General features: G+C 52.3%; 54 protein-coding genes (2 of these 54 only partly in view). 38 read left to right on the plus strand and 16 right to left on the minus strand.

Going from position 1 to position 57,671, the window contains the following annotated elements; genetic code table 11:
- On the plus strand, positions 1 to 179 hold the 3' end of the coding sequence (locus OGY17_RS09555) for an RpiB/LacA/LacB family sugar-phosphate isomerase (RefSeq protein WP_003034591.1). 460 nt of this gene lie to the left of the window's left edge; 179 of the gene's 639 nt are visible here — the last part of the coding sequence; the start codon falls outside the window, past its left edge; its stop codon occupies positions 177 to 179.
- A gap of 33 nt (positions 180 to 212) precedes the next feature.
- Here OGY17_RS09555 and OGY17_RS09560 read toward each other — a convergent pair whose 3' ends face one another.
- On the minus strand, positions 213 to 1,634 hold the full coding sequence (locus OGY17_RS09560) for an MFS transporter (RefSeq protein WP_286607094.1): 1,422 nt from the start codon (positions 1,632 to 1,634) through the stop codon (positions 213 to 215).
- 128 nt (positions 1,635 to 1,762) lie between these two features.
- Here OGY17_RS09560 and OGY17_RS09565 point away from each other — a divergent pair, with 128 nt between their 5' ends.
- Entirely contained in the window at positions 1,763 to 2,014 is a 252-nt protein-coding gene (locus OGY17_RS09565) for a DUF2766 family protein (protein ID WP_003034595.1), read from the plus strand.
- Positions 2,015 to 2,153: 139 nt separating this feature from the next.
- Here the strand turns inward: OGY17_RS09565 and OGY17_RS09570 are convergent, their stop codons facing one another.
- Entirely contained in the window at positions 2,154 to 2,657 is a 504-nt protein-coding gene (locus tag OGY17_RS09570; RefSeq protein WP_003034597.1) for a non-heme ferritin-like protein, read from the minus strand.
- 555 nt (positions 2,658 to 3,212) lie between these two features.
- Between OGY17_RS09570 and OGY17_RS09575 the strand changes: the two genes are divergently transcribed.
- The 6 genes from OGY17_RS09575 (at position 3,213) to otsA (ending at position 10,101) form a co-directional block, all read left to right on the plus strand.
- Positions 3,213 to 3,770 carry a DJ-1/PfpI family protein gene (locus OGY17_RS09575; protein WP_286607096.1) on the plus strand — a complete coding sequence of 186 codons (558 nt, stop codon included), beginning with the start codon at positions 3,213 to 3,215 and terminating at the stop codon, positions 3,768 to 3,770.
- Between the two features lie 318 nt (positions 3,771 to 4,088).
- Positions 4,089 to 5,078 (plus strand): arabinose ABC transporter substrate-binding protein, encoded by a 990-nt coding sequence (locus OGY17_RS09580; protein WP_003833897.1) that lies wholly within the window; start codon positions 4,089 to 4,091, stop codon positions 5,076 to 5,078.
- Between the two features lie 132 nt (positions 5,079 to 5,210).
- Complete coding sequence (araG, locus tag OGY17_RS09585) at positions 5,211 to 6,725, plus strand: arabinose ABC transporter ATP-binding protein AraG (protein ID WP_003839135.1); 1,515 nt, start codon at positions 5,211 to 5,213, stop codon at positions 6,723 to 6,725.
- 14 nt (positions 6,726 to 6,739) lie between these two features.
- Positions 6,740 to 7,726 carry an L-arabinose ABC transporter permease AraH gene (gene araH, locus OGY17_RS09590; RefSeq protein WP_003034609.1) on the plus strand — a complete coding sequence of 329 codons (987 nt, stop codon included), beginning with the start codon at positions 6,740 to 6,742 and terminating at the stop codon, positions 7,724 to 7,726.
- Between the two features lie 127 nt (positions 7,727 to 7,853).
- On the plus strand, positions 7,854 to 8,705 hold the full coding sequence (gene otsB / locus OGY17_RS09595; RefSeq protein WP_196239027.1) for a trehalose-phosphatase: 852 nt from the start codon (positions 7,854 to 7,856) through the stop codon (positions 8,703 to 8,705).
- The gene (gene otsA, locus OGY17_RS09600) at positions 8,680 to 10,101 is read left to right on the plus strand and encodes an alpha,alpha-trehalose-phosphate synthase (protein WP_125362621.1); all 1,422 of its coding nucleotides are present in this window, start codon (positions 8,680 to 8,682) and stop codon (positions 10,099 to 10,101) included. Before otsB ends, otsA begins: the two co-directional genes overlap by 26 nt.
- A gap of 17 nt (positions 10,102 to 10,118) precedes the next feature.
- Here otsA and uspC read toward each other — a convergent pair whose 3' ends face one another.
- Positions 10,119 to 10,547, minus strand: coding sequence for a universal stress protein UspC (uspC, locus tag OGY17_RS09605; RefSeq protein WP_008785072.1), 429 nt, complete (start codon positions 10,545 to 10,547; stop codon positions 10,119 to 10,121).
- A gap of 793 nt (positions 10,548 to 11,340) precedes the next feature.
- Between uspC and flhD the strand changes: the two genes are divergently transcribed.
- From flhD to cheW, 6 genes are all read left to right on the plus strand, one after another.
- A complete protein-coding gene (gene flhD, locus OGY17_RS09610) occupies positions 11,341 to 11,682 on the plus strand; it encodes a flagellar transcriptional regulator FlhD (protein ID WP_003034622.1) in 342 nt (113 codons plus the stop codon).
- Positions 11,679 to 12,263 (plus strand): flagellar transcriptional regulator FlhC, encoded by a 585-nt coding sequence (gene flhC, locus OGY17_RS09615; RefSeq protein WP_008785071.1) that lies wholly within the window; start codon positions 11,679 to 11,681, stop codon positions 12,261 to 12,263. The genes flhD and flhC overlap by 4 nt, the downstream gene beginning before the upstream one ends.
- Positions 12,264 to 12,387: 124 nt before the next feature.
- Positions 12,388 to 13,275, plus strand: coding sequence for a flagellar motor stator protein MotA (gene motA / locus OGY17_RS09620; protein WP_003034628.1), 888 nt, complete (start codon positions 12,388 to 12,390; stop codon positions 13,273 to 13,275).
- Positions 13,272 to 14,201, plus strand: coding sequence for a flagellar motor protein MotB (gene motB / locus OGY17_RS09625; RefSeq protein ID WP_003034631.1), 930 nt, complete (start codon positions 13,272 to 13,274; stop codon positions 14,199 to 14,201). The genes motA and motB overlap by 4 nt, the downstream gene beginning before the upstream one ends.
- A 4-nt stretch (positions 14,202 to 14,205) precedes the next feature.
- The gene (cheA, locus tag OGY17_RS09630) at positions 14,206 to 16,242 is read left to right on the plus strand and encodes a chemotaxis protein CheA (protein WP_032943801.1); all 2,037 of its coding nucleotides are present in this window, start codon (positions 14,206 to 14,208) and stop codon (positions 16,240 to 16,242) included.
- A 20-nt stretch (positions 16,243 to 16,262) separates the two neighbouring features.
- Positions 16,263 to 16,766, plus strand: a complete 504-nt coding sequence (cheW, locus tag OGY17_RS09635) for a chemotaxis protein CheW (RefSeq protein ID WP_003034638.1) — start codon at positions 16,263 to 16,265, stop codon at positions 16,764 to 16,766.
- Between the two features lie 76 nt (positions 16,767 to 16,842).
- Here the strand turns inward: cheW and OGY17_RS09640 are convergent, their stop codons facing one another.
- Positions 16,843 to 18,102 carry a dicarboxylate/amino acid:cation symporter gene (locus OGY17_RS09640; protein WP_220394790.1) on the minus strand — a complete coding sequence of 420 codons (1,260 nt, stop codon included), beginning with the start codon at positions 18,100 to 18,102 and terminating at the stop codon, positions 16,843 to 16,845.
- A 406-nt stretch (positions 18,103 to 18,508) separates the two neighbouring features.
- Between OGY17_RS09640 and tar the strand changes: the two genes are divergently transcribed.
- The 10 genes from tar (at position 18,509) to bglB (ending at position 30,028) form a co-directional block, all read left to right on the plus strand.
- On the plus strand, positions 18,509 to 20,164 hold the full coding sequence (gene tar, locus OGY17_RS09645) for a methyl-accepting chemotaxis protein II (RefSeq protein WP_286607099.1): 1,656 nt from the start codon (positions 18,509 to 18,511) through the stop codon (positions 20,162 to 20,164).
- Positions 20,165 to 20,207: 43 nt separating this feature from the next.
- Positions 20,208 to 21,809 (plus strand): methyl-accepting chemotaxis protein IV, encoded by a 1,602-nt coding sequence (tap, locus tag OGY17_RS09650; RefSeq protein ID WP_032943797.1) that lies wholly within the window; start codon positions 20,208 to 20,210, stop codon positions 21,807 to 21,809.
- A 19-nt stretch (positions 21,810 to 21,828) separates the two neighbouring features.
- Complete coding sequence (cheR, locus tag OGY17_RS09655) at positions 21,829 to 22,701, plus strand: protein-glutamate O-methyltransferase CheR (protein WP_032943796.1); 873 nt, start codon at positions 21,829 to 21,831, stop codon at positions 22,699 to 22,701.
- Entirely contained in the window at positions 22,698 to 23,747 is a 1,050-nt protein-coding gene (locus tag OGY17_RS09660; RefSeq protein WP_003833872.1) for a protein-glutamate methylesterase/protein-glutamine glutaminase, read from the plus strand. Before cheR ends, OGY17_RS09660 begins: the two co-directional genes overlap by 4 nt.
- A 17-nt stretch (positions 23,748 to 23,764) precedes the next feature.
- Positions 23,765 to 24,154, plus strand: a complete 390-nt coding sequence (cheY, locus tag OGY17_RS09665) for a chemotaxis response regulator CheY (protein WP_003034656.1) — start codon at positions 23,765 to 23,767, stop codon at positions 24,152 to 24,154.
- Positions 24,155 to 24,164: 10 nt separating this feature from the next.
- Complete coding sequence (cheZ, locus tag OGY17_RS09670) at positions 24,165 to 24,809, plus strand: protein phosphatase CheZ (RefSeq protein ID WP_003034659.1); 645 nt, start codon at positions 24,165 to 24,167, stop codon at positions 24,807 to 24,809.
- 158 nt (positions 24,810 to 24,967) lie between these two features.
- A complete protein-coding gene (flhB, locus tag OGY17_RS09675) occupies positions 24,968 to 26,119 on the plus strand; it encodes a flagellar biosynthesis protein FlhB (protein ID WP_003833866.1) in 1,152 nt (383 codons plus the stop codon).
- Positions 26,112 to 28,190, plus strand: coding sequence for a flagellar biosynthesis protein FlhA (gene flhA / locus OGY17_RS09680; protein ID WP_003833865.1), 2,079 nt, complete (start codon positions 26,112 to 26,114; stop codon positions 28,188 to 28,190). Before flhB ends, flhA begins: the two co-directional genes overlap by 8 nt.
- Positions 28,190 to 28,582 carry a flagellar protein FlhE gene (gene flhE, locus OGY17_RS09685; RefSeq protein WP_286607101.1) on the plus strand — a complete coding sequence of 131 codons (393 nt, stop codon included), beginning with the start codon at positions 28,190 to 28,192 and terminating at the stop codon, positions 28,580 to 28,582. The genes flhA and flhE overlap by 1 nt, the downstream gene beginning before the upstream one ends.
- Positions 28,583 to 28,888: 306 nt before the next feature.
- Complete coding sequence (gene bglB / locus OGY17_RS09690) at positions 28,889 to 30,028, plus strand: beta-galactosidase BglB (RefSeq protein WP_032943794.1); 1,140 nt, start codon at positions 28,889 to 28,891, stop codon at positions 30,026 to 30,028.
- On the opposite strand, the gene mrdA2 is transcribed toward bglB, so the two are convergent.
- Together mrdA2 and argS are read right to left on the minus strand one after the other, a co-directional pair.
- On the minus strand, positions 30,000 to 31,937 hold the full coding sequence (gene mrdA2, locus OGY17_RS09695) for a peptidoglycan DD-transpeptidase MrdA2 (protein ID WP_286607104.1): 1,938 nt from the start codon (positions 31,935 to 31,937) through the stop codon (positions 30,000 to 30,002). The genes bglB and mrdA2 overlap by 29 nt on opposite strands.
- A gap of 230 nt (positions 31,938 to 32,167) precedes the next feature.
- A complete protein-coding gene (argS, locus tag OGY17_RS09700; RefSeq protein WP_008785061.1) occupies positions 32,168 to 33,901 on the minus strand; it encodes an arginine--tRNA ligase in 1,734 nt (577 codons plus the stop codon).
- A gap of 238 nt (positions 33,902 to 34,139) precedes the next feature.
- Here argS and OGY17_RS09705 point away from each other — a divergent pair, with 238 nt between their 5' ends.
- Together OGY17_RS09705 and cutC are read left to right on the plus strand one after the other, a co-directional pair.
- The gene (locus OGY17_RS09705) at positions 34,140 to 34,706 is read left to right on the plus strand and encodes a VOC family protein (RefSeq protein WP_174771411.1); all 567 of its coding nucleotides are present in this window, start codon (positions 34,140 to 34,142) and stop codon (positions 34,704 to 34,706) included.
- Positions 34,707 to 34,708: 2 nt separating this feature from the next.
- On the plus strand, positions 34,709 to 35,455 hold the full coding sequence (cutC, locus tag OGY17_RS09710) for a copper homeostasis protein CutC (RefSeq protein WP_204558105.1): 747 nt from the start codon (positions 34,709 to 34,711) through the stop codon (positions 35,453 to 35,455).
- A 234-nt stretch (positions 35,456 to 35,689) separates the two neighbouring features.
- Here cutC and cmoB read toward each other — a convergent pair whose 3' ends face one another.
- Genes cmoB through OGY17_RS09735 form a run of 5 tightly spaced genes read right to left on the minus strand, consistent with a single transcriptional unit; the run spans position 35,690 to position 39,268 of the window.
- Positions 35,690 to 36,658 (minus strand): tRNA 5-methoxyuridine(34)/uridine 5-oxyacetic acid(34) synthase CmoB, encoded by a 969-nt coding sequence (cmoB, locus tag OGY17_RS09715; RefSeq protein WP_003833851.1) that lies wholly within the window; start codon positions 36,656 to 36,658, stop codon positions 35,690 to 35,692.
- Positions 36,655 to 37,398, minus strand: coding sequence for a carboxy-S-adenosyl-L-methionine synthase CmoA (gene cmoA, locus OGY17_RS09720; RefSeq protein WP_008785057.1), 744 nt, complete (start codon positions 37,396 to 37,398; stop codon positions 36,655 to 36,657). Before cmoA ends, cmoB begins: the two co-directional genes overlap by 4 nt.
- A gap of 40 nt (positions 37,399 to 37,438) precedes the next feature.
- Positions 37,439 to 37,834 (minus strand): MAPEG family protein, encoded by a 396-nt coding sequence (locus OGY17_RS09725; RefSeq protein ID WP_003833847.1) that lies wholly within the window; start codon positions 37,832 to 37,834, stop codon positions 37,439 to 37,441.
- A gap of 52 nt (positions 37,835 to 37,886) precedes the next feature.
- Positions 37,887 to 38,705 carry a DUF72 domain-containing protein gene (locus OGY17_RS09730; RefSeq protein WP_252430975.1) on the minus strand — a complete coding sequence of 273 codons (819 nt, stop codon included), beginning with the start codon at positions 38,703 to 38,705 and terminating at the stop codon, positions 37,887 to 37,889.
- Positions 38,702 to 39,268 (minus strand): hydrolase, encoded by a 567-nt coding sequence (locus OGY17_RS09735; protein ID WP_286607108.1) that lies wholly within the window; start codon positions 39,266 to 39,268, stop codon positions 38,702 to 38,704. Before OGY17_RS09735 ends, OGY17_RS09730 begins: the two co-directional genes overlap by 4 nt.
- 287 nt (positions 39,269 to 39,555) lie before the next feature.
- Here OGY17_RS09735 and aspS point away from each other — a divergent pair, with 287 nt between their 5' ends.
- From aspS to ruvB, 6 genes are all read left to right on the plus strand, one after another.
- On the plus strand, positions 39,556 to 41,328 hold the full coding sequence (gene aspS / locus OGY17_RS09740) for an aspartate--tRNA ligase (protein ID WP_003833841.1): 1,773 nt from the start codon (positions 39,556 to 39,558) through the stop codon (positions 41,326 to 41,328).
- A 1-nt stretch (position 41,329) separates the two neighbouring features.
- Entirely contained in the window at positions 41,330 to 41,773 is a 444-nt protein-coding gene (gene nudB / locus OGY17_RS09745; protein ID WP_003034863.1) for a dihydroneopterin triphosphate diphosphatase, read from the plus strand.
- Between the two features lie 28 nt (positions 41,774 to 41,801).
- Positions 41,802 to 42,545, plus strand: a complete 744-nt coding sequence (locus tag OGY17_RS09750) for a YebC/PmpR family DNA-binding transcriptional regulator (protein ID WP_003833836.1) — start codon at positions 41,802 to 41,804, stop codon at positions 42,543 to 42,545.
- Between the two features lie 34 nt (positions 42,546 to 42,579).
- Entirely contained in the window at positions 42,580 to 43,101 is a 522-nt protein-coding gene (ruvC, locus tag OGY17_RS09755; RefSeq protein WP_003034867.1) for a crossover junction endodeoxyribonuclease RuvC, read from the plus strand.
- A gap of 80 nt (positions 43,102 to 43,181) precedes the next feature.
- Entirely contained in the window at positions 43,182 to 43,793 is a 612-nt protein-coding gene (gene ruvA / locus OGY17_RS09760; RefSeq protein ID WP_003034869.1) for a Holliday junction branch migration protein RuvA, read from the plus strand.
- A gap of 8 nt (positions 43,794 to 43,801) precedes the next feature.
- The gene (ruvB, locus tag OGY17_RS09765; protein ID WP_284961938.1) at positions 43,802 to 44,812 is read left to right on the plus strand and encodes a Holliday junction branch migration DNA helicase RuvB; all 1,011 of its coding nucleotides are present in this window, start codon (positions 43,802 to 43,804) and stop codon (positions 44,810 to 44,812) included.
- A gap of 78 nt (positions 44,813 to 44,890) precedes the next feature.
- Here ruvB and znuB read toward each other — a convergent pair whose 3' ends face one another.
- Positions 44,891 to 45,676 carry a zinc ABC transporter permease subunit ZnuB gene (gene znuB, locus OGY17_RS09770; protein WP_003034874.1) on the minus strand — a complete coding sequence of 262 codons (786 nt, stop codon included), beginning with the start codon at positions 45,674 to 45,676 and terminating at the stop codon, positions 44,891 to 44,893.
- Complete coding sequence (znuC, locus tag OGY17_RS09775; protein ID WP_003833829.1) at positions 45,673 to 46,428, minus strand: zinc ABC transporter ATP-binding protein ZnuC; 756 nt, start codon at positions 46,426 to 46,428, stop codon at positions 45,673 to 45,675. The genes znuB and znuC overlap by 4 nt, the downstream gene beginning before the upstream one ends.
- A 78-nt stretch (positions 46,429 to 46,506) precedes the next feature.
- Here znuC and znuA point away from each other — a divergent pair, with 78 nt between their 5' ends.
- The 3 genes from znuA to lpxM all read left to right on the plus strand — a co-directional run bounded on the left by znuA (position 46,507) and on the right by lpxM (position 49,877).
- Positions 46,507 to 47,451 (plus strand): zinc ABC transporter substrate-binding protein ZnuA, encoded by a 945-nt coding sequence (gene znuA, locus OGY17_RS09780; RefSeq protein ID WP_153752793.1) that lies wholly within the window; start codon positions 46,507 to 46,509, stop codon positions 47,449 to 47,451.
- A gap of 15 nt (positions 47,452 to 47,466) precedes the next feature.
- Positions 47,467 to 48,786 carry a murein DD-endopeptidase MepM gene (mepM, locus tag OGY17_RS09785; RefSeq protein WP_003833825.1) on the plus strand — a complete coding sequence of 440 codons (1,320 nt, stop codon included), beginning with the start codon at positions 47,467 to 47,469 and terminating at the stop codon, positions 48,784 to 48,786.
- 119 nt (positions 48,787 to 48,905) lie between these two features.
- On the plus strand, positions 48,906 to 49,877 hold the full coding sequence (gene lpxM / locus OGY17_RS09790) for a lauroyl-Kdo(2)-lipid IV(A) myristoyltransferase (protein WP_020996628.1): 972 nt from the start codon (positions 48,906 to 48,908) through the stop codon (positions 49,875 to 49,877).
- Positions 49,878 to 49,923: 46 nt separating this feature from the next.
- On the opposite strand, the gene pyk is transcribed toward lpxM, so the two are convergent.
- A complete protein-coding gene (gene pyk / locus OGY17_RS09795) occupies positions 49,924 to 51,366 on the minus strand; it encodes a pyruvate kinase (protein ID WP_003034890.1) in 1,443 nt (480 codons plus the stop codon).
- Positions 51,367 to 51,485: 119 nt separating this feature from the next.
- A complete protein-coding gene (locus OGY17_RS09800; RefSeq protein WP_153753969.1) occupies positions 51,486 to 52,355 on the minus strand; it encodes a MurR/RpiR family transcriptional regulator in 870 nt (289 codons plus the stop codon).
- A 364-nt stretch (positions 52,356 to 52,719) separates the two neighbouring features.
- Here OGY17_RS09800 and zwf point away from each other — a divergent pair, with 364 nt between their 5' ends.
- The 3 genes from zwf (at position 52,720) to kdgA (ending at position 56,916) form a co-directional block, all read left to right on the plus strand.
- Complete coding sequence (gene zwf, locus OGY17_RS09805; RefSeq protein WP_003833817.1) at positions 52,720 to 54,195, plus strand: glucose-6-phosphate dehydrogenase; 1,476 nt, start codon at positions 52,720 to 52,722, stop codon at positions 54,193 to 54,195.
- A 233-nt stretch (positions 54,196 to 54,428) separates the two neighbouring features.
- Positions 54,429 to 56,240: a phosphogluconate dehydratase gene (gene edd, locus OGY17_RS09810; RefSeq protein ID WP_008785050.1), complete on the plus strand. Its 1,812-nt coding sequence runs from the start codon at positions 54,429 to 54,431 to the stop codon at positions 56,238 to 56,240.
- 34 nt (positions 56,241 to 56,274) lie between these two features.
- Positions 56,275 to 56,916 carry a bifunctional 4-hydroxy-2-oxoglutarate aldolase/2-dehydro-3-deoxy-phosphogluconate aldolase gene (gene kdgA / locus OGY17_RS09815; protein WP_003034901.1) on the plus strand — a complete coding sequence of 214 codons (642 nt, stop codon included), beginning with the start codon at positions 56,275 to 56,277 and terminating at the stop codon, positions 56,914 to 56,916.
- Between the two features lie 67 nt (positions 56,917 to 56,983).
- Here kdgA and purT read toward each other — a convergent pair whose 3' ends face one another.
- On the minus strand, positions 56,984 to 57,671 hold the 3' portion of the coding sequence (gene purT / locus OGY17_RS09820) for a formate-dependent phosphoribosylglycinamide formyltransferase (RefSeq protein WP_079934737.1). Its footprint extends 491 nt past the window's final position; only the last 688 of its 1,179 coding nucleotides appear in the window; the start codon falls outside the window, past its right edge; its stop codon occupies positions 56,984 to 56,986.

Consider the following 57,671-nt stretch of genomic DNA (forward strand, 5'->3'; position numbering starts at 1 on the left):
CCGGTATTCTGAATCAGGTGAAAGCGGCTGTGGTAAAAGAAAATTATCTGGACACGCTGCGCGCGATCGATCCTGAACTGGTGAAAACCGCTGTATCAGGCCCGCGCTTCCAGCAGTGCTTCTTTGAAAACTGCCAGGACAAAGCAATCGAAGCGTTTGTACGCGAGGTGATTGGCTAAATCCTGTTGGCCCGGCGGCGTTCACCCTCCGGGCTACCTGTTCTTGTTCGATACTGCGCTTCCTGCATCACGGGTGAGCCGCAGCGTATCCACCATACCTACCAGACAAATAATGGCAATAGCGACAAAGGCCAGCCGGAAACTAATCCCCGGAATATTGCCCAATGCCAGCTTTTCACTGACCACATCGCCAATGCGGATGCCAATAGCGGCTAAAGAAATGCCCAATCCCACCGCTAATTGTGTCGCCGTACTGAACAGCGTATTAGCGTAGCTCATTTGTGCCGCGGAGACGTCCGCGAAGGCAAGCGTGCTGACGCCGGTAAACTGAATTGAGCGGAACACACCGCCCAGATACAACACCAGCAAAATAACCCACACGGGGGTCTGCGGCGTAATTAATGCACAGGCCAGCAACGCCAGAACGTTAAGTGCACCGTTAATCAACAGCAGTTTCTTAAAGCCCAGCCAGCGTATCAACGGTGTGGTGGCAGGTTTAATCGTCAGATTGCCGACAAATACCGCCAGCACCAGCGAACCCGCGTGAAAAGCGTTCATGCCAAAACCTACCTGAAACATTAACGGCAGCAGAAACGGCACGGCGCTGATAGAGGCACGAAACAGCGATCCGCCATACATGGTGACGCGAAAAGTAGGGACGTTCATGGCATCAAGGCGAATCATTGGCCAGGCGGTGCGACGAAAATGATGCAGGGCAAACAGAAAGGTCAATGTTCCTAGCGCCAAAAGTCCGGCGGTCAGCCAGCCCTGAGGCTGTTGGGTTCCCAGTAACTCCATGGCATACACCAGGCTCACCATCGCAACAGAGGTTGCGATAAATCCTGTTATATCAAATGGGCGGCGCTCGTCGTCATGAATATCCGGGATAAAACGTAGCGCCAGCGCAATCGCCAGTATTCCGAGCGGTACATTAATGAAGAAGATCCAGCGCCAGTTGGCATAGCTGGTAATGAATCCGCCAAGGGGAGGGCCAATGATGGGCGCGACTAAAGCGGGCCAGGTCAGGGTCGCAATAGCGGTGATCAACTGATGTTTAGGCGTGGTTCGTAATACCGCGAGTCGGCCAACCGGAACCATTAGCGCACCACCTACACCCTGTAAGATTCGCATGGCGACAAAGCTCTCAAGGCTTTCGGACAAACCGCATAAAACCGAGGCGAGAGTAAATATCGCCAGTGCAAGGGTAAACACCTTTCTGGCGCCGAAGCGATCCGCAATCCAGCCGCTGGCGGGGATCAGTACCGCGAGGGTGATCAGATAGGCACTGATACCTATGTTCAGGTCAACTGCCTGCACGCCAAAACTTTTCGCCATGTCGGGCAGTGCGGTGGCAATCACCGTGCCGTCAATAAACTCCATAAAGAAAGCCCCGGCAACAAGTAATGCAGCCGGGGATAGACCGCGTTTGTTCTCAACCGCTAAATGTTCACTCATGTTGTGCTTGCCATCTAAAAGAAACTGACTGGAACTATTTTTATTTTCAGCGCATTCGGAAGGCATGCGCGGCTATCGTTTCGTTCGTTGAATGGGTACTATGACGACCTTTCTATAAGGAGCTCACTATGTCCCAAACACTGAATGCCGATCAGGAACTGCTCTCGGACGTTGTTGCCTGTCAGCTGGTTATCAAGCAGATTCTGGATGTTCTTGATGTTATTGCCCCAGTTGAAGTTCGGGAGAAAATGTCCAGCCAGCTGAAAAGCATCGACTTTTCCAGCCATCCTGCAGGTGCCGATCCGGTCACTATGCGCGCAATACAAAAAGCGGTTGCCTTGATCGAGTTGAAATTCACGCCGCAGAATGAATCTCACTAAAATAAACCGTTGTTTCAGGTTTTAGAAAGGTTTTTTTGCGCCTCGCAGAATGAGAGGCGTGAGCGTAGAGAAAATTAAGCACCAGCCGGATAAGGTGCGTCGCATCGTTATCCGGCATCAACACGATGAAAATTGAAGATTAGTGATGTTGATAGTTCACGACGTTCAGCAGGTGCTTATCGGTTTGCGCCATGCACAGTCCCGCACGTTTAGCGCTGCGGACTTCATCAAGAATCGTCTGTAACAGCACGCCATCCTGCTGCTGCTCTTTTTCCAGATCGTGAAGAAAATCAATGGTTGTTGCATCATTCAAGGCTTCTGCTTCATTGGTTAAGCGTGATAGCTTGCTGTAACGCTGTTGGTATTCATCCAGCGTTTTCTGAAACAGTTCTTCAAGGGAAGTTAGTTCATCACCCGGAACATCGATAGCCTTGACGATAGGGTTAGCCCCGGCACTTTTCATAAAATTAAACATACGCATCATTTGAGTCACGTTACCTTGCGCCTGAGTGCGTAGAAAGGTTGCGGTGCCAGTCAGGCTGTGTTCGTAGCACCATTCACTGAGATGCAGGTAAAGATTCGATGCGTAGAACTCGAGGTTCATTTGTGTGTTGAGTTTATGAACAATTCCAACTGCAGCCATATCAATATCCTTATTTCCAGAAAGGGGGATGTACGTTACTAACGTCAGTGCAACGGGCTGCCGCTACACGTCACCTCTACGTACAATTAAAACTGTTAGCAGAATAAATCCGTTCCGCCGGTCCTTTAGTGATCACGAATTATATTCGCTCCCGATCGAGATTCAGCATAACTCCAGTCCCGACATAAGAAAATCCTTAAATCTGCGTATTTATGATTTTTTACATATTGTCATAGCAATATTAGTGATTTTTCCGCTTGCGCATATAAACGCTGTGAATATAACAGATTGATATTTATAGAATTAAAGTGAAATATTGATAATGAAATGATGTTTCATATCACGAAATGGAATTTCACAATCAGGTATTGTCTGTCGCCAGATGATTATCTGGTCTTCGGATGAAGAAATTTCACCATTGACCCGCGTCTGTGAACGCTATCTGCTGGCTAATTTTTTTTGCGCCAGATCAGTTTTGTGGAAATTAATAAAGTTAAGCGCCTGAATGATTCGACATTTATTGTTTGGTGTATTTGGAAAAATCGAGGAGTGTGTATGAAAAAGGTTGCCGTGCTACTGGCACCTGGTTTTGAAGAGGCGGAAGCCATTGTTACCATTGATATTCTGCGCCGCCTGCAGATCGAAGTTGAAACACTGGCCTGCGCCGAGTCCCGTGCGGTGGTGAGCTACCATGACGTGCCGATGGTGACGGACAGCACGCTGGCTGCGCGTCAGACGGATCTTTATGATGCCGTTGTGTTACCCGGCGGGCCGCAGGGCAGCGTTAACCTTGCCGCCAGTGAGGCTGTCATCCAGTTTGTCGCTCGCCATGACGAGGCTGGAAAACTCATTTGCCCGGTGTGTTCTGCGGCGGCGCGCGTGCTGGGCGGCAACGGCCTGCTGAAGGGGCGTCGCTACGTGTGTTCGGGGGATCTGTGGCAAAACGTCACGGATGGGGAATATATTGATGCGCCGGTTGTTGAAGATGGCAACCTTATTAGCGGCAAAGGATTAGGGCATATTTTCGATTTTGCTTTCACGCTTTCAGCGCGTCTGCTGGAAGATGACATTCCGGTTCGCGATCACGCTGACCACATTTATTACAGATGGTAATCATTGTGCTCCCGAATGCTTCGGTATTCGGGAACAAGGATTCGTTGGCTGATGTTATGGACTAATCTGCTACCCCTCTTTTTTCCCGTCGACAAAACCGCGTTTTTTTATGTCATTTCCCGCTGAATTTATGTACGCAATTACTGTAATTCTGTGGTGTGATGCCGCTCTCTTATGGAGAATCAATTTCCCGCTAAAAATACTCTCAGCACTGGCATTGATCTTATCAATAAAAGGTAATGCCTTGTTTTACGTCCGAATTACAAAAAATCGTCTGATTTTACCCTACATAAAAGAACGTTAAAGCTGGAGTTAACCATGCACAAATTCACTAAAGCGCTGGCTGCCATCGGTCTGGCGGCCATTATGTCACAATCCGCTATCGCTGAATCCATGAAGCTCGGTTTCCTGGTCAAACAGCCGGAAGAACCGTGGTTCCAGACTGAATGGAAATTTGCCGATAAAGCCGGTAAAGACCTTGGTTTTGAGGTGATTAAAATTGCCGTTCCGGATGGTGAGAAAACCCTTAACGCCATCGACAGCCTGGCTGCAAGTGGAGCAAAAGGGTTTGTGATTTGTACGCCAGATCCAAAACTGGGGCCAGCCATTATGGCTAAGGCACGTGGCTACGATATGAAAGTCATTGCCGTCGACGACCAGTTTGCCAACGCTAAAGGTAAGCCGATGGATACCGTGCCGCTGGTGATGATGGCGGCAACCAAAATTGGTGAACGCCAGGGCCAGGAGCTGTACAAAGAGATGCAAAAACGCGGTTGGGATGTGAAATCCACCGCCGTAATGGCCATTACCGCCAACGAACTGGATACCGCACGTCGTCGTACTTCTGGTTCAATGGAAGCGCTTAAAGCCGCAGGCTTCCCGGAAAAACAGATTTACCAGGTCCCAACAAAATCGAATGACATCCCCGGCGCATTTGACGCCGCCAACTCCATGCTGGTTCAGCATCCTGAAGTCAAAAACTGGCTGATTGTCGGCATGAACGACAACACCGTGCTGGGTGGCGTACGTGCGACCGAGGGGCAGGGCTTCAAAGCACCAAACGTGATTGGTATCGGAATCAACGGCGTTGACGCGGTGAGCGAACTGTCAAAAGGCGAAGCGACCGGGTTCTACGGTTCACTGCTGCCAAGCCCGGACGTGCACGGCTACAAATCCAGTGAAATGCTCTACAACTGGGTAACGAAAGGTGCAGAGCCACCGGCATTCACTGAAGTGACAGATGTGGTGCTGATTACCCGCGATAACTTCAAAGAAGAGCTGGCGAAGAAAGGCTTAGGCGGTAAGTAACAGAAGTGCTGCGATGTTGTAGGCCGGATTAGGCGAAGCCGCCTTCCGGCGCAATGCCCGGTGGCGCTGTGCTTACCGGGCCTACGTCCGGCGGTTTTCCTGGCCGGTAAAATCCTGACTCACGGAGACGTTATGCAACAGTCTACCCCGTATCTCTCATTTCGCGGCATTGGCAAAACGTTCCCGGGCGTTAAGGCGCTGACGGATATCAGTTTCGACTGCTATGCCGGACAGGTGCATGCGCTGATGGGCGAAAATGGCGCCGGGAAATCAACACTCTTAAAAATTCTCAGCGGTAACTATGCGCCAACAACGGGATCTCTGACGATCCGCGGACAGGAAGTTTCGTTCGCGGATACCACTGCCGCACTCAACGCCGGTGTCGCCATTATTTATCAGGAACTGCATCTCGTCCCGGAAATGACCGTTGCCGAGAATATTTATTTAGGGCAGTTACCGCACAAAGGCGGGATTGTGAACCGCTCGCTGCTGAACTATGAAGCAGGAATCCAGCTGAAGCATCTGGGGATGGATATCGATCCCGATACCCCACTGAAATACCTCTCCATTGGCCAGTGGCAGATGGTGGAGATTGCAAAAGCGCTGGCGCGAAACGCCAAAATTATCGCCTTTGATGAACCAACCAGCTCCCTGTCGGCTCGCGAGATTGAGAATCTGTTTCGCGTTATCCGTGAGCTGCGCAACGAAGGACGCATCATTCTGTATGTTTCGCACCGTATGGAGGAGATTTTTGCTCTCAGCGATGCCATCACCGTGTTTAAAGATGGTCATTACGTCAAAACTTTCACGGACATGCAGCAGGTCGATCACGATGCGCTGGTGCAGGCGATGGTCGGGCGCGACCTCGGGGATATCTATGGCTGGAAATCCAGACCGTATGGCACAGAGCGTCTGCGGCTGCATGAAGTCAAAGCTCCAGGCGTGCGTACGCCAATCAGCTTATCCGTGCGAAGCGGTGAAATTGTCGGGCTGTTTGGCCTGGTGGGGGCCGGACGTAGCGAATTAATGAAAGGGCTGTTCGGCGGTACGCGTATCACGGCGGGCCAGGTATTTATTGATGAACAGCCTATCGATATCCGTAAACCAAGCCATGCCATTGAAGCGGGGATGATGCTGTGCCCGGAGGATCGTAAAGCCGAAGGGATTATTCCGGTCCATTCAGTGCGCAACAACATCAACATTAGTGCACGGCGTAAGCATGTTTTGGGGGGATGCGTGATCAACAACGGCTGGGAAGAGACCAATGCCGATCACCATATTCGTTCACTCAACATCAAAACGCCGGGAGCAGAGCAACTGATCATGAATCTCTCCGGGGGTAATCAACAGAAGGCTATTCTCGGTCGTTGGTTATCGGAAGAGATGAAAGTGATTTTGTTGGATGAGCCTACACGCGGCATTGATGTGGGCGCCAAGCATGAAATTTACAACGTGATTTATGCCCTCGCAGCGCGCGGTGTGGCCGTATTGTTTGCTTCCAGTGACCTGCCAGAAGTACTCGGTGTTGCCGACCGTATTGTGGTGATGAGAGAAGGCGAAATTGCCGGTGAGTTACTTCATGAACAGGCGGATGAGCGCCAGGCGTTGAGCCTTGCTATGCCTAAAGTCAGCCAGGCTGTAGCCTGAATAAGGAGAGTATGATGTCTTCCGTTTCTACATCGGGTTCTGGCGCAGCGAAGTCGGCGCTAAATCTGGGCCGCATTTGGGATCAATACGGCATGCTGGTGGTGTTCGCCGTGCTGTTCCTGGTTTGTTCCCTCTTTGTGCCAAACTTTGCGACTTTCATCAACATGAAGGGGTTAGGGCTGGCGGTATCGATGTCGGGTATGGTTGCCTGCGGGATGCTGTTTTGTCTGGCATCCGGTGATTTCGACCTGTCTGTCGCGTCTGTAATTGCCTGTGCTGGTGTTACCACTGCCGTAGTCATTAACATGACCGAAAGTCTGTGGATTGGCGTGGCTGCCGGGCTGCTGCTCGGTATTCTGTGTGGTCTGGTGAATGGGTTCGTGATTGCGCGGTTAAAAATTAACGCCCTGATCACTACTCTTGCGACAATGCAGATTGTACGTGGTCTGGCCTATATTATCTCCGACGGTAAGGCAGTCGGGATTGAAGACGAGCGTTTCTTCACACTCGGCTATGCTAACTGGTTTGGTCTGCCGGCACCTATCTGGATCACGGTCGTTTGTTTCATTGTCTTTGGCTTACTGCTGAACAAAACCACGTTTGGGCGTAATACACTGGCCATTGGGGGCAATGAAGAGGCGGCGCGCCTGGCTGGGGTTCCGGTTGTTCGTACCAAGATTATTATCTTTATTCTTTCCGGTCTGGTATCCGCCATTGCCGGGATTATCCTCGCATCGCGTATGACCAGCGGCCAGCCAATGACCTCAATCGGTTATGAGTTGATCGTTATTTCGGCCTGCGTGTTAGGGGGCGTTTCGCTTAAAGGCGGCATCGGAAAAATCTCATATGTGGTGGCCGGGGTGTTGATCCTGGGGACGGTTGAGAATGCGATGAACCTGCTGAATATCTCTCCGTTCGCGCAGTATGTGGTACGTGGCCTCATCCTGCTGGCGGCGGTGATCTTCGACCGTTACAAGCAAAAAGCGAAGCGTACCGTTTGATGATTTAAACCCCAACTTTTTAGTCTAGCTTCTGCCCGTCGCCAGCCGCTACCCGGCTGGCGATTGTTTTTTCAAATGGCGAGCATGGTCACACTGTCTATACTTATATCCGTCATACATCATCTATATGCCGCGATCCGCGTGGCGTTCTGACCATGATGAGGAGGATAACCGGGTGACAGCATCACTGACTTTACCCCCTGAACAATCTGCAAACTGTGCTTACTTTTTTGATCTCGATGGGACACTTGCTGAGATTAAACCTTTTCCCGACCAGGTCGTTGTCCCGAAGACAATCCTGCAATGTCTACATCGGTTAGCGACGCAGAATGCGGATGCGCTGGCATTGATTTCAGGGCGCTCAATGGTTGAGCTTGACGCACTCACTACTCCGTTTCGTTTTCCGCTTGCCGGAGTGCATGGGGCAGAACGCCGTGACATCAATGGTCAAACGCACATAGTAAACCTGCCTGAAGGTATCGAACGTGAAGCCGGGGCGTTATTACACGCAGCGTTGGTGACGTTACCGGGGACAACACTTGAAACCAAAGGCATGGCCTTCGCGTTGCATTATCGCCAGGCACCCGAACACGAAGCGGCGCTGGTTACGCTGGCTGAACGCATCACGCGCAGATGGCCGCAGCTTGCTCTGCAGCACGGAAAATGTGTCGTGGAAATAAAGCCTAAGGGCAGTAATAAAGGCGACGCGATAGCTGCATTTATGCAGGAAGCGCCTTTTGCTGGCCGGATCCCTGTGTTTTTCGGTGATGATCTGACAGATGAAACAGGGTTTGCTGTAGTTAACCGCGCTGGCGGTATTTCTGTAAAGGTAGGGAGCGGGCCGACGCAGGCAACATGGCGTCTGGATGGTGTCAGGGATGTCTGGCACTGGCTGGAGAAAAATAACTCTTCGCAGCAAGAACCGAAAGCAACGAATAACAGAAGAGGTGGCTATGAGTCGTTTAGTCGTAGTATCTAATCGTATCGCCTCACCAGATGACAAAGGGAGCGCGGGTGGGCTCGCGGTCGGTGTACTGGGCGCGTTAAAAGCTGCTGGTGGTTTATGGTTTGGCTGGAGTGGTGATACAGGTAATGAGGATAAACCGTTAAAAAAGGTCACGCGTGGCAATATCACCTGGGCCTCGTTTAATTTGAGTGAGCAAGATTACGAAGAGTATTACTGCCAGTTTTCAAATGCGGTTTTATGGCCCGCGTTTCACTATCGACTGGATTTAGTTCAGTTTCAGCGCTCTGCCTGGGAAGGCTACCAACGGGTTAATGCCTTACTGGTAGATAAACTTCTGCCGTTGCTTGGCGATGACGACATTATTTGGGTTCATGATTACCATCTGTTGCCGTTTGCCTGCGAGTTACGTAAGCGCGGCGTGCGTAATCGCATCGGTTTTTTCCTGCATATTCCTTTTCCGACGCCGGAAATTTTTAATGCGCTCCCGCCACATCTGGCGCTGCTTGAGCAAATGTGTGATTTTGATTTGCTTGGTTTCCAGACCGAAAATGATCGTCAGGCTTTTCTGGACTGTCTCGCAGCCCAGACTCGGGTGATCACGCATAAAGATAAGCAGCACCTGGCATGGGGAAAAGCGTTTCGCACTCAGGTCTATCCCATCGGTATTGAACCGGATGAGATTGCACGACAGGCGTCCGGTCCGCTGCCGCCAAAACTGGCACAGCTAAAAGCGGAGCTTAAAAATGTGCAGAATATTTTCTCCGTGGAGCGTCTGGATTACTCCAAAGGCTTGCCGGAGCGCTTTCAGGCCTATGAGGCCTTACTGGAACATTATCCGCAGCACCACGGTAAAATTCGCTATACGCAGATAGCACCGACCTCGCGTGAAGAGGTGCAGGCCTATCAGGATATTCGCCACCAACTGGAAACAGAGGCAGGGCGAATCAACGGCAAATATGGGCAACTGGGCTGGACGCCGCTTTACTATCTGAACCAGTATTTTGATCGTAAATTGCTGATGAAGATCTTCCGCTACTCTGATGTAGGGTTGGTGACCCCGTTGCGCGATGGTATGAACCTGGTGGCGAAAGAGTTTGTGGCCGCACAGGATCCTGCTAACCCTGGCGTGCTGGTTTTATCGCAATTTGCCGGGGCGGCGAACGAGCTAACCTCCGCCCTTATTGTTAATCCTTATGACCGGGATGAAGTGGCAGGCGCATTAAACCAGGCGCTGACGATGCCACTTACCGAACGTATCTCGCGCCACGCTGAAATGCTTGAGACTATCGTTAAAAACGATATCGACAACTGGCAGGCGACGTTCATTTGCGATCTTAAAACGGTCACGCCGCGTCGGAGTCAATGCCAACAGCCAGACAATATCTCTTCCTGTTCTAAACTCGCATGAAGTCGTGGCACTGTGGATTAATCTCCAGCTAGCGGAACCAGAAGAACGTCCACTTGGCTGGTATGAATCACGCTTTTCGCTGAACAGGATGCGCGCGAAAAAAAACTGTGGTTATGGTTGCCGTAAATGACCAGATCAACGGCGTGTTTGCGGCATACATCCAGGATATGTTCATTCAGAGCCCCATAGGTAATAAAGGTATGTTCAATGGGGTATTCTGCTTCTTTGCTAAGTTTGTCGATAAAATCCTGAGTCTCTTCTTGCATCACTTCACGCAGGTCTTCCAGCATGGGGGCAGCAAACTGGTTATACAGTTCGGGGTCTGAGACCAGCGTAATCAGGCTAATTCGGGCGTTGACAGGGCGAGCGATAGAAACCGCCTTGTCTAACAACTGCTGACTTTCAGGGGTGGCGGCAACAGCAACAAGAATGTGCGAATAGCTCATAACTCGCTCCTTTTTTTCAAGAATTATGAGAGGGCTTTTCAGCTTTACTCAGCTTACCCCATACTGCAACGTTTCCCGCCTCGATAGTGTGAATGTCATCATGATTATTCATTAATTATTCTTATAAATAGAATAATCGATTCATATTAGTTGCAGATATGTTCAGGTTACTTAAGTGAAACCCACCGCTAATGAAAACAATGTGTTAATAAAAATTAAACATATATTAACATTTGCAAGGTCGTCACATCGCGGTATTAATTAATCACTCTAAATATTTAACTTATTGTTTCTAAAGAATTTAATTAAAAAAGTTTTTTGAGTTAAATATGTGATCCAGCTCGCTATTTCACGGCGTGATATTAACGGATGTGAACAAAATACTATTCGGTTTTATTGCAAGAATATTCGTACATCAGGAATTGAAATAGATGATTGCGGATTAAAAAATAAGCAAAGTAAAAGCTGCGCTGATGGATTTATGTTAAGTGTTTGGCTGGTTTATGTGATCTTGATCACATATTCTTTAAATTCGCGGCATACCTCCGTTGTATGTGTAACTGACGGCGGGTAGAGTTGCGTCGAATTAGGAAAAATCTTAGACATTTGTAAGAATTGATGTGAGCTTGTAAGGGACGCTGCCTTCTTAAAAGGGAATGTTTAGACAACGCGTAAGTGTCGTCACGCTGCTATGTATTTGACCTTTTGCTTTTTTTTACCGGGCCTTCCCGGCGACATCACGGGGTGCGGTTTTACCGCATGAAAACAATGTTGGTTATTATGGATGCAAATAATGCATACATCCGAGTTGCTGAAACACATCTATGACATCAATTTGTCATATTTATTGCTTGCACAGCGTTTGATCGTTCAGGACAAAGCATCTGCGATGTTTCGCCTTGGTATCAGCGAGGAAATGGCGGACACGTTGGCAACATTAACACTTCCTCAAATGGTCAAACTGGCCGAAACAAACCAACTGGTATGTCATTTCCGTTTCGACGATCACCAGACTGTTACTCGCCTGACGCAAGACTCCCGCGTTGACGATCTTCAGCAAATTCATACCGGTATCATGCTTTCAACACGCCTGTTAAGCGACATCGATGATGCAGCACGTAAGAAAAGGGCTTGATGATGAGCGAAAAAAGCATTGTTCAGGAAGCGCGTGATATCCAGTTAGCAATGGAATTAATCACATTGGGCGCCCGTTTGCAAATGCTGGAAAGCGAAACGCAATTAAGCCGTGGTCGATTAATCAAGCTGTACAAAGAATTACGCGGTAGTCCTCCGCCAAAAGGGATGCTCCCGTTTTCCACCGACTGGTTTATGACGTGGGAACAAAATATTCATGCGTCGATGTTTTGCAATGCATGGCAATTCCTGCTCAAAACGGGTCTCTGTAGCGGCGTGGATGCCGTGATCAAGGCGTATCGGTTATATCTTGAGCAGTGTCCGCAGCCTGAAGAAGGGCCATTGTTGGCGTTAACCCGCGCGTGGACGCTGGTGCGATTTGTCGACAGCGGATTGCTGGAGTTGTCCCAATGCAATTGCTGCGGTGGGAATTTTATCACCCACGCACATCAACCCGCAGGCAGCTTTGCCTGTAGTTTATGCCAACCGCCATCACGGGCCGTAAAAAGACGTAAACTTTCCCAGAATGCTGCCGATATTATTCCACAACTGCTGGATGAACAGATCGAACAGGCTGTTTAACTGATACGGTGTGGATGAACACTCCAGCAGCGGTAAGCGATTACCGCTGCTTTTTTTTGTCCTGACCTTACGTTAATTGCCCGACTGCGCATCCTGTCATAGTCAATTGCGAAAGGATGATGTCGTGCTTATCTTATTAGGTTACCTGGTTGTTATTGGTACAGTTTTCGGCGGTTACATGATGACCGGCGGACACCTTGGGGCACTCTATCAACCGGCTGAGCTGGTGATTATCGGTGGTGCGGGTATTGGGGCATTCATCGTCGGCAATAACGGGAAAGCCATCAAAGGGACGATGAAAGCGATCCCGTTGCTTTTCCGTCGTTCGAAATACACCAAAGCGATGTATATGGATCTGCTGGCGCTCTTGTATCGCCTGATGGCTAAGTCACGTCAACAGGGCATGTTCTCGCTTGAGCGCGACATCGAAAACCCAAAAGAAAGTGAAATCTTCGCCAGCTATCCGCGCATTCTTGCGGATGCGGTAATGCTTGATTTTATTGTCGATTATCTGCGCCTGATCATCAGTGGCAACATGAATACGTTTGAAATTGAAGCGCTGATGGACGAAGAAATTGAGACTCATGAGAGTGAGGCTGAAGTCCCGGCGAATAGTCTGGCGATGGTCGGCGACTCACTACCGGCATTCGGGATCGTCGCGGCCGTTATGGGTGTTGTGCATGCGCTGGCTTCTGCCGATCGCCCGGCAGCAGAGCTGGGTGCGTTGATTGCGCATGCGATGGTGGGAACATTCCTCGGTATTTTGCTGGCCTATGGATTTATTTCTCCGCTTGCCAGCGTTCTGCGCCAGAAAAGCGCTGAAACAACCAAAATGATGCAGTGCGTGAAGATAACGCTGCTCTCCAATCTGAATGGTTACGCGCCGCCGATTGCCGTTGAATTTGGTCGTAAGACACTGTACTCCAGCGAACGTCCTTCGTTTATCGAACTGGAAGAACATGTTCGTGCGGTGAGAAATCCAACTGCGCAACAGACGACCGAGGACGCATGAAAAATCAGGCCCATCCCATTATCGTTGTAAAGCGACGCAAACATAAGAATCACGGTGGTGGGGCGCATGGCTCGTGGAAAATCGCCTACGCCGATTTTATGACCGCAATGATGGCCTTCTTTCTGGTGATGTGGCTCATTTCTATTTCCAGCCCTAAAGAATTGATCCAGATTGCCGAATATTTCCGTACACCGCTGGCCACCGCAGTGACCGGGGGAAATCGTATTTCGAATAGCCAAAGCCCGATTCCAGGCGGCGGGGATGATTACACCCAGCAGCAGGGCGAGGTGAACAAGCAGCCGAATATTGATGACCTGAGAAAACGTATGGAACAGAGCCGCTTGAGCAAACTTCGCGGCGATCTCGATCAACTGATTGAATCCGATCCCAAACTGCGAGCGCTGCGTCCGCATTTAAAGATTGATTTAGTTCAGGAAGGGCTGCGGATACAGATTATCGACAGCCAGAATCGACCGATGTTTAAGACCGGTAGCGCTGAAGTTGAGCCGTACATGCGCGATATCCTGCGCGCGATTGCTCCAGTGCTCAACGGGATCCCTAACCGGATCAGCCTTTCCGGTCACACGGATGATTACCCTTACGCGAATGGTGAGAAAGGGTACAGCAACTGGGAATTGTCTGCCGATCGCGCAAATGCATCGCGTCGCGAGCTGGTTAGCGGCGGTCTGGATGATGGAAAAGTATTACGTGTGGTAGGTATGGCCGCCACGATGCGTCTGAGCGATCGCGGTCCTGAAGACGCTATCAACCGCCGTATTAGCCTGCTGGTTCTCAATAAGCAGGCAGAAGAGGCCATTTTGCATGAAAACGCTGAAAGCCAGAATGAGCCGGTAAGTGTCTTACAACGGCCAGCGGAACTCCCGCCGGTAAGCGTTCCCACATCGCCACCAGCCAATCCGAGGTGATAGCGTGAGCATGGATATTAGCGATTTTTATCAGACATTTTTTGATGAAGCTGACGAACTGTTGGCTGATATGGAGCAACACCTGCTTGATTTGGTTCCTGAAGCCCCGGATTCCGAACAGCTGAATGCCATTTTTCGTGCAGCGCACTCGATTAAAGGCGGGGCGGGCACCTTCGGCTTTACCATTTTGCAGGAAACGACCCATCTGATGGAAAACCTGCTGGATGAAGCGCGGCGTGGCGAGATGCAGCTCAATGCCGACATTATCAACCTGTTTTTGGAAACGAAAGATATTATGCAGGAACAGCTCGACGCCTATAAAAGCTCAGTGGAGCCTGATGCCGACAGTTTTGAGTACATCTGCCAGGCGTTACGGCAGTTAGCGCTCGAAGCGAAAGGTGAAACCGCACCGGCAGTTGTTAACTCAGCAAAACTTAGCGTTGTTGACAGCGCCACGATGCAGGAAGAGGCGGTTGCAAAGCCTGAACCCGCCAGTGAAGAGATCAAGAAACGCATTACTCTCTCGCGCCTGAAACCCAGTGAAGTCGATCTGCTGGAAGAGGAATTGGGGAATCTGGCGACCTTAACCGATGTGGTAAAAGGAAGCGACACGTTATCAGCAACGCTTGATGGCAACCTCGCAGAAGATGACATCATCGCGGTGCTTTGCTTTGTCATTGAAGCTGACCAAATTGAATTCGAAACCGTCAGCGCAGCGCCTGTGGCAGTTGAAGCTGAAGAGGTGGCTGTTGTCACTGAACCGCAGCCGGTTGCTGTGGCACCTGCGGTGAAAGCTACCGCCAGTGAAGCACCACATAGCCGCGCGGAACGTGAAAAACCCGCCCGCGCCAGCGAGTCGACCAGTATCCGCGTAGCGGTAGAAAAGGTTGATCAGCTTATTAACCTGGTTGGCGAGTTGGTGATCACCCAGTCGATGCTGGCCCAGCGCTCTAACGAACTGGATCCTGTCAATCATGGCGATCTCATCACCAGTATGGGTCAGTTACAACGTAACGCCCGAGATTTGCAAGAGTCGGTGATGTCGATTCGTATGATGCCAATGGAGTACGTGTTCAGCCGTTTCCCTCGTCTGGTGCGCGATCTGGCCGGTAAGCTGGGTAAACAGGTCGAGCTGACGCAGGTAGGTAGTTCAACCGAACTCGATAAGAGCCTGATTGAACGCATCATCGATCCGTTGACGCACCTGGTGCGTAACAGCCTCGACCATGGTATCGAATTGCCGGAAAAACGCCTTGAATCTGGCAAAAGCCCAATCGGCAATCTGACGCTTTCCGCGGAGCATCAGGGCGGGAATATTTGTATTGAAGTGACCGATGATGGCGCTGGCCTGAACCGCGAACGTATCCTGGCTAAAGCTGTCTCTCAGGGCATGCCGATCCACGAAAACATGAGCGATGACGAAGTGGGTATGCTGATCTTCGCGCCAGGCTTTTCGACCGCCGAACAGGTGACGGATGTTTCCGGACGCGGCGTGGGTATGGATGTGGTGAAGCGAAATATCCAGGAGATGGGCGGCCATGTCGAGATCCAGTCTAAACAGGGACAGGGGACCACTATTCGCATTCTGCTGCCGCTGACGCTGGCGATCCTCGACGGGATGTCCGTGCGTGTGGCCGATGAGGTCTTCATTCTGCCACTGAATGCCGTTATGGAATCGCTGCAACCGCGCGAAGAAGATCTCCATCCGCTGGCCGGAGGAGAGCGCGTTCTGGAAGTGCGTGGCGAATATTTACCACTGGTTGAGTTGTGGAAAGTCTTTGAGGTTGAAGGTGCTAAAACTGAAGCGACTCAGGGCATAGTGGTCATTTTACAAAGTGCAGGGCGTCGCTATGCGCTGCTGGTCGATCAGTTAATTGGCCAACACCAGGTGGTGGTCAAAAACCTGGAAAGCAACTACCGCAAAGTGCCAGGTATTTCTGCTGCAACGATCCTCGGCGACGGCAGCGTCGCGCTGATTGTCGATGTCTCTGCATTGCAGGGGTTAAACCGCGAACAACGTGTGGCGATCACAGCCGCCTGATTGAGTGAGAAGGGAATTATATGACCGGTATGAGTAATGTAACTAAACTGGCCGGCGAACCGTCAGGTCAGGAATTCCTCGTGTTTACGCTGGGGGATGAAGAGTACGGTATCGATATCCTGAAAGTGCAGGAAATCCGTGGTTATGATCAGGTGACGCGCATCGCTAACACGCCTGCGTTTATCAAAGGCGTCACAAACCTGCGTGGTGTGATTGTGCCTATCGTCGACCTGCGCGTGAAATTTAGCCAGAGCGATGTGGATTACAACGAAAACACAGTGGTGATTGTGCTGAATCTGGGTCAGCGGGTGGTTGGAATTGTGGTAGATGGCGTCTCGGATGTGCTGTCGCTGACAACGGATCAAATCCGTCCGGCACCGGAGTTTGCGGTCACGCTGTCGACGGAATATTTGACGGGATTGGGTGCGCTGGGTGACCGGATGCTGATTCTGGTCAACATTGAGAAGCTGCTGAACAGCGAAGAAATGGCGCTGCTGGATATTGCCGCTTCCCACGTCGCATAATCGCCATAACTCATCCGGCCTACAATGATTGCTGTTGCAGGCCGGATTAGCGTAGCGCATCCGGCAGATTTCCCTCTTACGCTTCCCGCTCAACCAGCTCCGGTTCTTCTTCCAGTAAACCTTCATCCTGCGCCAGCATCGCCGTTGCAATCCCGTTACCTAATACGTTGATTGCTGAACGTCCCATATCCAGGAAGTGGTCAATTCCCATCAGCAACAGGATCCCGGCGACCGGAATGTTAAAGCTCGGGATGGTTGCAGCCAGCACTACCAGTGCTGAACGCGGCACACCGGCAATCCCTTTGGACGCCAGCATCAGCGTCAGCATCAGGACGGTGATTTCTGCGAAGGAGAGGTGAATATTATAGGCCTGCGCGATAAACATGGAGGCAAATGAACAATAGACCATGGAACCGACCAGGTTAAACGAATAACCGATAGGCAGCACGAATGACACGATGTTGGGTGAGCAGCCAAATTTAGTTAATTGCTCCAGCGTTTTCGGATAAGCAGCTTCGGAACTGCTGGTGGTGAAGGCGACCAGAACCGGGTCTTTCAGCATGCTCACCAGGCGGAATACCTCTTTTTTTAGCATCACATAACCCACAGCCAGCAGAACCAGGCAGGTCAGCAAAATAGCCACATAGTAGCCGCCGATGAACGAGGCATAGTTGAGCAGAATCCCCAAACCCTGGGTAGAGATAACAGAGGAGATGGCGGCAAAAATTGCCAGCGGCGCAACGTACATCACGTAGCCGGTCACTTTGAGCATAATATGGGAAACCACATCCAGCGCCGCAACCAGCGGGGCGTTGAATTTCTCACCAAGGGATGCGCCGCCAATACCGAAGAACATTGAGAACACCACAATTTGCAGGATCTCATTGTTAGCCATCGCTTCGGCGATGCTGGTTGGAATGGTATGTGTCAGAAAACCTTTCAGGCTCATGCCGCCCACTGCCAGGCCGGTGTCGGTGGTTTCCAGCGGGATCGCCAGGTTCAGCCCGCTGCCGGGTTGCTCAAGGGAAACCACAAACAGACCGACCAGGATAGACAGTATAGAAGAGCTGATAAACCAGATCATCGCTTTACCGCCCACGCGACCGATGGTGGACGTTTCTCCCAGGCGCATAATACCAACGGTCAGGGTGCTGAATACTAAAGGCGCGATCACCATTTTAATCAGGCGTAAAAAGATGTCGGTAAGAAGCGTAATGTTATCGGCCCAGGCGGTCACGACGCTGGGGGAGGCATAAGAGTGGATCACCGCACCCGACAGGATCCCCGCCAGCATGAAGATCACGATAAACAACGTGAGTTTGTTTGCATTTGCCACTAAAAAGCCCTCAGTAAGGATTTAACATTTATTGATCGGTTACTCATTTTTTATACTTATTAAGTGGTAACGATGTATTCATCATATAAATTGGATTAAAGCGTAAACGGATACAACTTTTTTTAATTTTTTATCCATTTTGTTGTGGTATTTACGATGCGTATGTGTGATCTCAATCACATAAAAATGCGTATTTCGGCCATTCTGACCGTGCTCACCGATGAAAATAAATGTTATTTACATGATAATTATGGTGTTTTTATGTGAATGATTTGTGGTTGCTGCGCACCCGTTTTATCTTCCCCTCGCCAGGCTTCACATCCCTTCAGGATTTCCTTTTCGCAAACGTAAAGTTATCTCAGCGAGTGCCGATAACGTTGATAACTCGTTTTCAGGAAGGTGCCTTATGTTTAACCGTATCCGCGTTGTCACAATGCTGATGATGGTGCTGGGGGTTTTCGCACTGCTACAGCTTGTTTCCGGTGGTCTGTTGTTTTCTTCATTGCAGCAGAATCAGCAAAGTTTTGTTATTTCTAACGATCTTCGACAGCAGCAAAGTGAACTTACCTCAACATGGGATCTGATGCTGCAGACACGAATCAATTTAAGCCGTTCTTCTGCGCGCATGATGATGGATGCGTCTAACCAGCAAAGCAGCGCCAAAAACGATCTGCTGAAGAATGCGAAAGCATCGCTGGCGCAGGCTGAAACGCATTACGTAAAATTTAAAAACATCACACCGTTGCCGGAAATGGCAGAAGCCAGCGGCAACGTTGAGGAAAAATATCAGCAGTACCATGCGGCCCTGGCAGAACTGGTTCAGTTTCTGGAAAGCGGAAATATGGACGCCTACTTCGCGCAGCCCACGCAGGGAATGCAAAACGCGCTCGGCGAGGCGCTGGGCAAGTACGCCAGCGTTAGCGAAAAGCTTTACGTCCAGGCATTTGATCAAAGCGCACGGGATTACCATTTCGCCCAATGGCAGCTTGGCGTGCTGGCCGTGGTGCTGGTGCTGATTCTGGTGGTGGTCTGGTATGGCATCCGTCATACCCTGCTTAATCCTCTGTCCCGTGTCATTGCCCATATCCGGGAAATCGCCAGCGGTAACCTGACCGCAACTCTCGCCGTTAGTGGCCGTAACGAAATCGGCGAGCTGGCCAGTACGGTTGATCATATGCAGCGCTCGCTGACGGAAACCGTCACTCTGGTGCGTGAAGGCTCTGATGCGATTTATTCCGGTACCAGCGAAATTGCCAGCGGAAACACTGACCTTTCATCTCGTACGGAACAGCAGGCGTCTGCACTGGAAGAGACCGCTGCCAGCATGGAACAGCTGACCGCAACCGTGAAGCAAAACGCGGACAACGCGCGTCAGGCCTCGCAACTGGCGAAAAGCGCGTCCGATACCGCGCAGCATGGCGGCAAAGTGGTTGATAGCGTGGTGAACACCATGCACGAAATCGCCGATAGCTCGAAGAAAATCGCCGACATCATCAGCGTCATTGATGGCATTGCCTTTCAGACCAACATTCTCGCACTGAACGCGGCAGTTGAAGCAGCACGCGCCGGTGAGCAAGGCCGCGGCTTTGCCGTGGTGGCGGGTGAAGTGCGTAATCTGGCAAGTCGCAGTGCGCAGGCGGCGAAAGAGATCAAAGCATTAATTGAGGATTCCGTTTCCCGGGTTGATACCGGTTCCGTACTGGTAGAAAGCGCCGGCGAAACAATGAACGACATCGTCAATGCCGTGACGCGGGTGACCGACATTATGGGCGAGATTGCCTCGGCATCTGATGAGCAAAGCCGGGGGATTGATCAGGTTGCGCTCGCGGTCTCTGAAATGGATCGCGTTACGCAGCAGAACGCCTCTTTGGTACAGGAGTCAGCTGCCGCAGCGGCCGCTCTTGAAGAACAGGCCAGTCGCTTAACGCAGTCGGTATCGACTTTCCGTCTTGCGTCACGTCCGGCCTCGACAAAACCACGCGATACACGATTACCAGCAGCCCCGAGCGCATCCTATCCGCGCCAGAGCATTGAACAAGATACGAATTGGGAAACATTTTGACTGATAGTTAAACCGCGGCCAGTGCCGCCCGATGGGAGCGTTGATGTTTAATCGTATTCGAATTTCGACCACGCTGTTTTTGATTTTAATCCTCTGCGGTGTTTTGCAGATTGGCAGTAATGGCTTGTCCTTCTGGGCATTTCGGGACGGTTTTCAGAACCTGAATCAGGTCGAACGGAGTAATCAGCAACGCGCTGCGCTGGCCCAAACCCGCGCTGTGTTATTACAGGCCAGTACGGCCCTTAATAAGGCAGGGACGCTGACCGCCCTGAGCTATCCGCCAGAGGACATCAAAACGCTGATGACCCTCGCGCGCGATAGCCTGGCGCAGTCTGAGTTGATGTTTAAACGCTTTATGGCGACGTCGGATTCGACGGAGCAAGGGAAGGCGCTGTTTGGCGCAACGGAGAATAGTTTCAGCCAGTGGCACAGCGCTCTCGCGCATCAGGCCACCTGGCTTGAAAATAATCAGTTGTCAGATTTTCTGACCGCGCCGGTGCAGGCGGCTCAGGATGCTTTTGATGCGAATGTGAATGCCTGGCAGAGCAACATCGACAGCGTGTTACAAACGGCAGGCGATCAGAGCCAGCGAAATTACCATATGTCGGGGGTGATTTTCGCCACCATGGTGGTACTGGCGGCACTGCTCACCAGCGGTGCGCTGTTCTGGTCGCGCAAGATGATCGTTCAGCCGCTGGCGATTATTGGCAGCCATTTCGACAGTATTGCCGCGGGGAACCTGGCACGACCGATAGCGGTTTATGGGCGCAATGAGATCTCGGCCATTTTTGCCAGCCTGCAGAAGATGCAAAAGGCGTTACGCGAAACGGTAAGTGACGTTCGTCAGGGCAGCTCTGCCATGCATAGCGGTATTTCAGAAATTGCGATGGGCAATAACGATTTATCTTCGCGAACCGAACAGCAGGCGGCCGCGTTGGCGCAAACGGCGGCCAGCATGGAGCAACTGACCGCCACCGTCGGCCAGAACGCTGATAATGCGCGCCAGGCGTCAGGAATCGCCAAAAGTGCGGCAGACACAGCGCATAAAGGTGGCGAGCAGACGTCCCGGGTCGCCAGCACCATGCATGAGATTTCTGCCAGCTCGCAGAAAATCGGCGACATCATCGGCGTGATTGACAGCATTGCCTTCCAGACCAACATCCTGGCGTTGAATGCCGCGGTAGAGGCCGCCAGGGCGGGGGAGCAAGGGCGTGGTTTTGCCGTCGTCGCTGGTGAGGTGCGCAATCTGGCAAGCCGTAGCGCACAGGCGGCGAAAGAAATTAAGGGACTGATTGAGGAATCTGTCACCCGGGTGCATCAGGGCTCGCAGCTGGTGGATATGGCGTCGCGCACTATGACGGAAATAGTCAGTTCGGTGACCCGGGTTAACGACATCATGGGCGAAATTGCCTCGGCATCCGATGAACAGCGCAGAGGCATTGAGCAGGTGGCGCAGGCCGTCAGCCAGATGGACTCCGTGACGCAGCAAAACGCCGGTCTGGTGGAAGAAGCCGCATCCGCCGCCGGACAACTTGCCACGCAGGCCGATCATCTTTCTGCTTGTGTCGCATTTTTTAAACTTGAAGAGCAAACCGTAGCAAAACAAGAGTTGGCGCAGCCTCAGGTTGCGCCCGTTGTATCCTGAATGTGATTGAGAAGGCGCTATGACATCATCTCTGCCCTCCGGGCAAACGTCATTATTGTTACAGATGACACAGCGCCTCGCGCTGTCTGACGCGCATTTTCGTCGGATATGTCAATTAATCTACCAGCGTGCGGGGATCGTACTGGCCGACCATAAGCGGGACATGGTTTATAACCGCCTGGTTCGTCGACTGCGTACCCTGGGGCTGGATGACTTTGGTCGCTATCTCAGCATGCTGGAAGCTAACCAGAACAGTGCTGAGTGGCAGGCTTTTATTAACTCCCTGACTACCAACCTGACCGCGTTTTTTCGCGAAGGGCATCATTTTCCGGTGCTGTCAGATCACGCTCGTCGGCGCAGCGGTGAATACCGCGTCTGGAGCGCGGCGGCGTCAACCGGAGAAGAACCCTACAGCATTGCGATTACGCTTGCCGATACCTTAGGTATGGCACCGGGCCGCTGGCGCGTTTTTGCCAGCGACATTGATACCGAAGTGCTGGAAAAGGCCAGAAACGGCATTTACCGCCTCGATGAGCTAAAGACGCTGTCACCCCAGCAGTTGCAGCGTTATTTCATGCGCGGCACCGGGCCGCATGAAGGACTGGTACGCGTTAGGCAGGAACTGGCAGGTCATGTTGAATTTTCCAGCGTGAACTTACTGGATAAGCAGTACAACGTGCCTGGCCCTTTTGATGCCATATTTTGTCGTAACGTGATGATCTATTTCGATAAAACGACACAACAGGACATTTTGCACCGTTTTGTTCCACTTCTTAAACCTGACGGGCTGCTGTTTGCAGGTCATTCAGAAAACTTTAGCAACCTTGTGCGCGAGTTTAGCCTGCGTGGACAGACCGTGTATGCGCATGCGCCAGGTAAGGATAAAGCATGAGTAAAATCAGGGTGTTGTCGGTAGATGATTCTGCATTGATGCGTCAAATCATGACCGAAATTATTAACAGCCACAGTGATATGGAAATGGTGGCGACGGCGCCGGATCCGTTGGTCGCCCGGGATTTAATCAAAAAATACAATCCCGACGTCCTGACGCTGGACGTGGAAATGCCGCGCATGGACGGCCTCGACTTCCTGGAGAAGTTGATGCGCCTGCGTCCAATGCCTGTGGTGATGGTTTCTTCACTGACCGGCAAAGGTTCAGAGGTCACGCTGCGGGCCTTGGAACTGGGGGCGATTGATTTTGTCACCAAACCGCAACTGGGGATCCGCGAAGGGATGCTGGCGTATAGCGAGATGATTGCTGAAAAGATCCGCACCGCATCGCGCGCAAAACTGGCGGCCCATAAGCCCATGGCGGCACCGACGACCTTGAAAGCAGGGCCGTTACTCAGTTCGGAAAAGCTGCTGGTGATTGGGGCGTCAACCGGAGGAACAGAGGCAATTCGCCATGTACTCCAGCCATTGCCACTTTCAAGCCCCGGTATTCTTATTACCCAGCATATGCCGCCGGGGTTTACCCGTTCATTTGCCGAACGTCTGAACAAACTGTGCCAGATAACCGTGAAAGAGGCAGAAGACGGAGAGCGCGTACTCCCGGGGCATGCGTATATCGCGCCGGGCGACAAGCATATGGAACTGGCGCGCAGTGGCGCGAACTATCAAATCAAAATTCATGACGGTCCGCCGGTTAATCGGCATCGGCCCTCAGTGGATGTGCTGTTCCATTCGGTGGCGAAACATGCGGGGCGCAATGCCGTCGGGGTGATCCTGACCGGTATGGGCAACGATGGCGCAGCCGGAATGTTAGCGATGAATCAGGCGGGAGCCTGGACCATTGCGCAAAACGAAGCAAGTTGTGTGGTGTTCGGCATGCCGCGCGAGGCCATCAATATGGGTGGCGTAAGCGAAGTGGTCGATCTTAGCCAGGTGAGCCAGCAAATGCTGGTGAAAATTAGTGCCGGACAGGCAATACGTATTTGAATCAGGAGTTTATTTTTATGGCGGATAAAGAGCTTAAGTTTTTGGTTGTGGATGACTTTTCCACCATGCGTCGCATCGTGCGTAACCTGCTTAAAGAGCTGGGATTCAACAATGTTGAAGAGGCTGAAGACGGCGTGGATGCGCTGAACAAGCTGCAGGCTGGGGGATTCGGTTTTGTTATTTCTGACTGGAACATGCCGAACATGGATGGACTGGAACTGCTGAAAACCATCCGTGCCGATGGCGGGATGGCTTCTCTGCCGGTGCTGATGGTCACGGCAGAAGCGAAAAAAGAGAACATCATTGCGGCAGCACAGGCAGGTGCCAGTGGCTATGTCGTGAAACCGTTCACGGCGGCGACGCTGGAAGAAAAACTGAATAAAATCTTTGAGAAACTGGGCATGTGAGGGTGTGATGATGATGCAACCACAAATTAAACCTGCTGACGAACACTCTGCAGGGGACATCATCGCGCGCATCGGCAGTTTGACCCGAATGCTGCGCGACAGCCTGCGTGAACTGGGGCTGGATCAGGCCATTGCCGAAGCGGCAGAAGCGATTCCTGATGCCCGCGATCGTCTCGATTATGTTGTACAGATGACCGCGCAGGCGGCAGAGCGCGCGCTAAACAGCGTAGAAGCTTCGCAGCCGCATCAGGACGCGATGGAAAAAGGGGCCAAAGACCTGACTAAACGCTGGGATGAATGGTTCGAAAATCCGATCGAACTGTCCGATGCTCGTGAACTGGTCACCGATACCCGTCAGTTCCTTGGTGATGTGCCTGGACATACCAGCTTTACCAATGCCCAGTTGCTGGACATCATGATGGCGCAGGATTTCCAGGATCTCACCGGTCAGGTCATCAAGCGCATGATGGATGTTATCCAGGAAATTGAACGTCAGCTGCTGATGGTTCTGTTGGAAAACATTCCGGAACAGGGCGCACGTCCAAAACGTGAAAACGAAAGCTTGCTTAACGGTCCGCAGGTTGACGCCTCGAAAGCCGGCGTAGTAGCAAGTCAGGATCAGGTTGACGACCTGCTGGATAGCCTCGGGTTCTGATGCGTATTTGCCGGATGTGAGGCGTGGGCCTCTCATCCGGCTTACGCGCAATTCTGCTTAAAGCCATAAATCCCGTCTTTTTTACCGCTTACTCTTCCCATTGCTGGATAGCTGTTCTGGCATCATTCTCGCCTATATCTCTATCCAGGGTCTGATGCGTGGCAGAAGAAAGCGACGACGACAAAACAGAAGCCCCCACACCCCACCGACTTGAAAAAGCGCGGGAAGAAGGGCAGATCCCCCGATCCAAGGAGCTGACCTCACTGCTTATTTTGCTGGTGGGTGTGTGCATTATCTGGATTGGTGGGGAGTCGCTTGCCCGCAGGCTGGCTGGCATGCTGTCGGCCGGATTACGTTTTGACCACAGTATGGTCAACGACCCGAATCTGATCCTCAGCCAAATCATCCTGCTGATTAAAGACGCGATGATTGCGCTGTTGCCGTTGATTACCGGCGTCGTTCTGGTGGCTTTAATTTCCCCGGTGATGCTTGGCGGCTTGATTTTCAGCGGTAAATCCCTGCAACCCAAATTCTCTAAGCTGAATCCGCTGCCGGGCATTAAGCGCATGTTTTCCGCGCAAACCGGCGCAGAACTGCTCAAAGCGATACTGAAGTCCACGTTAGTGGGAAGCGTGGCCGGATTTTATCTCTGGCATAACTGGCCGGCGATGATGCGTCTGATGGCGGAGTCTCCGATTACGGCGATGGGCAATGCCCTGGATTTAGTCGGTATGTGTGCACTACTGGTGGTGCTTGGCGTTATTCCGATGGTGGGGTTCGACGTCTTTTTCCAGATCTATAGCCATGTGAAAAAACTGCGTATGTCGCGTCAGGATATCCGCGATGAATTTAAGCAAAGCGAAGGTGACCCGCACGTTAAAGGCAAAATTCGTCAAATGCAGCGCGCGGCCGCTCAGCGTCGCATGATGGCGGATGTGCCGAAAGCAGACGTTATTGTCACTAACCCTACGCACTACTCAGTGGCGTTGAAGTATGACGAGAACAAAATGAGTGCGCCGAAAGTTGTTGCGAAAGGGGCCGGGCTGGTTGCGTTGCGCATTCGTGAAATTGGCGCAGAGCACCGTGTCCCGACATTAGAAGCGCCGCCACTGGCGCGTGCACTCTATCGCCATGCTGAGATTGGTCAGCAAATACCGGGGCAATTATACGCCGCCGTTGCTGAAGTACTGGCATGGGTATGGCAGCTAAAACGCTGGCGTCTGGCTGGCGGCAAGCGTCCACCACAACCTGAAAACCTTCCGGTGCCAGAAGCACTGGATTTTATGAACGAGAAGAATACTGATGGCTAATCTGGTCGCGATGCTGCGTCTGCCCAGCAACCTGAAATCCACGCAATGGCAAATCCTTGCCGGACCGATCCTCATCCTGCTGATTCTGTCGATGATGGTGCTGCCGCTGCCGGCTTTCGTCCTCGATTTGCTGTTCACATTTAACATTGCGCTGTCGATCATGGTGCTGCTGGTGGCGATGTTCACCCAGCGTACACTGGAGTTTGCCGCATTCCCGACGATTTTGCTGTTTACCACATTATTACGTCTGGCGCTGAACGTCGCGTCTACCCGTATCATTTTGATGGAAGGACACACTGGCGCGGCGGCGGCGGGGAAGGTGGTTGAAGCCTTCGGCCACTTCCTGGTGGGCGGTAACTTTGCGATCGGCATCGTGGTCTTCGTGATTCTCGTCATCATTAACTTTATGGTAATCACCAAAGGTGCGGGGCGTATCGCCGAGGTTGGCGCGCGCTTCGTGCTGGATGGTATGCCCGGCAAGCAGATGGCGATTGATGCGGATTTGAATGCCGGTCTGATTGGCGAAGATGAAGCTAAAAAACGACGCTCGGAAGTGACCCAGGAAGCGGATTTTTACGGCTCAATGGACGGTGCGAGTAAATTCGTCCGTGGAGATGCCATCGCCGGTATTTTGATCATGGTGATCAACGTGGTCGGCGGTCTGTTAGTTGGGGTGTTGCAGCATGGTATGAGCATGGGCAGCGCTGCGGAAAGTTATACCCTGTTGACCATCGGTGACGGGCTGGTGGCACAAATTCCTGCGCTGGTTATCTCTACCGCGGCGGGTGTTATCGTGACCCGCGTGAGTACCGACCAGGACGTAGGCGAACAGATGGTGACCCAACTGTTCAGTAACCCCAGCGTCATGTTGCTCAGTGCGGCGGTACTTGGGCTTTTGGGTCTGGTTCCGGGCATGCCTAACCTGGTGTTTCTGATGTTTACTGCCGCATTGTTGGCTCTGGCATGGTGGATGCGCGGTCGTGAGCAAAAAGCGCCAGATGAACCGCAGCCGGTGAAAATGCCGGAAAACAACTCCGTGGTGGAAGCCACATGGAACGACGTGCAGCTGGAAGATTCGCTGGGCATGGAGGTTGGTTACCGCCTGATCCCAATGGTGGATTTTCAGCAGGATGGCGAGTTACTGGGGCGAATTCGCAGTATTCGTAAGAAATTTGCCCAGGATATGGGCTTCCTGCCGCCGGTGGTACATATTCGAGACAATATGGATCTGCAGCCTGCCCGCTATCGAATTTTGATGAAAGGGGTAGAAATTGGCAGCGGTGACGCCTATCCGGGACGCTGGCTGGCCATTAACCCGGGTACTGCCGCCGGGTCGCTGCCGGGTGAGAAAACGGTCGATCCGGCGTTCGGACTGGACGCTATCTGGATTGAAAGCGCATTGAAGGAACAGGCGCAGATTCAGGGCTTTACGGTGGTTGAAGCCAGTACTGTTGTCGCTACGCATCTAAACCACCTGATTGGGCAGTTCGCCGCTGAGCTGTTTGGCCGTCAGGAAGCGCAGCAGTTACTGGATCGAGTGTCGCAGGAGATGCCAAAGCTGACGGAAGATCTGGTGCCGGGCGTTGTGACGCTCACCACGCTGCATAAAGTGCTGCAGAACTTGCTGGACGAGAAAGTACCGATTCGCGATATGCGCACCATTCTTGAAACGCTGGCGGAACATGCGCCGCTGCAAAACGATCCGCATGAGCTTACCGCGGTCGTCCGTGTTGCGTTAGGACGCGCCATCACTCAGCAGTGGTTCCCGGGTAATGAAGAGGTTCAGGTTATCGGTCTTGATACTCCGCTCGAGCGTTTGCTGCTGCAAGCGCTGCAGGGGGGCGGCGGCCTGGAGCCTGGGCTTGCAGACCGACTGCTGGCCCAGACTCAGGAAGCGCTGTCCCGGCAGGAAATGTTGGGCGCGCCGCCGGTCTTGCTGGTTAATCACGCGTTACGTCCGTTACTGGCGCGGTTTTTACGCCGCAGCATCCCGCAGTTGGTGGTGTTATCGAATATGGAGCTTTCCGATAACCGCCATATCCGCATGACGGCGACCATTGGAGGTAAATAATGCGTAAGTTACTGTGGTTGTTGTTTTTTCCTCTGGTGGCGCAGGCCGCCGGAGAAGGGGCCTGGCAGGCAAGTGGCATGGGGATCACCTTAAATCACCGTGGCCAGTCAGCCTCGTCTGATCCTTTGGTTCCCAGCCAGCCGGTCTCAGGCTTGATGACGCAGGTGGCCTGGCGCTATGAGCTGAATGGCCCAACGCCCGCAGGTTTGCGGGTGCGTTTATGTTCTCAGTCCCGTTGTGTCGAACTGGACGGGCAAAGTGGGACCACCAACGGGTTCAATAACGTTCCGGCCATTGAACCGATGCATTTTGTCTGGGAGGTCCCCGGCGGTGGTCGCCTGATCCCCGCGTTACGCATTCAGAGCAATCAGGTGATTGTGAACTACCGTTAACACCCTCCGTCATTCAGACCAGCAGTTGAAACTGCTGGTTGTTTCAACATTCCAGTCTCTCATTCAATTAAATAGAAACGCCGTTTTATAAAATAAGTGACGTACGTTGCCGGACTCTTTGTATTCTTGCCATTTCACGAATCCTTCTGGCAGAAATAGAAAGGTTTCACTTCCTGTTAGCTTTTACTGTGACCCTATAAGGATGCCCATTGTCAAAGCGAGGATTGCGGGGCCTCCAAAAAAGCTGCTGCGCCGTAACAGGGGCAGGTCACAGCATTGAATCCGACATTGACAGAGGTTTAGTAAATGATTGTTTACCCGGTTAAACATAGCCCGTTATTGCGCCAGCCAGAACATTTTATTGCCAGGGATGAATTAAAAACGCTGATCAAAAAGGTGACGCATAACCTGGTCAATATTCATGACGAAACCGGCGAGTTCTTGCTGCGTCTGGACGATGGACGCGTAATTGATACTAAAGGCTGGGCGGGATGGGAGTGGACACACGGCGTCGGCCTGTACGGGATGTATCAGTACTATCTGCAAACCGGCGATGAAACGATGCGCGATATCATCGATAGCTGGTTTGCCGATCGCTTTGCTGAAGGTGCAACCACTAAAAACGTGAACACCATGGCGCCATTTTTAACGTTGGCGTATCGCTATGAAGAGACGCGTAATCCAGCGTATCTGCCGTGGCTCGACAGCTGGGCTGAGTGGGCAATGCATGAGATGCCGCGTACCGAATTTGGTGGTATGCAACACATCACGCTGGCGGAAGAAAACCATCAACAGATGTGGGATGACACGCTGATGATGACGGTTTTACCGCTGGCGAAGATTGGCAAGCTACTCAATCGCCCGGACTACATCGAAGAGGCAACGTATCAGTTCCTGCTGCACGTGCAAAACCTGATGGATAAAGAAACGGGGCTGTGGTTCCACGGCTGGAGCTATGAAGGAAATCATAACTTTGCTAATGCCCGCTGGGCGCGTGGCAACAGTTGGTTAACTATCGTGATCCCGGACTTCCTCGAATTACTTGATTTCCCGGAAAGCAATGCTGTTCACCGCTATCTGGTACAGGTCCTGAACGCGCAAATCGCGGCGCTGGCGAAATGCCAGGATGAAAGTGGGTTGTGGCATACCTTGCTGGACGACCCGCAGTCGTATCTGGAAGCATCGGCAACTGCCGGATTTGCCTATGGGATCCTCAAAGCAGTACGTAAACGCTATGTTGGGCAAGAGTATGCGCCGGTAGCCGAAAAAGCCATTCGCGGCATTGTGCAGCATATTTCACCGGAAGGTGAACTGCTGCACACCTCGTTTGGTACCGGGATGGGACACAATCTTGATTTCTACCGCAACATCCCTCGGACCTCCATGCCTTACGGACAGGCGATGGCGATGCTGTGCCTTACCGAATACTTGCGAAAGTATTTTTGATATCGGTATTCGATGGCGATACCGTTATCGGTCCTGATTGTTCAGTCGTCACTGTTTGTACCGTATTGTCCTGCGGGGCAAACAGATGATCCATGATCTGACGCATAACCGGCGCGGCGGTGACACCATCGCTGCCGCCGTTTTCCAGAATTAACGCCACCGCGACCTTCGGGTTCTTATAGGGTGCAAATGCGGTATAGAACACGTGGTCGCGCAAGCGGACAGGGATCATCTTCGCATTGTAGGTCTGATTTTCTTTCAGGCTAAAGACCTGCGAGGTGCCGCTTTTTGCCGCAATGCCGTAAGGCGCGGTGTGAAAGAACTTATAACCTGTACCATTTGGTTCATTCGCCATGCCGAACATCGCCTGACGCACCAGTCCCCAGTAGGGCGATGAGGCTGAGGCGATTTGTGACGGTACTTCTGGAGCCTGATACGGCGTGATGGTTTTGCCGCTCTCTTCATCGAGCAGCAGGTGAGGGACGATAACCTTGCCGTTGTTAATCAGTGCGACCATGGCTTTTACCATCTGGATAGGTGTGGCAATCCAGTAGCCCTGACCGATGCCAACTGAAATAGTGTCCCCCTGATACCAGGCTTTTTTGTGCACTTTTTGCTTCCATTCGCGGCTCGGGAGCAGGCCGTTATACTCCTCATCAAGATCGATGCCGGTCGGTTTACCGTAACCAAACTGGCTGAGCATGCTGTTAATCCGGTCGATCCCCATCATATACGCCACCTGATAGAAGAACGTATCGGCAGACTCTTCTATCGCTTTGGTGACATCCAGCATACCGTGGCCCGTTTTTTTCCAGTCACGGTAATGTCGCTCGGTGCCGGGTAGCGTCCAGGTAGGGGCACCGAAGAAACTGGTCTGCGGCGTGATCACACCGTTCAGTAATGCCGACATCGCCATATACGGTTTGACCGTTGAAGCGGGAGGGTACAACCCCTGCGTGACGCGGTTGATTAATGGCAGGTCTTTATCCTGGAGTAGCTTGTTATAGTCCTGATAGCTGATGCCTTTGACAAACGGATTAGGGTCATAGCTGGGGTTTGAGACCATCGCCAGTACGGAACCGTCGTGTGGATCTTCAACCAAAACGGCGGCACGCTGGCCAGCCAACAGGCTCTCAATGTATTGCTGTAAATGTAAATCCAGCGTCAGATGGATATCTTTTCCGGCAACGGGCGGCACATCTTTGATCAGGCGTACGATGCGTCCGTGGTTATCTACTTCCACCTCCTGATAACCGGTTTTTCCATGCAGTTCGTTTTCGTAATAGCGCTCAATACCTTGCTTACCGATGTTGTGATCGGCGGCGTAGTTCTCCGCCAGGCCCTTTTGATCCAGTGCTTTCAGGTCGTTGTCATTGATTTTTGAAACATAACCCAGGACATGCGCCAGCGCCGCGCCATAGGGATACTGGCGGTCTTCGTAACTATTGATGTTGACGCCGCTAAAATGAAACTGGTTTACCGAAAAACGGGCGATTTCGACATCGGTTAGCGCATTTTTTAGCACCACAGGACGATAGCGGCTGCTGGCTTTCAGCTCATGGCGAAACTGGTCTATGTCATCAGGTGTGAGGTCAACGATCGGCGTGAGCTGCTGGAGTAACGCATTCATATCGCTGATTTTATACGGCGTAACGGAAATATCGTACCAGGTAACGTTGCGCACCAGCGGGATGCCGTTGCGATCGTAAATCATGCCACGCGTTGGGGCGACGGGCAGCATTTTGATGTCGTTTGCATTCGACCGGGTGGTGTAATACTGGTGCTGACAGATTTGTAAGTTATACAGATTGTAAATCAGGATGCCAAAACAGATGACTACCAGGCCAAAGGCCACCAATACACGCCGCTGGAAGAGCTTTTCTTCCGCCTCAAAATCTCTGAATGTCATTGACCCGTACCCGATTAATTCGCCGCCTAATGATACGGAGGCTTAGACGGGATGACAGGCAAAAGATGTTCCATATCTCTAGGGAAATGTGTCATTCCTTGTGGGTTGTTACAAATTACAGTAAGCGTAGCCGTTTCTTGTCGACCTGATTGCGCTGCCTACGAGGGCGGTCATTCGGAAAAATAAAAAAGCCCGCGACATAGCGCGGGCTTTCACATTACTTGAAGTGATTACATACGTTCTACGGTTTCGATACCCAGAGTATCCAGACCCAGCTTCAGGGTTTTCGCCGTCAGCTGTGCCAGTTTCAGTCGGCTGTTACGAATCTCTTCGTTTTCAGCGCTGAGAATAGGGCAGTGCTCGTAGAAGCCGGAGAACAGACCAGCAACGTCGTACAGGTAAGCACACATCACGTGTGGCGTACCTTCACGCGCAACGACGGTCAGCGTTTCTTCAAACTGCAGCAGACGTGCTGCCAGTTGAGCCTCGCGATCTTCGCTGATGACGACCTGAGCATTTGCCAGTGCGCTTTCGTCGATATCTGCTTTACGGAACACGGACAGTACGCGGGTATAAGCGTACTGCATATATGGCGCGGTGTTACCTTCGAACGCCAGCATGTTGTCCCAGTCGAAGATGTAGTCGGTGGTACGGTTTTTGGACAGATCCGCATATTTCACTGCGCCGATACCGACCGCATTTGCCAGTTTTTCCAGTTCGTCGGCAGGCATGTCCGGGTTCTTCTCCGCGACCAGACGACGTGCGCGCTCCAGCGCTTCATCCAGCAGATCGGCCAGTTTAACCGTGCCGCCCGCGCGGGTTTTGAAGGGTTTACCGTCTTTGCCCAGCATCATACCGAACATGTGGTGTTCCAGCGGCACTGAATCCGGCACATAACCGGCTTTACGTACGATGGTCCAGGCCTGCATTAAGTGCTGATGCTGGCGAGAGTCGATGTAATAAAGAACGCGATCGGCATGCAGGGTTTCGTAACGATACTTGGCGCAGGCGATGTCGGTTGTGGTGTAGAGATAGCCGCCATCTTTCTTCTGAATGATAACGCCCATCGGTTCGCCTTCCTTGTTCTTATACTCATCAAGGAATACGACGGTAGCGCCTTCGCTTTCAACAGCCAGGCCTTTCGCCTTCAGATCGGCGACGATGCCAGGTAGCATCGGGTTGTACAGGCTTTCGCCCATGACGTCGTCACGGGTCAGGGTAACGTTGAGGCGATCGTAGGTTAACTGGTTCTGCGACATGGTAATGTCGACCAGTTTGCGCCACATCTCGCGGAAGTATTCGTCACCGCCTTGCAGTTTCACGACATAACTACGGGCGCGTTCAGCGAAGGCTTCATCTTCGTCGTAATGTTTTTTCGCATCACGGTAGAAACCTTCCAGGTCAGCCAGCGCCATCTCTCCGGCATTTTCCTGCTGCTGTTTTTCCAACCATGCGATGAGCATACCGAACTGAGTACCCCAGTCGCCGACGTGGTTAGCGCGAATAACATTGTGACCGAGGAACTCCAGCGTACGCACCGCCGCGTCACCGATGATGGTGGAACGCAGGTGACCAACGTGCATCTCTTTCGCTACGTTAGGCGCAGAGTAGTCAACCACGACGGTTTGTTTAGCCGGTTGAGTGACGCCCAGACGATCGGAAGCCAGCGCCTGCTGAACGTGCTGCGCCAGAAATACCGGATCGAGAAAAATATTGATAAAGCCCGGGCCTGCAATTTCAACTTTGCTGGCAATCCCGTTGAGATCCAGATGAGTCAGCACCTGCTCAGCCAGTTGTCGCGGCGCCATACCCAGTTTTTTAGCGACAGCCATCATGCCGTTAGCTTGATAGTCGCCGAACTGTACTTTTGCTGACTGACGAACCTGCGGTTCGCAATCTGCAGGCGCGCCTGCAGCAATCATGGCCTGACTGACTTTTTCTGAGAGAAGAGCCTGAATATTCACCGGAATACCTTACATTTATGAAGCGGCCTAAAATTCACCGCACCAGTTTAAGAATTAAGGGCGGGAGTATACTGCAAATGCCCGTTGCCGTCAGCATTGTGTGTACCGCCAGTAGCCTGAAATATAAACAATGCAATGGCGTAAATTTATTCATGATGTGTTCGGAGAAAACAGCGGTTGGATGGCGCAGCGCAACAGAGTAAATTAGCGACTTTGAACATGGATATGAGCTTTTAATATGGCGAACTGGCAAACCGTTGCAGAACTACAGGATATTTCTGCAGATTTACCGCATTTCACGCAGGCATTAACGGAACTTTCTACCCGTCTTGGGCTGGATATCACAGGCCTGGAAGCCGATCACATTTCCTTGCGTTGCCATCAAAATACCACCGCAGAGCGCTGGCGTCGTGGGTTTGAACAGTGCGGTGAATTGTTGTCAGAAAACATCATTAACGGCAGACCTATTTGTCTTTTTAAACTGCATGAGCCGGTTTGTGTGCAACATTGGCAATTTTCCATCGTCGAACTGCCGTGGCCGGGCGAAAAACGCTACCCACATGAAGGCTGGGAACATATTGAAATTGTTCTGCCGGGAGAGGCGGAAACGCTGAATGCGCGAGCGCTGGCGCTGCTTTCCGATCACGGTCTGAGTCAACCGGGCATTTTTGTGAAAACCAGCTCGCCAAAAGGTGAGCATGAGCGTTTACCGAATCCGACGCTGGCGGTTAGCGATGGTAGCGTGACGATAAAATTCCATCCGTGGTCGATTGAAACCATTGTGGCAAGCGAACGTCAGGAGTGAGCATGGCTATACTGGAAATCTGCTGTTACAGCATGGAGTGCGCGCGCACGGCGCAGCAAAACGGCGCGGATCGTATTGAACTATGCTCGGCACCCAAAGAAGGGGGCTTAACGCCGTCACTGGGCGTCTTGCGTTCCGTTCGCCAGCACATTTCGATTCCCGTCAATCCCATTATTCGCCCACGTGGAGGCGACTTTTGCTACACCGAAGGTGAATTTGCTGCAATGCTGGATGATATTGTGATGGTCAGGGAGCTGGGATTCTCAGGGCTGGTGACCGGCATTTTAGATGTGGATGGCAATGTCGATATGCCGCGCATGGAGAAAATAATGATTGCCGCCGGTTCGCTGCAAGTCACTTTTCATCGGGCCTTTGATATGTGTGCTAACCCACTCAATGCGCTTAAAAAATTAGCTGATTTGGGCATTGCCAGAGTACTCACTTCAGGGCAAAAATCAGATGCGGCGCAAGGTTTAACAAAAATAATGGAACTTATTGCGCAGCCCGGTGCTCCAATCATTATGGCCGGAGCGGGGGTTCGCGCCTCGAATTTGTCCCTGTTCCTTGATGCTGGAGTGCAGGAAGTCCACAGTTCTGCCGGAGTATGGCTGGCTTCACCAATGCGTTATCGCAATTCGGGGTTGTCGATGTCTTCGGATGCGCAGGCGGATGAGTATTCGCGCTATGCGGTAGACGGGACGGCGGTTGCTGAAATGAAAGCAATCATTGCACACCATCAGGCCAACTGATTTTACCGTTGCATCATGTCGCCCAATATGATGCTTGCTCGTACCAGGCCCCTGCAATTTCAACAGGGGCCTTTTTTTCTCCTTCATATTTCAAGCCGCAGCAGCGTTGGCCGCCTCGCGCACCCCGGTCACGTAGTTATCTACGCTCCCGGGGATTTGCTGCGTTGCCGCCTTGCTGCAACTTGAACTATTTTGGAGAAACGGTGCTATACGTAACGGTCATTCGGCAATCTATTACGGCTTACGCGCAATCAATACTGCACGTAATGGGGCGGGGTAGCCTTCCACCGTTTTGCTGTGGTCGTTCGGATCGAGGAAGTCGGCCAGCGACTCGGTTACCATCCACTCGGTGCGGCGTTGCTCTTCGGTGGTGGTGACGCAGACATCGGCGATGCGCACATCAACAAAACCGCATTTTTCCAGCCAGTTTTTTAAAGCCAACGCAGATGGAATAAAGTAGACGTTACGCATTTGCGCGTAGCGATCGCCCGGCACCAGAACGGTATTTTCATCACCTTCGACGACCAGCGTTTCCAGCACCAGCTCGCCATCTTTAACCAACTGATCCTTCAACTGCCACAGATGTTCCAGCGGCGATCGGCGGTGATAAAGCACGCCCATGGAGAACACGGTGTCAAAGGCGTTTAGCGCTGGAAGTTGCTCAATACCCAGCGGCAGCAGGTGAGCACGCTGGTCATTGCCCAGCAGTTTACGTACCGCCTCAAACTGGCACAGAAACAGTTGCGTAGGATCGATCCCAACCGCCAGATGCGCTCCAGCGCCAATCATGCGCCACATGTGATAACCACTGCCACAGCCAACATCAAGAATGGTACGGCCGGTGAGATCAGACAAGTGCGGCAGAACGCGATCCCACTTCCAGTCGGAACGCCATTCGGTATCGATGTTGACGCCGTACAGCGAGTACGGTCCTTTACGCCATGGCATCAGGTTACGCATCAGGGTGTCGATACGTTTAAGCTGGCCTTCGCTGAGCGGTTCTTTACTTTCTGCGGTAACGCTGTGTAGTAAATCCAGACGATGCGGCGTCAGCTCGGGCAGAAACTCGACGGCGTTTGACCATTGTTTAAATAAACCATGCTGATCGCGCTGCCAGGCAGCGATTTGCGCCGGAAGCGTTTCCAGCCAATGGGACAGATGATTTTTGGCAATCAACTGATAAAAGTTACCAAAATCGATCATGCGCCAACCTCAGCTTTCAACGCCACCAGAGAGCCAAAATTGAAGCACTGGAACCACAATTCGCTGTGCTCAAAGCCAGCCTGATGCAGTCGCGCTTTGTGCGTTTCTACCGAGTCGGTCAGCATCACGTTTTCCAGCATGCTGCGTTTCTGACTAATTTCCAGCTCGCTGTAGCCATTGGCCCGTTTGAAGTCGTGGTGCATGTTGAACAGCAGTTCGCCAACGTTAGCGTCTTCGAAACTGAATTTTTCAGACAGCACCAGCGCGCCGCCGGGATTCAACCCTTGATAAATCTTATCCAACAATGCCTGGCGCTCAGGTGGCTCAAGGAATTGCAGGGTAAAATTCAGCACCACCATCGAGGCGTTTTCGATAGTAATGTTGCGAATATCGCCTTCGACAACCTCAACCGGAGTCGGTGCCTTATAGGCATCAATATGACGACGGCAGCGCTCAACCATCGCCGGGGAGTTATCGACGGCAATAATTTTGCAATTCTCGTGATGAATATTGCGACGCACCGAGAGCGTCGCCGCGCCCAGAGAACAGCCCAGATCGTAGACCTGCGTGTTGGGTTGTACGAAACGTTCGGCCAGCATGCCAATCATAGAAATGATATTGGAATAGCCAGGAACGGAACGCTGGATCATATCCGGGAAGACTTCAGCTACCCGTTCATCAAAGGTCCAGTCACCCAGACTGGCGATAGGCGCAGAAAAAAGCGTGTCGCGGTGAGACATAACGTAAAAATCCGGGAAAAATAAAGTGGCGTATTGTGCGCTAATGCAGGGAGAAAACCAACTCCCAGGGCATATACCAAAGATTCGCCAGCACCATTAGCAACAGCGAACACCAGGTTGCGCTCATGCCTGAACGGCGCCAGCGGAAGAGCCGGTGGTGGAATCCGTAATAATGCATCAGCCGTCCGGCAATCAACATCAGCCCGCAAATATGCACCATCCACGTCTCTGCGCCGTTCATTTCCATAAATAACAGCAGCACTAACGCGACGGGAATATATTCCACCGCATTACCGTGAATACGGATAGCGCTTTGCAGTTCACTAAAACCTCCATCGCCATAGGCAACACGATATTGCATGCGCAGGCGAACGACGTCAAAGGAGAACTTTATTAACAATAACGCACCCAATACGGCATAAAGCGCGCTTACCATACAAACTCCCTTTTAAAATGGCTGCTGGCACTGACTATGATAGGTGGCATTTTCAGAAAAGAGAAGATTGCTGTGGAATAGAGGGTGCTGATCCGATCTCTGGCAGGGCGCTGCGTAAATCTGCCCATAGCGTATCAACAAGCTCCGGGGCCTGCGCGATGTCCGGCGTATGCAAAAACAGATACGGCGTCGTGGTGCGTTGCCATAGCGACAGCTTGGTCAGCCAGACGGCAAAAAGCTCGCTGTTTTGTGCCATATTATCGCTACCGATAAAGCGTACCATCGGATGGTTTGCCGTCATTACCGCATGCACCGGAACCTTCGGTTTCTTGCGCTGGGCGTCGCGTATTGCTTCAGTATGCGGGATTGCGGCATGCACCGGGCGGCTGTCCAGAATCACCCGGTTTACTCCACGCTCGTGTAAACCGCGATTAAATAGCTGCTCGGCTTCGCCTTTGGCAAAAAAGTCTGGATGGCGAACTTCCACACCGTAGGTAAAGGATTTCGGGATCGTATCGAGAAACTGCCACAGGGCAGGCAGATCGCGTGGGCTAAAAGTCGCAGGTAATTGCAGCCAGTATTGTCCAATGCGCGATTCCAGCGGCGACATGCGCGTAAAAAATTCCTGTACCAGGTCATCACAATTACGCAGCGCAGCCTGATGCGAAATGGTCGCCGGAAATTTAAAACAAAATCGAAACGCATCGGTGGTCTGTGCCTGCCAGCGGGCAACAATATCGGATTTAGGCAGCGCATACAGCGTGGTATTGCCCTCCACGCAGTTAAAGTGGCGGGCATACTCTTCAAGGCTGGTGATCCCCAGACGCACCCATTTTGGATGCGACCACTGGGGTAAACCGATATAAATCATAGCGCTTGCAGAATCTCCTCCACGCTGCGAACGCGCGCAATGCGCGGGAAAATGTGGGTCATGCTGCCCTGGTGTTGCTCAGCACTGGCGGCGCTACAGGCATCCTCTGCAATGATAAGACTTAAACCCAGCTCCCACGCATTTCGCGCCGTCGACTCAACGCCAATGTTCGTCGAGATGCCGCACAGGACGATGGTATCAACACCCCGGCGACGCAGCTGCAATTCCAGATCGGTACCATAGAAGGCTCCCCACTGGCGTTTAGTCACTTCGATATCGCTGGCGCATTTCCCCAGAGCCGCCGGGTAATCCCACCAGTTTTCAGGCAACGCTTTTGCCGGAGTCTGAGCATCTACGGGTTGTTTCAGCGCTTCGGCGTAATCGTCAGACCAGCCGACGCGCACCAGTACCACCGGGGAACCGTGGGCACGGAATTTTTCCGCCAACTGCGCTGCGCGGGTAACCACATCATGTGCCGTATGAGGGCCGCCAGCGAAAGGCAGGATCCCTTCCTGTAAATCAATTACGACAAGGGCGGTTGTTTTAGCGTTCAATTCCAGCATGGTCACTCCAGTAATAAAAGAATTCCGTTACACCTTAATCGCGAATCAGTGTGAAAGGGGCGACAATTTTTGTTATTTTTTGTGAGATTACGCAATGCCCGTCCAGGAAACAGGCGTACAGTCAGTACCGGACTGAGAGTCTATCCCAGTAGGCTCTTATCGTGCGGCAGAATTTCCAGTATAATAGCCGCCTTTTTTCATTCAGTTGTGACATTCAGCTAAAGCTGCGACTTCGTCATCTGCGAGACAGGTGACAATCCGCCTGCGGCAAAGTTAAGGGATATCTCATGCGTACAGAATATTGCGGACAGCTACGTCTGTCCCACGAGGGGCAGCAGGTGACTCTGTGTGGTTGGGTCAACCGTCGTCGTGATCTTGGTAGCCTGATCTTTATCGATATGCGCGACCGCGAAGGTATCGTGCAGGTATTTTTCGATCCGGACCGTGCGGACGCGTTAAAGCTGGCCTCCGAACTGCGTAATGAGTTCTGCATCCAGGTTACGGGCACCGTGCGTGCGCGTGACGCGAAAAACGTCAACGCCGATATGGCGACGGGCGAAATTGAAGTGCTGGCCTCCGATCTGACCATCATCAACCGTTCAGACTCGCTGCCGTTGGACTCTAACCACGTCAACACCGAAGAAGCGCGACTGAAGTATCGCTATTTAGATCTGCGTCGCCCTGAAATGGCGCAGCGCCTGAAAACGCGTGCCAAAATCACCAGTCTGGTGCGTCGTTTTATGGACGACCACGGCTTCCTCGACATCGAAACACCGATGCTGACCAAAGCGACGCCGGAAGGCGCGCGCGATTACCTGGTACCTTCTCGCGTACATAAAGGTAAATTCTACGCGCTGCCGCAATCACCTCAGTTGTTTAAACAGCTGCTGATGATGTCTGGCTTTGACCGCTACTATCAGATCGTTAAATGCTTCCGTGATGAAGACTTACGTGCTGACCGTCAGCCTGAATTTACCCAGATCGACGTTGAGACTTCCTTCATGACCGCACCGCAGGTGCGTGAAGTGATGGAAGCGCTGGTGCGTAATCTGTGGCTGGAAGTGAAAGGTGTCGATCTGGGTGATTTCCCGATCATGACCTTTGCCGAAGCTGAGCGTCGTTACGGTTCCGATAAACCAGACCTGCGTAACCCGATGGAGCTGGTTGACGTTGCCGATCTGGTGAAAGACGTTGAGTTCGCAGTGTTCTCTGGTCCGGCAAACGATGCGAAAGGCCGCGTAGCTGCTCTGCGTGTACCGGGCGGTGCTGCGCTGAGCCGTAAGCAGATCGACGATTACGGTAACTTTATCAAGATTTACGGCGCGAAAGGCCTGGCTTACATCAAAGTCACCGAACGTGCGAAAGGTCTGGAAGGTATTACCAGCCCAGTTGCTAAGTTCCTGAACGCAGAAATTGTGGAAGCGATTCTGGCACGTACCGGTGCACAAGACGGCGACATGATTTTCTTCGGTGCCGACAACAAGAAAGTGGTTGCCGACGCGATGGGCGCGCTGCGTCTGAAACTGGGTAAAGACCTGAACATCACCGACGAAGCCAAATGGGCGCCGCTGTGGGTTATCGACTTCCCAATGTTCGAAGACGATGGTGAAGGCGGGCTGACCGCAATGCACCACCCGTTCACCGCGCCGAAAGATATGACGGCCGCTGAGCTGAAAGCTGCGCCGGAAGACGCGGTTGCCAACGCGTACGATATGGTCATCAACGGCTACGAAGTAGGCGGCGGTTCCGTGCGTATTCACAACGGCGACATGCAGCAAACTGTATTCGGTATTCTGGGCATTAATGAGCAAGAACAGCGTGAGAAATTCGGCTTCCTGCTGGATGCGCTAAAATATGGTACACCGCCGCATGCGGGCCTGGCGTTTGGTCTGGACCGTCTGACTATGTTGTTGACCGGTACTGACAACATTCGTGACGTTATTGCTTTCCCGAAAACCACGGCTGCAGCGTGTCTGATGACTGAAGCGCCAAGCTTTGCCAACGCAGCTGCGCTGGCGGAACTGAGCATTCAGGTTGTTAAGAAGGCCGAGAATAACTGATATGACATATAAACAGCCTGTCTCGGTGTTAGTCGTGATTTATGCAAAGGACACCGGGAGAGTGCTGATGTTACAGCGACGCGACGATCCTGATTTCTGGCAGTCGGTCACCGGCAGCCTTGAAGAAGGTGAAACCGCGTCGCAAGCCGCTATGCGCGAAGTAAAGGAAGAGGTCGCCATTGATGTTGCATCTGAGCAACTGACCTTAATTGACTGTCAGCGCACGGTGGAGTTTGAGATTTTTAGCCATTTACGTCATCGCTATGCACCGGGAATTGAACGTAATACTGAATCCTGGTTTTGCCTGGCACTTCCCTCAGAACGAGAGATCGTGTTCACCGAACATCTGACCTATCGTTGGGTTAATGCGGTTGAAGCCGCCCAATTAACCAAGTCGTGGAGTAACCGGCAGGCGATTGAAGAGTTTGTAATTAACGTCGCCTGAAAAGGCGCGCTTTTTGGAGATATTATTTATGGCAGGTCATAGTAAATGGGCCAACACCAGACACCGTAAAGCAGCGCAGGATGCTAAACGCGGTAAAATTTTCACCAAAATAATTCGTGAGCTGGTGACGGCGGCTAAACTGGGCGGCGGCGATCCGGATGCTAACCCGCGTCTGCGTGCAGCGGTTGATAAAGCGCTGGCTAACAACATGACCCGTGACACCCTGAACCGTGCAATCGCGCGCGGTGTGGGTGGTGATGAAGATTCCAACATGGAAACCATCATCTATGAAGGTTACGGTCCTGGCGGTACAGCCGTTATGATTGAATGTCTGTCTGACAACCGTAACCGTACCGTTGCGGAAGTGCGTCACGCGTTCACGAAAACGGGTGGTAACCTCGGTACCGACGGTTCCGTGGCTTATCTGTTCAGCAAAAAAGGCGTGATCTCCTTTGAACAGGGCGACGAAGACGCCATCATGGAAGCGGCGCTGGAAGCAGGTGCTGAAGACGTTGTGACCTTCGACGACGGCGCAATTGACGTTTACACCGCGTGGGAAGAGATGGGCAAAGTGCGTGACGCGCTGGAAGCGGCTGGTCTGAAAGCGGACGCAGCTGAAGTGTCTATGATCCCATCCACCAAAGCGGATATGGATGCAGAAACAGCGCCGAAGCTGATGCGTCTGATCGATATGCTGGAAGACTGCGACGACGTGCAGGAAGTTTACCACAACGGTGAAATCTCCGATGAGGTTGCTGCCACCTTAGAATGATGTGGTTAAGCCATAAAATAACAGGAGATGCGTGATGTCTATTATTCTCGGCATTGACCCGGGGTCTCGCATCACCGGTTATGGCGTTATTCGTCAGGTCGGCAGGCAGTTGACCTATCTCGGCAGCGGCTGCATTCGCACCAAAGTCGACGATCTCCCGTCACGTCTGAAGTTGATTTACGCGGGCGTGACGGAAATCATCACCCAGTTTCAGCCGGACTATTTTGCCATTGAGCAGGTTTTTATGGCGAAGAACGCCGACTCGGCGCTAAAGCTGGGACAGGCTCGCGGCGTGGCAATCGTTGCGGCGACCAATCAGGATCTACCGGTCTTTGAATACGCGGCCCGCCAGGTAAAACAGACCGTGGTGGGGATCGGTAGCGCGGAAAAAAGCCAGGTCCAGCATATGGTACGCACGCTGCTAAAACTCCCGGCGAATCCGCAAGCAGATGCCGCGGATGCACTAGCGATTGCCATTACCCACTGCCATGTCAGTCAGAACGCCATGCAAATGAGCGAGTCGAGGCTGAATTTGGCGCGAGGTCGGTTACGTTAGTGACAAATGAGGCTGGATATCTATCCAGCCTTTTTTTATGATAGCGCATTACCTTTTAGCCCTTAACGCAGGAGCGTCACGTGATAGGCAGACTCAGAGGCATCATTATTGAAAAACAACCCCCGCTGGTCCTTCTGGAAACGGGCGGGGTAGGCTATGAAGTGCATATGCCGATGACCTGTTTCTACGAGTTGCCGGAAGCCGGGCAAGAAGCGATTATTTTCACCCATTTTGTGGTGCGAGAAGATGCTCAGCTATTGTATGGCTTTAACAACAAGCAAGAGCGCACGCTGTTTAAAGAGTTAATCAAAACCAATGGCGTGGGGCCGAAGCTGGCGCTGGCGATCCTCTCCGGTATGTCTGCTCAGCAGTTTGTTAATGCCGTGGAGCGGGAAGAGCTGGGCGCGCTGGTGAAATTACCGGGTATTGGTAAGAAAACCGCAGAACGCCTGATTGTAGAAATGAAAGACCGCTTTAAAGGTTTGCATGGTGATCTCTTTACACCAGCGGCGGATCTGGTCCTGACGTCTCCGGCAAGCCCGACAACGGACGACGCCGAGCAGGAAGCGGTTGCTGCGCTGGTGGCGTTGGGCTATAAACCACAGGAAGCCAGCCGCATGGTGAGCAAAATTGCCCGCCCTGATGCCAGCAGTGAAACCCTGATTCGTGAAGCGCTTCGCGCGGCATTGTGAGGTAAAGGATGATTGAAGCAGATCGCCTGATTTCGGCTGTCAACACTACCCCTGAAGATCTGGTGGATCGTGCGATTCGCCCAAAATTGCTGGAAGAGTATATTGGCCAGCCTCAGGTTCGTTCGCAAATGGAGATTTTTATCCAGGCGGCGAAGCTGCGCGGTGATGCTCTCGATCACCTGCTGATTTTCGGTCCTCCTGGTCTTGGTAAAACTACGCTTGCCAATATTGTCGCCAATGAAATGGGCGTTAATCTGCGCACCACGTCTGGTCCGGTACTGGAAAAAGCGGGTGATCTGGCGGCAATGCTTACCAACCTTGAACCCCACGATGTGCTGTTTATCGATGAAATTCATCGTCTGTCACCGGTGGTGGAAGAGGTGCTGTATCCGGCGATGGAAGATTATCAACTGGATATCATGATTGGTGAAGGGCCGGCTGCCCGTTCGATTAAGATCGATCTGCCGCCGTTCACGCTAATCGGGGCGACGACGCGCGCCGGGTCGTTAACGTCTCCGCTGCGTGACCGTTTTGGTATTGTGCAGCGCCTGGAGTTCTATCAGGTGGCAGACCTGCAGCACATTGTTGGGCGTAGCGCACGCTTTATGGGCCTGGAAATGAGCGATGAAGGCGCGCTGGAAGTGGCACGCCGCGCCCGCGGTACGCCGCGTATCGCCAACCGTTTATTACGCCGGGTACGCGATTTCGCTGAAGTGAAGCATGACGGCACGATTTCGGCTGATATTGCCGCCCAGGCGCTGGATATGCTCAATGTGGATGCGGAAGGATTCGATTATATGGACCGTAAGCTGCTGCTGGCGGTTATCGATAAATTCTTTGGCGGACCGGTAGGACTGGATAACCTGGCAGCGGCGATTGGGGAAGAGCGTGAAACCATTGAGGACGTGCTGGAGCCGTATCTGATTCAGCAAGGTTTTCTACAACGTACGCCGCGTGGACGTATGGCAACCGTGCGCGCCTGGAACCATTTTGGCATTACACCGCCACAGATGCCTTAATGCCTGATGTCGCGACGCTCATCAGGCCTGGGCGATTTTGTGGGCCCGGTAAGCGCAGCGCCACCGGGCAACGCATGCTTAGCTCGCTTGCTTTTTCATCATGCTGAAAATAAACAGCAGCGCGGCGCACAGCACCACGGAAGGACCTGCCGGGGTGTCATAGAAGGCCGAGAAGGTCAGCCCGCCTGTAACTGCTATCATTCCCACTCCAACGGCAACCCCTGCCATCTGCTCCGGCGTACGGGCAAAGCGACGGGCGGTCGCCGCAGGGATGATAAGCAGTGAGGTGATAATCAGCGCCCCGACAAACTTCATCGCCACGCCAATCGTTAACGCCGTAACCAGCATCAGCAGCAGCTTCACGCGTTGCAGCTTCACGCCATCGACAAATGCCAGATCCGGACTGATGGTCATCGACAGCAGGTTACGCCACTGCCAGAACAGAATCGCCAGAACAATAACCACGCCGATGGCGATGGAGATAAGATCTTCTGGCGTCACGGCGAGCAAATCACCAAACAGGTAAGCCATCAGATCCACACGGATGTTGGACATCAGGCTGACAACAACCAGCCCCAATGACAATGCGCTGTGCGCCATAATACCCAGCAAGGTATCGATCGCAAGGTGAGGGCGCTTCTCCAGCCATACCAGACCGCCAGCCAGCAACAGGGTGACGGCGATAACCGCATAGAAAGGGTTTACATCCAGCAGCAGGCCAAAGGCGACACCCAGCAGCGAAGCGTGGGCCAGCGTATCACCGAAATAAGACATTCGACGCCAGACTACAAACGAGCCGAGTGGGCCAGCAGCACAGGCCAGCATGATCCCAGCTAACCAGCCGGGTAATAACAATTCAATCATGAGTGACCATTTCCCCGGCGTAAAACGATACGACCCTGTAAATCGTGGCGGTGATTGTGATTATGACGGTAAATTCCGAGTTGTTCGGCGCCGCGTTGCCCGAACATTGAGATGAATTCCGGGTGCATAGAAACCACTTCCGGCGCACCGGAACAGCAAATATGATGGTTCAGGCACAGTACCTCATCGGTTTTGGCCATCACCAGATGCAGGTCATGGGAAACCATCAGTACGGCGCAATCCAGTTCACGTCGCAACTGGTCGATAAGGTCGTACAGTGCGACCTGCCCATTGACATCCACGCCCTGGGTTGGTTCATCGAGCACCAGTAGCTGAGGTTTATTCAATAAAGCACGGGCCAACAGGACGCGTTGCGTTTCCCCGCCAGAGAGCTTTTGCATCGGCGCATCCATTAGATGCCCGGCCTGAACTCGCTTCAGTGCCGGAAGGATATCCTCTTTTTTGGTGCCGGGACGTAAGCGCATAAACCGACTTACCGTCAGTGGCAGCGTAGTATCGAGGTACAGTTTTTGCGGTACATAGCCAATCCGCAATTGACCATTACGCTTGATTACTCCCTCATCAGCCGCTACCAGCCCTAATACAACGCGCACCAACGTAGACTTCCCGGCGCCATTTGGGCCGAGAAGCGTTAAAATTTTACCGGGTCGAAGTTCAAGCGATACGTCAGACAGGACGCGGCGTTGACCATAAGAGACCGAGACATTTTCCAGTGAAACCAAAGTCGTCATATCAATTTTAGTCTTGCAGAAGTTATAGAATGTTATAATATCACATTTCTTACATTCATTACGATGATTGGTCGCATTATGTTACATAAAAATACGCTTCTTTTCGCAGCATTATCCGCTGCTCTTTGGGGTAGTGCAACACAGGCAGTAAATGCCGCTGTGGTGGCCTCGCTCAAGCCGCTGGGGTTTATTGCTTCAGCCATTGCAGACGGGGTAACAGACACTGAGGTTCTCCTGCCTGACGGGGCTTCCGAACATGACTATTCACTGCGTCCATCAGACGTAAAACGCTTACAGGGCGCGGACTTAGTTGTTTGGATTGGGCCTGAGATGGAAGCGTTTATGGAAAAGTCAGTCAAGAATATTCCTAACGCGAAACAGGTAACGATTGCGCAGCTCAATGACGTGAAACCGTTACTCATGAAAGGTGCTGATGACGACGATGACGATCATGGACACAATGATGCTGGCAGTGAAAAAAGTGACGAGCATCACCATCATGGCGATTACAACATGCATCTTTGGCTTTCCCCAGAGATAGCGCGGGCCTCAGCGGTTGCAATCCATGAAAAATTAGTGGAACTTATGCCGCAAAGTCGAGCCAAACTTGACGCCAACCTGAAGGATTTTGAGGCACAATTAGCCGCAACCGATAAGCAGGTAGGTAACGAGCTCGCACCGCTCAAGGGAAAAGGTTATTTCGTTTTTCATGACGCCTATGGCTACTACGAAAAACACTACGGACTAACACCGCTTGGTCACTTTACCGTGAACCCTGAGATTCAACCTGGTGCGCAGCGTTTACATGAAATAAGAACACAGTTGGTTGAGCAAAAAGCAACCTGCGTTTTTGCTGAGCCACAGTTCAGGCCAGCGGTCGTTGAAGCCGTCGCGAGAGGGACATCCGTTCGAATGGGAACGTTGGATCCGCTCGGAACGAATATCAAACTGGGTAAAACAAGCTATTCAGCGTTTTTGAACCAATTAGCCAACCAGTATGCGAGCTGCCTGAAAGGAGATTAATGAGGAAGTGAATACGTGCAACAGATAGCCCGCTCTGTCGCTCTGGCATTTAATAATCTGCCGCGACCCCATCGCGTTATGCTGGGGTCGCTTACCGTACTGACATTGGCCGTCGCCGTCTGGCGGCCTTATGTTTACCATCCCGATTCTGCACCCATCGTTAAAACTATCGAGCTGGAAAAAAGCGAGATTCGTTCACTGTTGCCTGAGGCCAGTGAACCTATCGATCAGGCCGCGCAGGAAGACGAAGCCATTCCGCAGGATGAACTGGATGACAAAACGTCTGGTGAAGCCGGCGTGCATGAGTATGTCGTCTCCACAGGCGATACGCTGAGCAGTATTCTGAATCAGTACGGCATCGATATGGGCGACATCAGTCAGCTCGCTGCTTCCGATAAAGAACTGCGCAATCTGAAAATTGGTCAGCAGTTATCCTGGACCTTAAGCGCGGAAGGTGACCTGCAGCGTCTGACCTGGGAAGTGTCCCGCCGTGAAACCCGCACTTACGATCGCACTGCGACAGGTTTCAAAATGAGCAGTGAAATGCAGCAGGGCGATTGGGTTAACAGCCGTATCAAAGGCACGGTGGGCGGAAGCTTCGTCGCCAGCGCCAAAGAGGCCGGACTGACCAGCTCTGAAATCAGCGCGGTGATTAAGGCCATGCAGTGGCAGATGGATTTCCGCAAACTGAAAAAAGGCGATGAGTTCTCAGTGCTGATGTCTCGCGAAATGCTGGACGGTAAGCGCGAGCAAAGCCAGTTGCTGGGCGTGCGTTTACGTTCTGAAGGCAAAGACTATTACGCCATCCGTGCTGAAGACGGTAAGTTCTATGACCGTAACGGTACCGGGCTGGCGAAAGGCTTCATGCGTTTCCCGACGGCGAAACAGTTCCGCATCTCCTCGAACTTTAACCCGCGTCGCCTGAATCCGGTGACTGGACGCGTAGCGCCGCACAAAGGTGTCGACTTTGCGATGCCGCAGGGGACGCCAGTACTGTCGGTAGGCGATGGTGAAGTGGTCGTAGCGAAGCGTAGCGGCGCTGCCGGATACTATGTTGCGGTTCGTCATGGTCGTACCTACACCACCCGTTATATGCACCTGCGTAAGCTGTTGGTGAAACCAGGTCAAAAAGTGAAACGTGGCGATCGTATCGCGCTGTCAGGTAACACCGGGCGTTCAACAGGTCCGCATCTGCACTACGAAGTGTGGATCAACCAGCAGGCCGTGAACCCTCTGACGGCGAAACTGCCGCGTACAGAAGGTCTGACCGGCTCGGATCGCACCGATTATCTGGCGCAGGTGAAAGAAGTTATGCCTCAGCTACGTTTTGATTAATTAGCACACTGATAAAGCCGGTACGCGATGCGTGCCGGCTTTTTTATTTTGTACGGCGCATCGTGCGCCGCTACACTATCAGCAGATCTACTTTTCGCCGCACCAGACACTGGAAGAGCATGGAAACGAAAAAAAAGAATATTGAGTATATCCCTGAGTTTGATAAATCATTTCGCTATCCGCGCTACTGGGGCGCCTGGCTGGGTGTAGCGGCGATAGCTGGGATTGCGTTAACGCCGGCGTCATTTCGCGATCCTATTCTGGCAAAGCTCGGACGGATGGTTGGACGCTTGGGAAAAAGCTCACGTCGCAGAGCGCTGATCAATTTATCACTTTGTTTTCCTGAACGCAGCGAAGCTGAGCGCGAAGCCATTGTTGATGAGATGTTCGCGACCGCCCCTCAGGCGATGGTCATGATGGCGGAACTCGCCCTGCGAGGGCCGGAGAAAATTCAGAATCGGGTTGACTGGCAGGGCCTTGAAATCATCGAAGAGATGCGCCGCAACGATGAAAAAGTGATTTTTCTCGTTCCTCATGGCTGGGGCGTAGATATCCCGGCGATGCTGATGGCTTCCCAGGGACAGAAAATGGCAGCAATGTTCCACAATCAGGGAAACCCGGTATTTGATTACGTCTGGAACACGGTACGCCGTCGTTTCGGAGGTCGATTACATGCGCGTAATGATGGCATCAAACCGTTTATTCAGTCTGTACGTCAGGGATATTGGGGATATTACTTGCCGGATCAGGACCATGGACCTGAGCACAGCGAGTTTGTCGATTTTTTTGCTACCTATAAAGCAACGTTACCGGCAATTGGTCGCTTGATGAAGGTTTGCCACGCGCGTGTAGTGCCGCTGTTTCCGGTGTATGACGGTAAAACTCACCGCCTGACGATTAAGGTCCGTCCTCCGATGGATGACATCCTGACAGCGGATGACCACACCATTGCCAGACGAATGAACGAAGAGGTGGAAATTTTTGTCACGCCTCATGTCGAACAATATACCTGGATACTGAAACTGCTTAAGACGCGTAAACCCGGCGAGATTGAGCCCTATAAGCGCAAAGATCTCTATCCGAAGAAATAAAAAAAAGCCTCTCAAACGAGAGGCTTTTTTACATCAAACGCTGGTGTTACTCGACGGTCAGGATACGCGTGGTGTTAGTTGAGCCAATAGTGCTCATCACATCGCCCTGTGTCACGATCACCAGATCGCCGGAAACCAGATAGCCTTTATCACGCAGCAGGTTCACTGCTTCATTGGCGGCAACGACGCCATCTGTTTCGCTGTCAAAGTGAACCGGGGTGACACCGCGATACAGAGAGGTCAGATTCAGCGTACGTTCATGACGAGACATCGCGAAAATTGGCAGACCGGAACTGATACGAGAAGTCATCAGCGCAGTACGACCGGACTCCGTCATAGCAATGATAGCAGTGACCCCTTTAAGGTGGTTAGCAGCGTACATCGCTGACATCGCAATCGCTTCTTCAACGTTATCAAACTGCACGTCAAGACGGTGTTTAGAGACGTTGATGCTTGGGATCTTCTCTGCACCCAGGCAAACGCGCGCCATTGCCGCGACGGTTTCCGCCGGGTACTGACCTGCTGCTGTTTCGGCAGAGAGCATCACGGCATCGGTGCCGTCGAGGACGGCGTTAGCCACGTCCATCACTTCCGCACGAGTCGGCATTGGGTTGGTGATCATCGACTCCATCATCTGTGTGGCGGTGATGACCGCACGGTTTAGCTGACGCGCACGACGAATCAACGCTTTCTGAATACCTACCAGCTCAGGGTCACCGATTTCAACACCCAGGTCGCCACGGGCTACCATCACTACGTCAGAAGCCAGGATGATGTCATCCATCGCATTCTGGTCGCAGACGGCTTCTGCACGTTCTACCTTGGCGACAATTTTCGCATCGCAACCGGCGTCGCGCGCCAGACGGCGGGCATAGTTTAGATCTTCGCCGCAACGCGGGAAGGAGACAGCCAAATAGTCAACGCTGATTTGCGCTGCGGTAATGATGTCGGCTTTGTCTTTTTCGGTCAGGGCTTCAGCAGAGAGACCGCCGCCCAGTTTGTTTATGCCCTTGTTATTGGACAGCGGGCCACCGACAGTGACTTCGGTGAAGACTTTCATGCCCTGAACTTCCAGCACTTTAAGCTGTACGCGCCCGTCGTCGAGCAGCAGGATATCGCCAGGCACGACGTCTGCAGGCAGTCCCTTATAATCAATGCCGACTTTTTCTTTGTCGCCTTCGCCTTTACCGAGGTTGGCGTCTAACAGGAACTTGTCGCCAACATTAAGAAAAACTTTACCTTCTTTAAAGGTAGATACGCGGATTTTAGGTCCCTGCAGGTCACCCAAAATAGCTACATGACGTCCCAGTTTTGCGGCAATTTCACGGACCTTATCCGCCCGCAGTTTGTGATCTTCTGGAGAGCCGTGGGAAAAGTTCATACGTACGACGTTCGCACCCGCGGCGATAATCTTCTCAAGGTTGTTATCGCGGTCAGTTGCCGGGCCTAACGTGGTAACGATTTTGGTTCTGCGAAGCCTTCTGGACATGTAATACTCCGTTGACTGAAACAACTAGGTGTTGCGTGAACATTAATCCGGCCGTTCTCAAACATTAACGGTAAAATGAACGACCCGGATGATAAAAGGGTAGAACATTGTTATTGCTTTTAGCGGTCATCACTCTTGATGAGTAATTCTTTATCAAAACGCGATTCCTTGAGCGCTTCCTTGACACGCTTCAAGTTATCTCTAAATTTTGCCCCTCGGCGCAAAGTAAATCCTGTAGCCAGCACATCTATCACGGTCAGTTGAGCAAGTCGAGAGACCATGGGCATATAAATGTCAGTATCTTCCGGTACATCGAGGGTAATAGCCAGCGTGGCTTCACGCGCCAGTGGCGTCCCGGGAGAGGTGAGGGCGATAACCATAGCGTCGTTTTCCCTTGCTAACTGCGCCAGTTCAACCAGACTTTTGGTTCTTCCAGTATGAGAAATAAGCACAATGACGTCGTCGTCGCTACAATTCATACAACTCATACGTTGCAGGACAATGTCGTCGGAATAGATTACCGGTACGTTAAAGCGGAAAAATTTGTTCATCGCGTCGTGCGCTACCGCGGCGGAAGAACCTAAACCAAAGAAGGCTATTTTCTTTGCCTGGGTTAACAAATCTACCGCCCGGTTTACCGCCGCGTTATCCAGTGACTGACGAACGTGGTCAAGGCTTGCCATCGCCGATTCGAAGATTTTCCCCGTATAAGATTCTACGCTGTCATCCTCATCCACATTGCGATTAACATAAGGGGTACCATTTGCCAGACTTTGTGCCAGATGCAGTTTAAAATCAGGGAAGCCGCGCGTATCCATGCTACGACAGAAACGGTTCACCGTCGGTTCGCTGACGTTGGCTTCTACAGCAAGCGCAGCGATGCTTGAGTGAATTGCCTGCTCGGGAGAGGCAAGAATAATGTCGGCGACTTTACGCTCTGACTTGCTCAAATGTTCCAGTTTTAACTGGACTTTTTCCAGCATATTCATGATGTAGGTAGACTCATGGGTCATGGGCAAAAACGATTTCAACGATAAGGGGAAATCGAGTGGTAACTCTGGTAGATAGTACCCCTGCTAGTGCAGCAACGGGGCAAAATGGACAAAATAGTTGTTGTTTTTTTTCATTACATGATCGGAGTCGGATTTTCATACTTCTTCATGGGTACGAAAAAGACGACTTTTTTATCCATTTTGATGGGTTATACGCCAATAAAGCGGCTGTTCGCGGTAACAGCACGGCTGGATAAGCGTTTACGGTTTCCGGATTCACGTAAAAGCAGTACAGTGCACTGTAATAAAATTACAACCAGTGTCTGGCAAAAGCACCAGGCACTTAATTGAGGAGAATGACATGGCGGTAACGCAAACAGCCCAGGCATGTGATCTGGTCATTTTCGGCGCGAAGGGCGACCTGGCGCGGCGGAAATTGCTGCCTTCCCTGTATCAACTGGAAAAGGCCGGCCAGATTAACCCGGATACCCGCATCATTGGGGTTGGGCGTGCCGACTGGGACAAAGCAGCCTATACCAAGGTTGTGCGCGAAGCGCTCGAAACCTTCATGAAAGAAAAAATTGACGAAAGTTTGTGGGAAACCCTCAGCGGTCGTCTTGAGTTTTGTAACCTGGACGTCAACGATACCGCCGCGTTTAAGCGTCTGGGCAAAATGCTGGATCAAAAATCACGTACCACCATCAACTATTTCGCAATGCCGCCGAGCACCTTTGGCGCGATCTGCAAAGGTCTGGGTGAAGCAAAGCTGAATGCTAAGCCTGCCCGCGTGGTGATGGAAAAACCGCTGGGAACATCACTGGCAACATCCCGTGAAATCAACGATCAGGTTGGCGAGTATTTCGAAGAGTGCCAGGTTTACCGCATCGACCACTATCTCGGCAAAGAGACGGTACTGAACCTGTTGGCACTGCGTTTTGCCAATTCCCTGTTTGTGAATAACTGGGATAACCGCACTATCGACCACGTAGAAATTACCGTGGCGGAAGAAGTGGGCATCGAAGGGCGCTGGGGCTACTTTGACCAGGCCGGTCAAATGCGCGACATGATCCAGAACCACCTGCTGCAGATCCTGTGCATGATCGCGATGTCTCCGCCGTCCGATCTGAGCGCCGACAGCATCCGTGATGAAAAAGTGAAAGTCCTGAAATCACTGCGTCGCATCGATCGTTCGAACGTACGTGAAAAGACAGTTCGTGGTCAGTACACCGCCGGTTTTGCCCAGGGCAAAAAAGTTCCGGGATACCTGGAAGAAGAAGGCGCGAACAAGAGCAGCAACACGGAAACGTTTGTGGCGATCCGTGTGGATATCGATAACTGGCGCTGGGCGGGCGTACCGTTCTACCTGCGTACCGGTAAGCGTTTACCGACCAAGTGCTCTGAAGTGGTGGTTTACTTCAAAACGCCTGAGCTGAATCTGTTCAGAGAGTCCTGGCAGGATCTACCGCAGAACAAGCTGACCATCCGTTTGCAGCCTGATGAAGGTGTCGATATCCAGGTACTGAACAAAGTGCCGGGTCTGGATCACAAGCATAATCTGCAAATTACCAAGCTTGATCTGAGCTATTCAGAAACCTTCAACCAGACGCACCTTGCCGACGCCTACGAGCGCCTGCTGCTTGAAACGATGCGCGGCATTCAGGCGCTGTTTGTGCGCCGTGATGAAGTTGAAGAAGCATGGAAGTGGGTCGACTCCATTACCGAAGCCTGGGCGATGGACAACGACGCGCCGAAGCCGTATCAGGCAGGCACCTGGGGACCGGTTGCTTCTGTGGCCATGATTACCCGTGATGGTCGTTCCTGGAACGAATTCGAGTAAAATATCATCTAGCCCATAGGTGTTATTTTACCGGTAACATGATCTAACACAGATTGTAGAATAATTTTTGCACTTTTAAGCTCCGCGTGGATTCACCCGCGGGGCTTTTTTTATTACACTGCCTGAAACGATTTTGCCCCTGAGCTACGGCTAACAAGCGATTCAGCTGCTTTTAACCCAACTGAAACACATTGTTGATCCAACGCTCTGACAGATAAATTTTAGGAGCCTCTATGAATCCGAATTTGTTACGCGTAACAAAACGTATTGTCGAACGTTCTCGCGACACGCGTTCCGCCTACCTTGCCCGTATTGAACAAGCGAAATCGACTACCGTTCATCGTTCACAGCTGGCGTGCGGTAACCTGGCGCATGGTTTTGCTGCCTGCCAGCCGGATGACAAGGCCTCGCTGAAAAGCATGCTGCGTAACAATATCGCGATCATTACCTCCTATAACGACATGCTTTCCGCGCATCAGCCGTACGAACATTATCCGGACATCATTCGTAAAGCGCTGCATGAAGCCAATGCGGTAGGCCAGGTCGCTGGCGGTGTTCCTGCGATGTGCGACGGTGTGACCCAGGGACAGGATGGGATGGAGCTTTCGTTGCTGAGTCGCGAAGTGATTGCGATGTCGGCTGCTGTCGGCCTCTCACACAATATGTTCGACGGCGCGTTATTCCTTGGCGTGTGCGACAAAATTGTCCCGGGTCTGGTGATGGCGGCACTGTCATTTGGTCATCTGCCTTCGATCTTTATTCCCTCCGGCCCGATGGCGAGCGGTCTGGCGAACAAAGAAAAAGTGCGTATCCGTCAGCTGTATGCTGAAGGCAAAGTCGATCGCATGGCGCTGCTTGAATCCGAAGCGGCGTCTTATCACGCACCGGGGACCTGTACGTTCTATGGCACCGCAAACACCAACCAGATGGTGGTGGAGTTTATGGGGATGCAACTGCCAGGGTCCTCATTCGTACACCCGGATGCCCCGCTGCGCGAAGCGTTGACCGCCGCGGCTGCTCGTCAGGTAACGCGTCTGACCGGCAACGGCAATGAATGGATGCCGATCGGTAAAATGATCGATGAAAAAGTAGTGGTGAACGGTATTGTCGCGCTGCTGGCGACCGGGGGGTCAACCAACCATACAATGCACCTGGTTGCGATGGCGCGTGCAGCCGGGATTCTGATTAACTGGGACGACTTCTCCGATCTGTCCGATATCGTGCCGTTGATGGCGCGTCTGTATCCGAATGGTCCGGCAGATATTAACCACTTCCAGGCAGCGGGTGGCGTGCCGGTGTTAATGCGCGAACTGCTGAACGCGGGTCTGCTGCATGAAGATGTGAACACCGTTGCCGGGTTTGGTTTATCGCGTTACACCATGGAACCCTGGCTCAACGATGGTGAGCTGGACTGGCGTGAAGGGGCGGCGAAGTCGCTGGACAGCAATGTGATTGCTACCATCGATCAGCCATTCTCCCACCACGGCGGTACCAAAGTGCTGAGCGGTAACCTCGGACGTGCTGTGATGAAAACGTCGGCGGTTCCGGTAGAAAATCAGGTAATTGAAGCGCCCGCGGTTGTTTTTGAAAGTCAGCATGATGTATTGCCGGCCTTCGATGCGGGACTGCTCGACCGTGATTGCGTAGTCGTTGTGCGCCATCAGGGACCAAAAGCAAACGGAATGCCAGAATTACATAAACTCATGCCGCCACTTGGTGTATTATTGGACCGTTGTTTCAAAATTGCGTTAGTTACCGATGGACGACTTTCAGGTGCTTCAGGTAAAGTGCCTTCAGCAATCCATGTAACCCCAGAAGCCTATGATGGCGGGCTACTGGCAAAAGTACGCGATGGCGACATCATTCGTGTGAATGGACAGACAGGTGAATTGACGCTGCTGGTTGATGAAGAGGAACTTGCTTCTCGTCAGCCTCACATTCCTGACCTCAGCGCATCGCGCGTGGGCACAGGCCGTGAAATGTTCAGCGCGTTGCGTGAAAAGCTGTCCGGTGCGGAACAGGGCGCAACCTGTATCACTTTTTAAGACTTATTTTGTAATCAGGCGAGAGAAAACTCTGATGAAAAACTGGAAGACAAGTGCAGAAGCAATCCTGACCACTGGCCCGGTTGTACCGGTTATCGTGGTTAATAAACTGGAACACGCAGTGCCGATGGCAAAAGCGCTGGTTGCAGGCGGCGTGCGCGTTCTGGAAGTGACCTTACGTACCGCATGTGCGATGGATGCCATTCGCGCGATCGCAAAAGAAGTTCCGGACGCTATCGTTGGTGCAGGTACTGTACTGAATCCGCAACAGCTGGCTGAAGTAACCGAAGCCGGTGCGCAGTTTGCTATCAGCCCGGGCCTGACCGAGCCGCTGCTGAAAGCCGCAACGGAAGGCACTATTCCGCTGATCCCTGGTATCAGCACCGTGTCTGAACTGATGCTGGGTATGGACTACGGTTTGAAAGAGTTCAAATTCTTCCCTGCTGAAGCAAATGGTGGCACCAAAGCGCTGCAGGCAATTGCGGGTCCGTTCTCTCAGGTGCGTTTCTGCCCAACCGGCGGTATCTCTCCGGCGAACTACCGTGACTACCTGGCACTGAAAAGCGTGCTGTGCATCGGTGGTTCCTGGCTGGTTCCGGCGGATGCGCTGGAAGCGGGTGATTACGATCGTATTACCAAGCTGGCTCGTGAAGCAGTAGAAGGCGCGAAGCAGTAAGCCGTTAATGCGTAAACCGTAGGTCGGATACGGCATCAATGCTTTATCCGGCCTACGGGTCTGGTTTTTATCCTGCGACTTTCACCTGTGCGGCTGCGTCTTTCGCGCGTATCACCGCATCTTCAATGCTCTGTGCTGTGGCCAGCACAACGCCCAGACGACGGCTCCCGTCGATTTCCGGCTTGCCAAAGAAACGCACTTGCATACCCGCACCTACAGCGGCTTGCACGTTATCAAACGTGATATTCTGGCTGGTAAGTTGCGGCAGAATAACGGCGGAAGCAGAAGGTCCATACTGGCGGATTTCGCCAACGGGCAGACCGAGAAATGCACGTACGTGCAGGGCAAACTCAGACAGATCCTGCGAAATTAAGGTCACCATACCCGTGTCGTGAGGGCGAGGGGAGACTTCGCTGAAAATCACCTCATCACCGCAGACAAACAGCTCCACGCCAAACAGTCCGTGACCGCCCAGCGCCAGTACCACCTTGCGGGCAATCTCCTGCGCGCGCGCCAGCGCCAGGTCACTCATCTGCTGCGGCTGCCAGGACTCGCGATAATCGCCATCTTCCTGGCGATGACCTACCGGCGCGCAGAAATGCACACCATCAACGGCGCTGACGGTTAGCAGGGTGATTTCAAAATCAAAATTCACTACGCCTTCGACGATAACGCGTCCGGCGCCTGCCCGGCCTCCCTGTTGAGCATAGTTCCACGCCTCGGTGAGCTGATCGGCTGAACGGATAAAGCTCTGC

Source organism: Citrobacter sp. Cpo126 (assembly GCF_030332445.1).
In the GTDB taxonomy this organism is placed as follows: Bacteria; Pseudomonadota; Gammaproteobacteria; order Enterobacterales; family Enterobacteriaceae; genus Citrobacter; species Citrobacter portucalensis.

Excerpts from the sequence above, each read along its gene's own strand:
- OGY17_RS09750 (WP_003833836.1), top strand. The coding sequence starts at position 41,802 with ATGGCAGGTCATAGTAAATGGGCCAACACCAGACACCGTAAAGCAGCG.
- OGY17_RS09660 (WP_003833872.1), top strand. The coding sequence starts at position 22,698 with ATGAGTAAAATCAGGGTGTTGTCGGTAGATGATTCTGCATTGATGCGT.
- araH (WP_003034609.1), top strand. The coding sequence starts at position 6,740 with ATGTCTTCCGTTTCTACATCGGGTTCTGGCGCAGCGAAGTCGGCGCTA.
- cheR (WP_032943796.1), top strand. The coding sequence starts at position 21,829 with ATGACATCATCTCTGCCCTCCGGGCAAACGTCATTATTGTTACAGATG.
- znuB (WP_003034874.1), bottom strand. The coding sequence starts at position 45,676 with ATGATTGAATTGTTATTACCCGGCTGGTTAGCTGGGATCATGCTGGCC.
- zwf (WP_003833817.1), top strand. The coding sequence starts at position 52,720 with ATGGCGGTAACGCAAACAGCCCAGGCATGTGATCTGGTCATTTTCGGC.
- OGY17_RS09735 (WP_286607108.1), bottom strand. The coding sequence starts at position 39,268 with ATGCTGGAATTGAACGCTAAAACAACCGCCCTTGTCGTAATTGATTTA.
- pyk (WP_003034890.1), bottom strand. The coding sequence starts at position 51,366 with ATGTCCAGAAGGCTTCGCAGAACCAAAATCGTTACCACGTTAGGCCCG.
- cheZ (WP_003034659.1), top strand. The coding sequence starts at position 24,165 with ATGATGCAACCACAAATTAAACCTGCTGACGAACACTCTGCAGGGGAC.
- cutC (WP_204558105.1), top strand. The coding sequence starts at position 34,709 with ATGGCTATACTGGAAATCTGCTGTTACAGCATGGAGTGCGCGCGCACG.
- otsA (WP_125362621.1), top strand. The coding sequence starts at position 8,680 with ATGAGTCGTTTAGTCGTAGTATCTAATCGTATCGCCTCACCAGATGAC.
- znuC (WP_003833829.1), bottom strand. The coding sequence starts at position 46,428 with ATGACGACTTTGGTTTCACTGGAAAATGTCTCGGTCTCTTATGGTCAA.
- ruvC (WP_003034867.1), top strand. The coding sequence starts at position 42,580 with ATGTCTATTATTCTCGGCATTGACCCGGGGTCTCGCATCACCGGTTAT.
- bglB (WP_032943794.1), top strand. The coding sequence starts at position 28,889 with ATGATTGTTTACCCGGTTAAACATAGCCCGTTATTGCGCCAGCCAGAA.
- flhA (WP_003833865.1), top strand. The coding sequence starts at position 26,112 with ATGGCTAATCTGGTCGCGATGCTGCGTCTGCCCAGCAACCTGAAATCC.
- flhE (WP_286607101.1), top strand. The coding sequence starts at position 28,190 with ATGCGTAAGTTACTGTGGTTGTTGTTTTTTCCTCTGGTGGCGCAGGCC.
- OGY17_RS09730 (WP_252430975.1), bottom strand. The coding sequence starts at position 38,705 with ATGATTTATATCGGTTTACCCCAGTGGTCGCATCCAAAATGGGTGCGT.
- tar (WP_286607099.1), top strand. The coding sequence starts at position 18,509 with ATGTTTAACCGTATCCGCGTTGTCACAATGCTGATGATGGTGCTGGGG.
- OGY17_RS09580 (WP_003833897.1), top strand. The coding sequence starts at position 4,089 with ATGCACAAATTCACTAAAGCGCTGGCTGCCATCGGTCTGGCGGCCATT.
- ruvB (WP_284961938.1), top strand. The coding sequence starts at position 43,802 with ATGATTGAAGCAGATCGCCTGATTTCGGCTGTCAACACTACCCCTGAA.
- uspC (WP_008785072.1), bottom strand. The coding sequence starts at position 10,547 with ATGAGCTATTCGCACATTCTTGTTGCTGTTGCCGCCACCCCTGAAAGT.
- cheY (WP_003034656.1), top strand. The coding sequence starts at position 23,765 with ATGGCGGATAAAGAGCTTAAGTTTTTGGTTGTGGATGACTTTTCCACC.
- OGY17_RS09800 (WP_153753969.1), bottom strand. The coding sequence starts at position 52,355 with ATGAATATGCTGGAAAAAGTCCAGTTAAAACTGGAACATTTGAGCAAG.
- edd (WP_008785050.1), top strand. The coding sequence starts at position 54,429 with ATGAATCCGAATTTGTTACGCGTAACAAAACGTATTGTCGAACGTTCT.
- cheW (WP_003034638.1), top strand. The coding sequence starts at position 16,263 with ATGACCGGTATGAGTAATGTAACTAAACTGGCCGGCGAACCGTCAGGT.
- cmoA (WP_008785057.1), bottom strand. The coding sequence starts at position 37,398 with ATGTCTCACCGCGACACGCTTTTTTCTGCGCCTATCGCCAGTCTGGGT.
- znuA (WP_153752793.1), top strand. The coding sequence starts at position 46,507 with ATGTTACATAAAAATACGCTTCTTTTCGCAGCATTATCCGCTGCTCTT.
- araG (WP_003839135.1), top strand. The coding sequence starts at position 5,211 with ATGCAACAGTCTACCCCGTATCTCTCATTTCGCGGCATTGGCAAAACG.
- OGY17_RS09565 (WP_003034595.1), top strand. The coding sequence starts at position 1,763 with ATGTCCCAAACACTGAATGCCGATCAGGAACTGCTCTCGGACGTTGTT.
- OGY17_RS09575 (WP_286607096.1), top strand. The coding sequence starts at position 3,213 with ATGAAAAAGGTTGCCGTGCTACTGGCACCTGGTTTTGAAGAGGCGGAA.
- OGY17_RS09725 (WP_003833847.1), bottom strand. The coding sequence starts at position 37,834 with ATGGTAAGCGCGCTTTATGCCGTATTGGGTGCGTTATTGTTAATAAAG.
- tap (WP_032943797.1), top strand. The coding sequence starts at position 20,208 with ATGTTTAATCGTATTCGAATTTCGACCACGCTGTTTTTGATTTTAATC.
- lpxM (WP_020996628.1), top strand. The coding sequence starts at position 48,906 with ATGGAAACGAAAAAAAAGAATATTGAGTATATCCCTGAGTTTGATAAA.
- kdgA (WP_003034901.1), top strand. The coding sequence starts at position 56,275 with ATGAAAAACTGGAAGACAAGTGCAGAAGCAATCCTGACCACTGGCCCG.
- cmoB (WP_003833851.1), bottom strand. The coding sequence starts at position 36,658 with ATGATCGATTTTGGTAACTTTTATCAGTTGATTGCCAAAAATCATCTG.
- OGY17_RS09705 (WP_174771411.1), top strand. The coding sequence starts at position 34,140 with ATGGCGAACTGGCAAACCGTTGCAGAACTACAGGATATTTCTGCAGAT.
- motB (WP_003034631.1), top strand. The coding sequence starts at position 13,272 with ATGAAAAATCAGGCCCATCCCATTATCGTTGTAAAGCGACGCAAACAT.
- OGY17_RS09570 (WP_003034597.1), bottom strand. The coding sequence starts at position 2,657 with ATGGCTGCAGTTGGAATTGTTCATAAACTCAACACACAAATGAACCTC.
- nudB (WP_003034863.1), top strand. The coding sequence starts at position 41,330 with ATGACATATAAACAGCCTGTCTCGGTGTTAGTCGTGATTTATGCAAAG.
- otsB (WP_196239027.1), top strand. The coding sequence starts at position 7,854 with ATGCCGCGATCCGCGTGGCGTTCTGACCATGATGAGGAGGATAACCGG.
- aspS (WP_003833841.1), top strand. The coding sequence starts at position 39,556 with ATGCGTACAGAATATTGCGGACAGCTACGTCTGTCCCACGAGGGGCAG.
- mrdA2 (WP_286607104.1), bottom strand. The coding sequence starts at position 31,937 with ATGACATTCAGAGATTTTGAGGCGGAAGAAAAGCTCTTCCAGCGGCGT.
- OGY17_RS09560 (WP_286607094.1), bottom strand. The coding sequence starts at position 1,634 with ATGAGTGAACATTTAGCGGTTGAGAACAAACGCGGTCTATCCCCGGCT.
- flhD (WP_003034622.1), top strand. The coding sequence starts at position 11,341 with ATGCATACATCCGAGTTGCTGAAACACATCTATGACATCAATTTGTCA.